At 37.7% G+C, this 57,671-nt stretch carries 49 protein-coding genes and 1 tRNA gene (2 of these 50 cut by a window edge); 32 read left to right on the forward strand and 18 right to left on the reverse strand.

The features are described from left to right. From CMT41_RS16360 to CMT41_RS16445, 18 genes are all read left to right on the forward strand, one after another. Positions 1-496, forward strand: partial view of a TolC family protein gene (locus tag CMT41_RS16360; RefSeq protein ID WP_057182812.1) — the 3' end only. Its footprint begins 899 nt before the window's first position; only the last 496 of its 1,395 coding nucleotides appear in the window; its start codon lies off the left edge, out of view; the stop codon is at positions 494-496. A gap of 2 nt (positions 497-498) precedes the next feature. Beyond that, positions 499-1,908, forward strand: coding sequence for an efflux RND transporter periplasmic adaptor subunit (locus CMT41_RS16365; RefSeq protein WP_057182814.1), 1,410 nt, complete (start codon positions 499-501; stop codon positions 1,906-1,908). After that, complete coding sequence (locus tag CMT41_RS16370; RefSeq protein ID WP_057182816.1) at positions 1,908-5,033, forward strand: efflux RND transporter permease subunit; 3,126 nt, start codon at positions 1,908-1,910, stop codon at positions 5,031-5,033. The genes CMT41_RS16365 and CMT41_RS16370 overlap by 1 nt, the downstream gene beginning before the upstream one ends. 609 nt (positions 5,034-5,642) lie before the next feature. Beyond that, positions 5,643-7,070, forward strand: a complete 1,428-nt coding sequence (locus CMT41_RS16375) for an alanine dehydrogenase (RefSeq protein WP_058027851.1) — start codon at positions 5,643-5,645, stop codon at positions 7,068-7,070. A 251-nt stretch (positions 7,071-7,321) separates the two neighbouring features. Next, positions 7,322-7,397, forward strand: a tRNA-His gene (locus tag CMT41_RS16380). Between the two features lie 495 nt (positions 7,398-7,892). Continuing rightward, complete coding sequence (locus CMT41_RS16385; RefSeq protein ID WP_058027852.1) at positions 7,893-8,744, forward strand: HNH endonuclease; 852 nt, start codon at positions 7,893-7,895, stop codon at positions 8,742-8,744. Between the two features lie 248 nt (positions 8,745-8,992). Continuing rightward, positions 8,993-10,168, forward strand: coding sequence for a site-specific integrase (locus tag CMT41_RS16390; RefSeq protein WP_058027853.1), 1,176 nt, complete (start codon positions 8,993-8,995; stop codon positions 10,166-10,168). Between the two features lie 81 nt (positions 10,169-10,249). Beyond that, the gene (locus tag CMT41_RS16395) at positions 10,250-10,603 is read left to right on the forward strand and encodes a hypothetical protein (RefSeq protein ID WP_058027854.1); all 354 of its coding nucleotides are present in this window, start codon (positions 10,250-10,252) and stop codon (positions 10,601-10,603) included. Between the two features lie 122 nt (positions 10,604-10,725). Then, on the forward strand, positions 10,726-11,274 hold the full coding sequence (locus tag CMT41_RS16400; protein ID WP_058027855.1) for a hypothetical protein: 549 nt from the start codon (positions 10,726-10,728) through the stop codon (positions 11,272-11,274). A 66-nt stretch (positions 11,275-11,340) separates the two neighbouring features. Continuing rightward, a complete protein-coding gene (locus CMT41_RS16405; protein ID WP_058027856.1) occupies positions 11,341-11,760 on the forward strand; it encodes a DUF2787 family protein in 420 nt (139 codons plus the stop codon). Between the two features lie 160 nt (positions 11,761-11,920). Continuing rightward, positions 11,921-12,133: a hypothetical protein gene (locus CMT41_RS16410; RefSeq protein ID WP_058027857.1), complete on the forward strand. Its 213-nt coding sequence runs from the start codon at positions 11,921-11,923 to the stop codon at positions 12,131-12,133. 699 nt (positions 12,134-12,832) lie between these two features. Next, positions 12,833-13,993 carry a tyrosine-type recombinase/integrase gene (locus CMT41_RS16415; RefSeq protein WP_058027858.1) on the forward strand — a complete coding sequence of 387 codons (1,161 nt, stop codon included), beginning with the start codon at positions 12,833-12,835 and terminating at the stop codon, positions 13,991-13,993. Beyond that, entirely contained in the window at positions 13,986-14,168 is a 183-nt protein-coding gene (locus CMT41_RS19945) for a helix-turn-helix domain-containing protein (protein WP_058027859.1), read from the forward strand. Before CMT41_RS16415 ends, CMT41_RS19945 begins: the two co-directional genes overlap by 8 nt. A 97-nt stretch (positions 14,169-14,265) precedes the next feature. After that, entirely contained in the window at positions 14,266-14,700 is a 435-nt protein-coding gene (locus CMT41_RS16425) for a hypothetical protein (protein WP_058027860.1), read from the forward strand. A gap of 87 nt (positions 14,701-14,787) precedes the next feature. Then, complete coding sequence (locus tag CMT41_RS16430) at positions 14,788-17,382, forward strand: DNA polymerase (RefSeq protein WP_058027861.1); 2,595 nt, start codon at positions 14,788-14,790, stop codon at positions 17,380-17,382. A gap of 149 nt (positions 17,383-17,531) precedes the next feature. Next, positions 17,532-17,711, forward strand: coding sequence for an RNase H1/viroplasmin domain-containing protein (locus CMT41_RS16435; RefSeq protein WP_058027862.1), 180 nt, complete (start codon positions 17,532-17,534; stop codon positions 17,709-17,711). A 134-nt stretch (positions 17,712-17,845) separates the two neighbouring features. Continuing rightward, positions 17,846-18,466, forward strand: a complete 621-nt coding sequence (locus CMT41_RS16440) for an RNase H1/viroplasmin domain-containing protein (RefSeq protein ID WP_058027863.1) — start codon at positions 17,846-17,848, stop codon at positions 18,464-18,466. Between the two features lie 827 nt (positions 18,467-19,293). Further along, positions 19,294-20,916, forward strand: a complete 1,623-nt coding sequence (locus CMT41_RS16445) for an Alw26I/Eco31I/Esp3I family type II restriction endonuclease (RefSeq protein ID WP_058027864.1) — start codon at positions 19,294-19,296, stop codon at positions 20,914-20,916. Positions 20,917-20,976: 60 nt separating this feature from the next. Here the strand turns inward: CMT41_RS16445 and dcm are convergent, their stop codons facing one another. Both dcm and CMT41_RS16455 read right to left on the reverse strand, forming a co-directional pair. After that, positions 20,977-22,182 carry a DNA (cytosine-5-)-methyltransferase gene (gene dcm, locus CMT41_RS16450; protein ID WP_083494313.1) on the reverse strand — a complete coding sequence of 402 codons (1,206 nt, stop codon included), beginning with the start codon at positions 22,180-22,182 and terminating at the stop codon, positions 20,977-20,979. A gap of 16 nt (positions 22,183-22,198) precedes the next feature. Then, complete coding sequence (locus CMT41_RS16455) at positions 22,199-23,851, reverse strand: Alw26I/Eco31I/Esp3I family type II restriction adenine-specific DNA-methyltransferase (RefSeq protein ID WP_058027865.1); 1,653 nt, start codon at positions 23,849-23,851, stop codon at positions 22,199-22,201. A 1,121-nt stretch (positions 23,852-24,972) separates the two neighbouring features. On the opposite strand from CMT41_RS16455, the gene CMT41_RS16460 reads away from it, so the two are divergent. The 5 genes from CMT41_RS16460 to CMT41_RS16480 all read left to right on the forward strand — a co-directional run bounded on the left by CMT41_RS16460 (position 24,973) and on the right by CMT41_RS16480 (position 29,598). Continuing rightward, positions 24,973-26,049 carry a hypothetical protein gene (locus CMT41_RS16460; protein ID WP_058027866.1) on the forward strand — a complete coding sequence of 359 codons (1,077 nt, stop codon included), beginning with the start codon at positions 24,973-24,975 and terminating at the stop codon, positions 26,047-26,049. Between the two features lie 115 nt (positions 26,050-26,164). After that, a complete protein-coding gene (locus CMT41_RS16465) occupies positions 26,165-26,560 on the forward strand; it encodes an Arm DNA-binding domain-containing protein (RefSeq protein ID WP_058027867.1) in 396 nt (131 codons plus the stop codon). Positions 26,561-26,611: 51 nt separating this feature from the next. After that, a complete protein-coding gene (locus tag CMT41_RS16470; RefSeq protein ID WP_232299980.1) occupies positions 26,612-26,902 on the forward strand; it encodes a type II toxin-antitoxin system ParD family antitoxin in 291 nt (96 codons plus the stop codon). Continuing rightward, a complete protein-coding gene (locus tag CMT41_RS16475) occupies positions 26,889-27,110 on the forward strand; it encodes a type II toxin-antitoxin system RelE/ParE family toxin (RefSeq protein ID WP_058027868.1) in 222 nt (73 codons plus the stop codon). The genes CMT41_RS16470 and CMT41_RS16475 overlap by 14 nt, the downstream gene beginning before the upstream one ends. 106 nt (positions 27,111-27,216) lie before the next feature. Beyond that, positions 27,217-29,598, forward strand: a complete 2,382-nt coding sequence (locus CMT41_RS16480) for a TOTE conflict system archaeo-eukaryotic primase domain-containing protein (RefSeq protein WP_058027869.1) — start codon at positions 27,217-27,219, stop codon at positions 29,596-29,598. 523 nt (positions 29,599-30,121) lie between these two features. Here CMT41_RS16480 and CMT41_RS16485 read toward each other — a convergent pair. Together CMT41_RS16485 and CMT41_RS19255 are read right to left on the reverse strand one after the other, a co-directional pair. Continuing rightward, the gene (locus CMT41_RS16485) at positions 30,122-31,720 is read right to left on the reverse strand and encodes an alkaline phosphatase family protein (RefSeq protein ID WP_082606600.1); all 1,599 of its coding nucleotides are present in this window, start codon (positions 31,718-31,720) and stop codon (positions 30,122-30,124) included. 127 nt (positions 31,721-31,847) lie between these two features. After that, positions 31,848-31,997, reverse strand: coding sequence for a hypothetical protein (locus CMT41_RS19255; RefSeq protein WP_157466390.1), 150 nt, complete (start codon positions 31,995-31,997; stop codon positions 31,848-31,850). A gap of 752 nt (positions 31,998-32,749) precedes the next feature. Between CMT41_RS19255 and CMT41_RS16490 the strand changes: the two genes are divergently transcribed. The 4 genes from CMT41_RS16490 (at position 32,750) to CMT41_RS16510 (ending at position 38,795) form a co-directional block, all read left to right on the forward strand. Then, the gene (locus CMT41_RS16490; RefSeq protein WP_058027870.1) at positions 32,750-34,786 is read left to right on the forward strand and encodes a sensor histidine kinase; all 2,037 of its coding nucleotides are present in this window, start codon (positions 32,750-32,752) and stop codon (positions 34,784-34,786) included. Positions 34,787-35,288: 502 nt separating this feature from the next. Further along, positions 35,289-37,811, forward strand: coding sequence for a TonB-dependent receptor (locus CMT41_RS16495; RefSeq protein WP_198149759.1), 2,523 nt, complete (start codon positions 35,289-35,291; stop codon positions 37,809-37,811). A 451-nt stretch (positions 37,812-38,262) separates the two neighbouring features. Next, on the forward strand, positions 38,263-38,502 hold the full coding sequence (locus tag CMT41_RS16505) for a type II toxin-antitoxin system ParD family antitoxin (RefSeq protein ID WP_057182824.1): 240 nt from the start codon (positions 38,263-38,265) through the stop codon (positions 38,500-38,502). Beyond that, positions 38,502-38,795: a type II toxin-antitoxin system RelE/ParE family toxin gene (locus tag CMT41_RS16510; protein WP_057182825.1), complete on the forward strand. Its 294-nt coding sequence runs from the start codon at positions 38,502-38,504 to the stop codon at positions 38,793-38,795. The genes CMT41_RS16505 and CMT41_RS16510 overlap by 1 nt, the downstream gene beginning before the upstream one ends. Positions 38,796-38,900: 105 nt before the next feature. Here the strand turns inward: CMT41_RS16510 and CMT41_RS16515 are convergent, their stop codons facing one another. The 6 genes from CMT41_RS16515 to CMT41_RS16540 form a co-directional block, all read right to left on the reverse strand. Further along, the gene (locus CMT41_RS16515) at positions 38,901-39,173 is read right to left on the reverse strand and encodes a hypothetical protein (protein WP_058027873.1); all 273 of its coding nucleotides are present in this window, start codon (positions 39,171-39,173) and stop codon (positions 38,901-38,903) included. Positions 39,174-39,285: 112 nt separating this feature from the next. Then, on the reverse strand, positions 39,286-39,588 hold the full coding sequence (locus CMT41_RS16520) for a hypothetical protein (protein WP_143760114.1): 303 nt from the start codon (positions 39,586-39,588) through the stop codon (positions 39,286-39,288). A 129-nt stretch (positions 39,589-39,717) separates the two neighbouring features. After that, positions 39,718-40,251 (reverse strand): hypothetical protein, encoded by a 534-nt coding sequence (locus CMT41_RS16525; protein ID WP_058027874.1) that lies wholly within the window; start codon positions 40,249-40,251, stop codon positions 39,718-39,720. 378 nt (positions 40,252-40,629) lie between these two features. Then, complete coding sequence (locus tag CMT41_RS16530) at positions 40,630-41,604, reverse strand: transposase (protein ID WP_058027875.1); 975 nt, start codon at positions 41,602-41,604, stop codon at positions 40,630-40,632. 21 nt (positions 41,605-41,625) lie between these two features. Then, the gene (locus CMT41_RS16535; RefSeq protein ID WP_232299981.1) at positions 41,626-42,021 is read right to left on the reverse strand and encodes a toll/interleukin-1 receptor domain-containing protein; all 396 of its coding nucleotides are present in this window, start codon (positions 42,019-42,021) and stop codon (positions 41,626-41,628) included. Positions 42,022-42,418: 397 nt separating this feature from the next. Then, complete coding sequence (locus tag CMT41_RS16540) at positions 42,419-43,912, reverse strand: coniferyl aldehyde dehydrogenase (protein WP_442855049.1); 1,494 nt, start codon at positions 43,910-43,912, stop codon at positions 42,419-42,421. 230 nt (positions 43,913-44,142) lie between these two features. Between CMT41_RS16540 and CMT41_RS16545 the strand changes: the two genes are divergently transcribed. Further along, positions 44,143-45,753 (forward strand): GMC family oxidoreductase, encoded by a 1,611-nt coding sequence (locus CMT41_RS16545; RefSeq protein WP_058027876.1) that lies wholly within the window; start codon positions 44,143-44,145, stop codon positions 45,751-45,753. A 73-nt stretch (positions 45,754-45,826) separates the two neighbouring features. Here the strand turns inward: CMT41_RS16545 and CMT41_RS16550 are convergent, their stop codons facing one another. Then, positions 45,827-46,768 carry a LysR family transcriptional regulator gene (locus CMT41_RS16550; RefSeq protein WP_058027877.1) on the reverse strand — a complete coding sequence of 314 codons (942 nt, stop codon included), beginning with the start codon at positions 46,766-46,768 and terminating at the stop codon, positions 45,827-45,829. Between the two features lie 175 nt (positions 46,769-46,943). Here CMT41_RS16550 and CMT41_RS16555 point away from each other — a divergent pair, with 175 nt between their 5' ends. From CMT41_RS16555 to CMT41_RS16565, 3 genes are all read left to right on the forward strand, one after another. After that, the gene (locus CMT41_RS16555; protein WP_058027878.1) at positions 46,944-47,354 is read left to right on the forward strand and encodes a DoxX family protein; all 411 of its coding nucleotides are present in this window, start codon (positions 46,944-46,946) and stop codon (positions 47,352-47,354) included. Between the two features lie 57 nt (positions 47,355-47,411). Further along, positions 47,412-48,284: a pirin family protein gene (locus CMT41_RS16560; protein ID WP_232299982.1), complete on the forward strand. Its 873-nt coding sequence runs from the start codon at positions 47,412-47,414 to the stop codon at positions 48,282-48,284. 85 nt (positions 48,285-48,369) lie between these two features. Beyond that, the gene (locus tag CMT41_RS16565; protein ID WP_058027880.1) at positions 48,370-49,377 is read left to right on the forward strand and encodes a glutathione S-transferase family protein; all 1,008 of its coding nucleotides are present in this window, start codon (positions 48,370-48,372) and stop codon (positions 49,375-49,377) included. 182 nt (positions 49,378-49,559) lie between these two features. Here the strand turns inward: CMT41_RS16565 and CMT41_RS16570 are convergent, their stop codons facing one another. From CMT41_RS16570 to CMT41_RS16580, 3 genes are read right to left on the reverse strand one after another with little or no spacing between them, the layout of a single operon-like run. Next, positions 49,560-51,227: a putative bifunctional diguanylate cyclase/phosphodiesterase gene (locus CMT41_RS16570; RefSeq protein WP_057182841.1), complete on the reverse strand. Its 1,668-nt coding sequence runs from the start codon at positions 51,225-51,227 to the stop codon at positions 49,560-49,562. A 21-nt stretch (positions 51,228-51,248) separates the two neighbouring features. Continuing rightward, positions 51,249-51,698, reverse strand: a complete 450-nt coding sequence (locus tag CMT41_RS16575; RefSeq protein ID WP_057182844.1) for a response regulator — start codon at positions 51,696-51,698, stop codon at positions 51,249-51,251. Positions 51,699-51,725: 27 nt separating this feature from the next. Continuing rightward, positions 51,726-53,390, reverse strand: coding sequence for an ATP-binding protein (locus CMT41_RS16580; RefSeq protein WP_058027881.1), 1,665 nt, complete (start codon positions 53,388-53,390; stop codon positions 51,726-51,728). A gap of 500 nt (positions 53,391-53,890) precedes the next feature. On the opposite strand from CMT41_RS16580, the gene CMT41_RS19630 reads away from it, so the two are divergent. Beyond that, the gene (locus tag CMT41_RS19630; protein ID WP_058027882.1) at positions 53,891-54,100 is read left to right on the forward strand and encodes a hypothetical protein; all 210 of its coding nucleotides are present in this window, start codon (positions 53,891-53,893) and stop codon (positions 54,098-54,100) included. A 262-nt stretch (positions 54,101-54,362) separates the two neighbouring features. Here the strand turns inward: CMT41_RS19630 and CMT41_RS16590 are convergent, their stop codons facing one another. The 4 genes from CMT41_RS16590 to CMT41_RS16605 form a co-directional block, all read right to left on the reverse strand. Continuing rightward, entirely contained in the window at positions 54,363-54,755 is a 393-nt protein-coding gene (locus CMT41_RS16590) for a response regulator (protein WP_058027883.1), read from the reverse strand. Positions 54,756-54,836: 81 nt separating this feature from the next. Next, the gene (locus tag CMT41_RS16595; protein WP_058027884.1) at positions 54,837-56,066 is read right to left on the reverse strand and encodes an EAL and HDOD domain-containing protein; all 1,230 of its coding nucleotides are present in this window, start codon (positions 56,064-56,066) and stop codon (positions 54,837-54,839) included. Positions 56,067-56,292: 226 nt separating this feature from the next. Further along, positions 56,293-56,673 (reverse strand): hypothetical protein, encoded by a 381-nt coding sequence (locus tag CMT41_RS16600; RefSeq protein WP_058027885.1) that lies wholly within the window; start codon positions 56,671-56,673, stop codon positions 56,293-56,295. A 236-nt stretch (positions 56,674-56,909) separates the two neighbouring features. After that, positions 56,910-57,671: the 3' portion of a DUF4097 family beta strand repeat-containing protein gene (locus CMT41_RS16605; RefSeq protein ID WP_232299983.1), read on the reverse strand. The gene runs 66 nt beyond the window's last position; only the last 762 of its 828 coding nucleotides appear in the window; its start codon lies off the right edge, out of view — the gene reads right to left on this strand; the stop codon is at positions 56,910-56,912.

Below are 57,671 nucleotides of genomic sequence, written 5' to 3' on the forward strand. Positions count from 1 at the left end.
CTTCCCTAGCATAGTTTTATCTGGCTCTGTTGGTGATGCTACTACTGACATTGGCGATTTACTGTCTGGCTCTTCGTTAGCCTGGTCACTGCTGGGCAGTGTCACCGCACCCATTTTTAATGCCGGACGACTACAAGCCAAGGAAGAACAAGCCCGTATCGAACTAAGACAAGGTGAACAACTATACCTAGATACCTTATATGATGCTTTTAGCGAGGTAGAAAATGCCATTACCACAGAAAAGAGTTTAAAGCTAAGTTATTACACCATGTTGGCGGCGCAAGAAAACGCAAAAATAGCAGCAACATTATCTTTTGAGCAATATCAAAGTGGCTTGGTCAGCTATACCACAGTACTTGATGCGCAAAAACGCTCGTTCGAAGCACAAACCACCTTAATAAAAATTAAATACCGACTTATAGCGAATAGAATCAATTTACATCTTTCCTTGGGTGGCGACTTCACCACACAGTCACTTGAAAATAAGGCCGAATAAGCATGTTTACCCCCCTTAAAATAAAAAACACACGCTATAAAAAGATACTAGTGCCGGTTATTATCATCATCGCCACCATAACCTTAATGATTGTTATTTTAACAAACCCACCGACAAACCAGCGTACTAAACCATCAAAAGCAGCACAAATGACGGTAGCTACCACCATACTTGCCCCACAAACCTATCAAGTAATAGTGCACAGTTTTGGTACGGTAAAACCCAGAACACAAAGTGTGCTTTTTGCGCAAGTTTCTGGGCAAATTAATCACGTTAGTAAACAATTTAGAGCGGGTGGTTTTTTTGAGCAAGGCGATATATTACTGCAACTCGATGACCGAGATCACCGCGCCGAAGTTAAAATAGCCCAAGCAAGCTTAATGACAGCTAAACAAAATTTGCTCGAAGAAGGTGCACGGGTAAAACAAGCACAAGCTGACTGGCAGAGATTGGGCCAGGGTAAAGCACCTAACGCGCTAGTATTACGTCAGCCACAATTTGAAGCGGCTACAGCACAAGTTCTTTCCGCAGAAGCTTTGCTTGATAAGGTAAAACTGTCATTAGAACGCACCAAGATTGTCGCGCCTTATGCCGGGCGTATATTAAAGAAAAATGTGGATATTGGTCAGGTGATTTCAAGCAACAGCCAATTAGCCGATATCTTTGCCGTTGATTATGTCGAAATTCGTCTACCGATCAAAAATAAAGATTTACCACTAATGAAATTACCCGAAGAATATCGCCATGTTCATCAGTCGTCAGCTGCGATAACAAATACCGATGCCAATATTGACGATAACAACACTAGCTCAATGATAAGTAATGTAATTATTTCATCAGATCTGATGGGTAAACAAGTATGGCAAGGCCACATTGTTCGCACCGAAAGCGCTATCGATGAAATGACACAACAACTTTATGTGGTTGCGCAAATTATTCGCCCTTACGATAGTGACTATAACCAAGGTGCACAAATCAAAATAGGTCAATATGTCACCGCAAAAATTACCGGTCGTAAAGTTAAAAACGCCTTAGTGATTCCCAGCAGTGCTATTTATCAAGGTAGCTATGTTTATATCGTTAAAGACGGTCTATTAATGCGTAAAGAAATTCAATTAGGCTGGCAAAATGGTACTGAAGCCATTGTTAGCCAAGGCTTAAGTGCGGGTGACGAATTAGTACTGACGCCCTTAGGGCAAGTGAGCTCTGGCACACCAGTAGCGATTGCCGGACAAGCGCCCAGTCAAAACAACAAAAAATTTCCTCAGCGAAAGATGTCAAAAGAGCATTTTAAAAAATTACAAAAAATTGCCGATGAAAAAGGCATCACTGTTGCAGTATTAATGGCTGAGCGAAAAGAAAACCGAGCAGATACAGCTCAATCAAGACCTTCAGCTAAGGTGAACAACTAATGATTGCTTGGTTTACACGAAATCATGTCGCGGCGAACTTACTATTAATTACCATTTTAATAGCCGGTCTATTTAGTCTAACTAATCGTATTCCACTGGAAGTATTTCCGTCTTTTGCCACCGAGCGAATTAACGTTAAGGTGTCATTGCGCGGCGCCACACCAGAAGATGTAGAAAAAAGTATTTCTATTCGCATTGAAGAGGCCATACAAGATTTAGAAGGCGTCAAACAAATTTCCAGCCGTTCATCGGAAGGCACCTCTTCGGTTAATATTGAAGTTGAGTCAGGCTATGATCCACGCGAGATGCTCGCCGATATAAAAAGCCGGATTGATGAAATAAATACCTTTCCTGCCGATGCAGAAAAACCAGTGGTCTCATTAGCGGCACGTAAGCGTGAAGTGATTACCGTAACTATTGCCAGTATTTATAGTGAAAAAGAGACCCGTGAATTCGCGGAAAAAGTCAGAGATGATTTATTAAAAATACCCGCCATTACCCAAGTCGAGCTCAGCGGCGTCCGTGACTATGAAATATCCATTGAAGTACCACAAAACAAGTTACGACAATATAATTTGACCATAGCGCAAATATCTTCGGCAATAGCAGACTCAAGCACAGACATTTCTGCTGGTAATTTAAAAACCCAAGGTGGCGATATCTTACTGCGCTCAAAAGGCCAAGCCTATCGCAAAGACGACTTTGAAAAAATCGCAATAAAAACCAATATTGATGGTGCTATCCTTCGCCTAAGTGACATCGCCATCATTAAAGATCACTTTGAAGAAACCCCTGTACGTACACGTTTTAACGGTAAACAAGCCGCCTTTATCGATGTTTATCGTATTGGGCAACAAAGCGCCATTGACGTTGCCGATGCGGTAAAAACTTATATTAACGACCAGCAAAGTTCATTACCTGTCGGCGTAGAATTAAGTTTTTGGGATGACGATTCACAAATTATTAAAAACCGTATTGCCACCCTTACCACCAGTGCCTTGCAAGGTGGTATATTAGTCCTCGCCTTATTAACTTTATTCCTCAGACCTACCATTGCCTTTTGGGTGTTTATTGGCATTCCTATCTCTTTTATGGGCGCCTTTATCATGATGCCTTTTTTTGGTGTGACCTTAAATATCATGAGCTTATTTGCCTTTATCTTGGTGCTAGGTATTGTTGTTGATGATGCCATCGTCACGGGAGAAAACATTTACACTCACCTAAAAACCTCCGAGTCCGGTGAGATGGCAGCAATTCGCGGCACCCAAGAAGTCGCCCTACCCGTCACTTTTGGCATTTTAACCACCATAGCCGCCTTTTTGCCGCTGGCTTTTATTGAAGGGAATCGTGGCGCCTTATTTGCGCAAATTCCAGTCATTGTTATTCCCGTGCTCATTTTCTCCTTAATTGAATCGAAATTTATTTTACCTTCCCACCTAAAAAACTTAAAATTGCGCTCAGAAAAGTCGAAACAATCAAAATTAAGTCAACTACAACAAGGCTTTGCTGACGGTTTTGAACGCGCGATAATCCGTTTTTATCAACCCTTACTAAAACGAGCTATCAATAACAAAACCACCACTTTAGTCGGTTTTACTGCGGTATTTTTACTTATTCTTGCTCTTATTTTCAGTGGCTGGAGCAAGTTTATTTTCTTCCCAAGAATCCCCAGTGAAACGGTTCGAGCTACCTTGACCTTACCGGCAGGCACACCTTTTGAAGTGACTAATAAATATATTATGAAGATGGCGGAAAAAGCCGAAGAATTAAAACAGAAATACATTGAGCCAGCGACTAACGAAAGTGTCATTATTAATATATTAGCCACCACTGGTGGCCGTGGCGGTGTATCCAATCAGGGCAGTGTTCGTTTTGAAATGACCCCGCCTGAATCGCGTGAACTGTCGATTACTTCACGAGAGCTGGTACGTGAATGGCGTAATCTAATTGGCCCTATTCCGGGCGCTGAAAGTATTACCTTTAGAGCCGAAATAGGTCGTTCATCAGACCCTATTCATGTGCAATTTAAAGCCAGCTCATTAGAGATTTTAAAAGAAGTTACCGATAAAGTGAAAGTGCACTTAGCCACCTACCCGACGGTATTCGACATTGCCGATAGCTTATCAAACGGCAAAGAAGAATTACAAATTGAATTAACCGCACAAGGCAGAGCCTTAGGCTTAACCCGTGTCAGTATTTCCAATCAAGTACGTCGGGCATTTTTTGGTTCACAAGTGCAACGTATTCAACGCGGCAGAGACGATGTCCGCGTTATGGTACGACTACCACTGAATGAGCGCCGTACTATCGCTGATTTAGAAGACCTGCTAATAACAACACCTGCGGGTGGCTCTGTACCACTATCTCATGTTGCCAAGCTGATTCCAGGAAAAAGCCCCTCAACTATTTCGAGAATCGATCGTTACCGCACCGCCAATGTAAGTGCTGATGTGGAAAAATCAAATACCAATATGACGGTGTTACAAGCCGATTTAAAAGACTATTTAGATGAATTGATGCTGCAATACCCTGGGGTTAGTCACTCACTAGAGGGTGAAGCAAAAGAGCAAAGAGAATCTTTTGGCTCACTCGGCTGGTCACTATTATTTGTCTTTTTTATAATCTACGCACTGTTAGCCATACCGTTTAAGTCTTATATACAACCCATCATTGTTATGAGCATTATTCCTTTTGGCATGATAGGTGCTGTTATCGGTCACTGGATCATGGGCATGGAGTTAACCATCATGAGCTTACTTGGCATGTTGGCGTTAGTCGGTGTGGTGGTCAATGACTCACTGGTACTGGTCGATTTTATCAATAAAAAATGCAGTGAAGGCGGTGACGTCATGGAGGCAGTATTAACCGCAGGTGCCGCCCGTTTTCGACCGGTAATGTTAACCAGTTTAACCACTTTCATTGGTTTAATGCCGTTATTGTTTGAACAATCTACCCAAGCACAGTTTCTCATTCCTATGGCAGTATCACTAGGTTTTGGTATTTTATTCGCCACCTTTATTACCTTGCTATTGGTGCCGGTAAATTACCTTATTGTTGAGCAGATTAAAAACGTTTTTTCCGCTAAGGGAGCCAGAAAAAATAGCAGTGATAGACAAGTTGCCTAACCCAATAGAGTATGATGGACTAACATGACTAGACTTGATTGACTTAATTTTACAAAAAAGGTTATTATCTAATTCAGTGCCGTAAATTGCCATCTGACTTTATATAAACAAAGTAATACTGATAACTATTCGCTAGTTGAACCACCAGGCTAAGTACTTTATTATTTAAAGCGTTTGCAGATGCCTTTAGTCAATGCTGTTGATTAAAGGCTAATTTGACAGCATATTTAACTGATAGACACGATATTTAATAGGTTAGTAAATGAGATTAAGAAAAAAGAAAATTATGTTACGAAGAAACAAAAATCACTTAAAAATAAGGGTGTTACGCTCGATGAAACGGCGAAGCATTGCTCATTTTTATAGATTAGATGATAAACCCATTAATTAGCCCGCAGAGCCATCCCAAGTATACATAAGCACATGTTCCAACTCTGCGCTCAATTACCTTATCAAAAACGGGTTATCATAACGGCACTTTACCCTTCAACCACGCCAAAGACGAATGTTTTATTGATAACCCTATTGAGCTAAATCCGCATAATAACGACAGTAATTATTCGTGTTATGCTGCAACCATATTCTCCACATTTTCTAAAGAGTACCGCTATGCCACAGACATTTTCTCGTTATTCCTCCATAGCCCTTGTTAAAGAAATAGAATCACCTGAAAACCCTGGCGGTCTAGAAAAACGTGTGGCCTTAGTACCTAGTGATGTCGGTCAACTGGTATCAGCGGGCATTAAAGTCTATGTAGAAATGGGCGCAGGAGAAGGGGTTGGTTTTAGTGATGAAGAATACATTAAACATAACGCCATTATGCAAACAGCTGAACGGATATATAAAGATAAAGCGCTGATTATTAAGTTTAAAGGGCCTGCTCTTAGTTCCATCGAGCAGATGAGTGCAGCTTGTACACTATTCTGTATGGCGCATTTCAACTCCTATCCAGACAGAGCAAAACTTCTCCAAGACAGTCGTATTAATGTTATTGCCATGGAAGATATTTGTGAGTCCCCAAAACAAGACTCGGATGAGCGAATTCTTGGCCGTGTCGCCATGAATGCTGCCTTAACCCCCTTCTTTAACGACAATACTATTGGCGGATTACGAGTAAGAATTATTGGCTGGAGTGAGCGTTTACGCGGTGCTATAAATCGTTGTGGTAATCGTAGCCCTCGATCTTTACAAGTTATCCAGCCATCACTTGCCTTTGAAGAGCTAGAGGCCACTGGCACTAATGCGTTATATTTTTACGACAGTAAAAGCTTTAAAGATCCCCAAGGCATACTACAAAAACTACGTGCCTTAAAAACCCATACTTTTGATATTAATGACTTTGAAATAAAACAAGGTCAGCAAGCCATCACTGATTATCAAGCAAGCCATCCACCGGCACAATTTGGCCTACGCCGTATTCAATGCCTACATGAAACCGGACAAGCAGGGGCTAGGTATGGCATGGGCTTATTAGCTGACCATAAACCCTCGATAAAAAAAGCCAATATCAAGGCGGTTATTCTTGGTTATGGTAATGTCGCCCAAGGCGCTTTGGATGAATTACATCAGCAAGGCATTAGACACATCCATGTTTTAGGCCGAGCTCAAACGGCTAAAAGCCGTATTGATTATTGGCTCAAAGATGCTGATATTATCATCAATGGCGCTGAACAATCCGTTGAATTAAGAGGCAAAAACTTCCTGATCAGTAATAAGCACCTCAAAGAGTTAATCCCTGAAAATTCGGTGGTTATTGATTTAGTCGGTGGCAGCCCAACCAATAGAAGCCCAGTTGAAGCCGTGTTGAGCTGTAGCTTTTTAACGGCACCTTATTTTGTTCAAGATGGTGTACTAGTCTCCTCTTTATGGGGTTGGCCGATGATGGGCATGATGCGTGAAACCGCTATTCGTTATTCAGGACAAATTGTTGAGGTATTAATTGGCAAGGAAAAACTTATTGAAGGCCTAGGCAAACTCAGCCCTGGTGTTAAAGCAGCCTTAGTTTGTGGACCTTTTTCAGACACCCCTAAGGATTAGTCATCTTATGTTTAGCCATTGTCCTCGTGATGAGAGCAATGGTGATAACTAGCAAAACAAATACTCGCTGACTTAGCTGTAGATTAATTAGACAAAGACGCTAAAACAAAAGCAATTATGTATAAATCCCCTTAAAAGCAAAGATTTTCCTTGTCATGCTAGGCATAAATGCACTACAATCGCCGCGCTGTTAAGTAGCAGCACAATATTTATTGCTCCTAGCATAAAGTATGTCTCAGTACACCTCAGTGGTGGCTATAGCTCAGTTGGTAGAGCCCCGGATTGTGATTCCGGTTGTCGAGGGTTCAAGTCCCTTTAGCCACCCCATTTTTATTCCCTAGTTATAAATCCATCAGCTCCAGTGTTATTAAGGCTTACAGCCAATTTATTTCTGTTCAAAAAACATAATAAACGTTAAGTAAAAATCAAACCATAAACTGCTCCTGTGCATATCCTGTACGCTTGTAAATCTATAACGATCCTATTACTGTCAACTCCTGCAAAGAAGCTGTGTATTCCATTAGCATTGGCTTAGGGTGATTAAATTCTGTTGATTTGAATTGCTACGGTCTGACTACGGTACTTCTTGCGGGTTTTTGAGTGTTATAGGGGGGGATTCACTCAAACGACTTTTTTGTTCGCAAAAAGGTCTAAATACCAAGAAGTTTAATCATACATCTTATTATTTTTAGTACTGTTTTTTTTGTCGGATGAATCCCACACATTCATTAAAAGTGATATTCTATCCATTGTGTGTGTTTTTTTGAGGATTTATTAGTCTAGTGACTTATCCCTCTTATTTTCTTTATTTTAGGAGATTGTATGAACGATAATAATCGACCAATTCGTATTTTGCCCATGAGTATGAGTGCTGACATATTCAAGGATAAAACGCATAATGAAGTTCAGTCTGAATTTTTTTTATCGAGATTGCCATTCAACCAAAACGGTCAGTATCATTTTCACCTAAACTCAATTCAAGCTGGAAGTGGCACTACTGTACTGTTTCAATATAGAGCGAAAATCATCGCCAGCGCTGTATTTGAGAAACGTGTAGATTTTGACAAACCTAATCGAGAATATAATGGCGCTTTATACTTCGACATAAATACGATTAAGGTCTTTGACCCTGTCGGAAGCGAACTAATCAGATCAATTTGGCCGGAAGAATTTAACGGGTTCTCGCAAGCAACGACGAAACTAAATGAAGATTTTTTATCTGTCTTCGAGGAAAAACTGACAGGATTAAAGACTCCTTTGGTTAGTACGCCAAAAGCGGTAGATGTTAGTACACCGGAAGCTGTAGACATAAATTCTGGAAACGAAACTCCTCAAGCTTCCAAGCAGCACATTTATCGGATACTGAGAGACTCTAAATTAGCTAGGTATATTAAACTTGTGCACTCTAATAGTTGTCAGCTTTGCTCGAAAACTATAACATTACCAAATAAGAAATTGTATTCCGAAGCTCATCATATTATTCCTTTAGGAAAGCCACACAATGGACCTGATAAAGCTGAAAATATTATAGTTTTATGTCCTAACTGCCATGTTCTTTGTGATTATGGCGCTATTTCATTAGACTTATCAAAAATCAAACACGTTGCTGATCACAAAATATCTAAAGAAAGCATTGAGTATCATAATAAAAAAATAGCAGGACACTACTTATAAAAAGTGGTTATTGGTTTACAATAAAAAAATGCCATGTAAACAAGTATCACTATATTGAAGCTAAGATATTTAAAGTAGCATAAGCGTAATAAATTATGCTTTGTGCTTGGCTTAAATAGTGACATTCCGCTGTCTTTTATGGTCGAAGCATTAAACAGTCATGATACACGCTACATACCCCCCTCCCCGAAACTAAACCCCTTTCACACATATATTAAATTCTTAGATTAACCTCTAAGGAATTAATTATGCTCAAACGATTCAAATTCACTGACAAGGTCATCAAGGCCTTACCTAGCAACCCATCTAGTTCAGCTTCCACCGATGTAGAATACAGCGATACCCAAGTTATTGGTCTTAAATGTTTAGTAGGCAAAACAGGTAATAAGCGTTTCTTATTTCGCTATACCTTTAATGGCCGTAAACAGAGTATTGGCCTAGGTAGCATCACCGATATTAATGTTTCTACTGCCCGTAAAATAGCTCAAAAGTATCGTGTTAGCCTGAGCGAAGGTATTAACCCTAAAGTTGAACGAGATAGCCAGCAGCGATTAACGCTCAATGAATTCTTCAATCAGCATTACTTACCATCAATACGAAAGCGTAAGAAAAGCTGGGAGGATGATAAGTACCGTTTTGATGTGATGGTTGCACCTAAGCTAGGTCACTATTTATATAGTGATTTACGCACCATTGATGTTCAAAAATTACATCTAAGCCTCACTGAAACCGTCAATAAGTATGGGAGTCTCTATGCTCCGGCAACCTGTAATCAGGCGTTGATGCTTTTAAAGTCGATGACTAAGAGTGCATTGCACTTAGGTGTTGTTGAAGAAGATGTTTGCCTGCCAGTTAAACTGTTCAAACTTGATAACGCTAGAACTCGATTCTTGAATGTTTATGAAGTTAAACGACTCATAGAAGCTTGTCGTGACTATTCAAATAAAACCATTGCAGGTTATATTGCTCTACTTGCCTTGACGGGTTTGAGGTGTTCAGAAGTTGCCAATATAAAGGTTAAAGATGTTGATGTTAAAAAACGAGTTATTCACATCGCCACAACTAAAAATGGTCGAGCACGAACAGTCTATGTGACTGACTTAATGTTAGCGTTTATCGCAAGAGTCCCTATCAAAGTTGATAACCCTTATCTGTTTGCAGGTCGTGCTACAGGTAAACCGCTTGGCTCAGTCAGAAAAACATTTATTAAATTGCTCAAACAGGCACAGATTGATACTGAGGAAGTTTGTCTTCATACATTGAGGCATTCTGTTGCCAGTAATTTAGTAAGTGCTGGTGTGTCACTTAGATTAGTGCAAGAGCAGTTACAGCATAAGTCGATTATCTCAACTCAACGCTATGCCAAGCTAACCACTGAGTCTATGAGAAAAACCAGTGAAACGTTATCTGAGATGTTTGGATAACCCATCAACTTTAAAAGCTATTAAATCAAAAGGCCTATTCCATAACCGGAATAGGCCTTTTTTCGTTCTAAGGAGAATTATATGCAAGTGATTGATTACCTACCTGAGGCAACCCAACTAGCTCTACCAAATGATGTAGCTAATAACCTCATAGCATTGCTCATTGAACCGTTTGGTGATGTGGAAACAGCACATGATTTCTGGTCAGAGTACCCAAGTAGAATTATCTGTTTGGAAGCACATGAAGATATGGCGTTCATTACTAATACGTTAACTGATGTACTTTGCCACCTCATTGAAGACCGTATTTCAACGCCTGAATTTACAGAAGACTTACCTAGTAATTATCAATGCCAACTATTTATCACCAGTGATGAAGGTACTGGTATCTATTTGATAAAGCCTGCGGCACTCAATCTACATAAGGACACTTAATCATGACCCATGAACAGTTAATTCAAATCATCTGTAATGCTGATTTACCGTTACAAGCTCGGTTTGAAGCTCAACATAAACTTAATCCCTCAACTAAAACCATGAACGTATAAGGAAAGACCATGACGACTAAAAATGTAAAAGCTACCACGAAGAACGCAGAAAAAAGCAAAGCAGTGAAGGAAGAAGTATCTCAATCAATAGCAGATGAAGTTATTGATGTAGATTTAACTAACTCCCCTCTTGTAGATGTTGATTTAGCCTACCAAACAGTACTGGTGGGTCATGCGCCTAAGTTATCAACTAAGGCTATAGGCACTGTTGGTTATGAGCTAGCAATAAATACTGATGATAAACGTCAATATCTGAGATTAACGAGTAACAATAGTGGCGGTTTATTTTCAAAAGAATGGGTTGGCTTAGATACAATCTACGCCCTGCTAGACAGTCTTGATGTTGATAAGCCTTTTAAATCATCAACATTCAAAGCTGTCATTAAAGGGGGTAGTTCAAATAATGTTTCTTTCTTATCAGCAGTACTTCGCTGTGAAGAAATTGCATTAATTCTGTCATCCGATAAAAGTCAGTACTTACATGCTCACAATCCTTTGCTGATTAATCGCAAAGAGCATTTATCAAAACTTAAACCTTTACCTACCCCAACAGATTAAAACTTGCCTTTCATACTGTGTGAGCTCACGCAGTCCTCTAAACAATTAGCACAAAGGAAACACATAATGAAACTGACTTTTGACAGAAGCCAGTGCTTTGTTGTGCCTGATGCATTACTTAGCATACTCAACTCGACACTCGCTGAATTAACGCCACCAGACACAAACTCAGACACCATTATTTTGAATTTTCGAGATCCAGATTATTCAGCTGATGACGGTGGATTTCACCCTGTAGAAATACGCTTAGTAAAACCCCATGAGTTTTGGCAATTTGCTTACATCACAGACTTTAGCTTTCAAGGATTACCCTACCCTGAGTTAGTTGTTGATATAGATGTTTGCTTTATTGGTGAGCAGGTTTACAGCATCTATGGAGGTTGGCTAGATAAAACAAGTGGTGAAGAATTGAAGGAGTTGTTTTTAACCAACTTCATTTCTTATGTCGAGATGGAGGTCTTTAAAGTGGAAGTTACTTTCCACTAACCCTTTTATGGACAGGAGCCACTTTATTTAACTTCCACACTAACTAGTAACGTACACCAACCGAGAGGTACGAACGGCTGATGTATGTTACTCAAACATTACTATTCTCTGTCAGCCGGATTAATCATTCGGTTGTCGGTATGAATAAGGAGCTATGAAAATGAAACATCTACTCACCACCTCAAAACGAAGCTTAATCGAAATTGAAGGCAAAGGTGGCAAGACTACGATAACGGTAAAATCGAGTACTTCAGGCGCGATAGCTGGAGCCAAAGTGGGCGGTCTAATTGGCATTCGATTTGGCCCACAAGGTATTATTGCAGGAACAATCATCGGTGGTATTACCGGATTTATTTTTGGTGAAGAAGACTAACAACTTGGTAATTTAAAGAGAGATGGGCTGGTAACAGACAATGTCTCTTTTTTTTCGTATATCTTAATTATAATAACCCCTTTGATAGCATTGGCTGTGGCGAATGTGAATCTTTGTCGTTGGGGTAATAGATATTAACATTCACACATTTCATCTCGACTCGTTTTCATTACCAGTATTTTATAACTATAGATTTTAACTTACTGTCCTCTCTATCATTTCACACACCATGAAATTTTCAGCCTCACTGTGCTGAAATCAAAAGCTAATAGTTAAAAACAACGTAACCAGCTGCATTTATTGATAAATAAGTTGTTTTTACTTATTGCCTATTTATTCATATTCAATTTAGCTCTATATATGTTCCATTTTATTCTAAGCCTGAATCTCGTATCTAAACCCTCACTCAATCGCCTGAATCCTCCCCTTAAAAAACTTTTTCATTAGGTTCAAATGGGCATAAAACCTCTAAAACATAGCTTTCACAGTTTTGCCCCTATTTGAACTAGTCATCACGTTGCCATCGCCGGAACGCTCCTAAAGAAAGCCTGTACGCCGTCGTCACACAAAAACAATAAGACAACCAAATACAAGTAAAAACAAGTACTTACAAGCAAATACAGTCATTGCCATTACTTTGAAAACGTATATTATCTTGCTCCAACTCAACGGATACACAAAACAAAAGCGAGGTTAATAATGCTGAAAACTATCCATCTAACAAAAGCGAATGTCGATGCACTCCCATTTGCTACAGGTAACTCATACGACGAGTATGTTTCTGCCGAAGACAAACGGCACAGAGTTTTAGTTGGCAAAAAAACGAAAAAATTTGCTGTACGAATAAATGTTAATAACAAACGTTATTGCAAAACTATTGATCATTTCCCCGATATGTCTATCACTGCTGTTAAACAGAAGGCGGCACAATATATCGCTGAAGTCTCAAGTGACAGTTACATAAAGAAAAGAAAAATCACGGTGAATACTTATTTTCACCAAGAGTTTTCACCAATGAGTAAGTTAACAAATAAAGACCATTACAACGTACGTAGTCGTTATAAACGAGTAGATGAATCTTTCGGTTCGATGGAGCTTTCAAAGGTTACTAAACCTCTTGTTGAAGACTTTTTACATCAGCTTACTGTTGATGGTTTAAAGCCAGCAACAGTAAATAGATATAGAGCTTTAATAAGTCGTATGTTTAGTTATGCCATAGAGCTTGGTTACGTTGAACATCACCCATGCCGTAACATCAAGAAGTTACTTGAAAATAATATTCTCACACGCATCTTATCGTTGCTTGAGATTCAAGCATTATTAACTGCTCTTGAGAATGAACCTAATCAGGTTCTTGCTGAATCCATCGGGTTGACGTTATTCACTGGCATGCGTATAGGTGAAGTTATTTCATTGCATACTGGTATGTTATCTGGTGATTTCTCAACAATAGTATTGCCTGATACGAAGTCTGGTCGTCCTCATACGGTTTATCTGAATGAGCGTGCTAAAAGTATCATTAAACGCCGTGTTGCTGTTGTTGGCTCAGGTTACTTATTCCCATCAACATCTAAAGGTGTTGCCCATATATCTCGACCAAAGAGTGCTTTTAATCGTCTCAAGCAGTCTATGGCTGATCAAGGTGCTTTAGAGGGTCACTTTACACTGCATGACTTGCGCAGAACTTACTGTTCTTACCTATTAACCGCTAGTAACGATATCCGACTGGTTCAGCAATGTATGGGACATTCATCTGTTTCGGTTACTGAGCGCTACAGTCATCACCAAACCCCTCGTATTGCCAAAGCTTCAATCATGGCCGAGCAAGCTCTGCTGGGTATGGAGTTAACTAATGACTAGCTCTGTCCTTACAATCGACGAATTTGCCAAGCTATATAGCCTGAACGTAGCAACTGTACGCAGCAATATCACCCGAAACCCTGATGCACTGCCGCGCTTCATGCGCATAGGCAGAGCTATTCGCTTCCGGAAATCTGACATTCAACAATGGGAGGAGCATCAAATGGCTAAATAAATCATCACTAAACGTTCGATACATATCGCAGGCTTGAGCTGTTTTCAGTCTATACCTTTAATTATATTTTTTAACTTAACAAAAACAGGACATTATTATGTTTTTATCTTCTGGAAGTAGCATTATTAATGCTTCGTCAATCACCACTATTATCAAGTCTTTATCTGCTGCTGATAACTCACCAGTCATCGTTGGCTTAACCCGTGAAGGCAAGATGTTAGCCATGTCTAATAGTGATAATTTTAAAGTGCTTGACGAAGCTTTTAGCAAAAAGGTTATTCCTAAACTGAGTAAAGCGAGTACTTTATCTGTCGGTGATGCTTACATCGATACTCATCTTATTAAGGAAATTTTTATTAGTCCTAAGACTGGTGACTTACTCATTATCAGCTCTACTGAAAACCTTCTATATCGCATATGGTCTGAGGACTACTCAAAGTTGGATGCCTTGAAAGATCGTCTTTGTGAGGTATTGGTGGCATACGATGGCAAGAAGCCTCTCCCTAAAATTAACATCGATGATTATAAGTAGCATCATTCCACGCATTACTTATGCTTTTCCCACAAATAAATATATTAAAGCAGTCTTCATGGCTGCTTTTTTTATAGAGGTATTATTATGTTTAATGAAGACGAAGGTTACCCGTCTATAACAAGTGAAACTCAACTTAGTTATGAAGAACCCAGTAGCGTAGCTGTTCCTATCCCTTTTGATGAAAACAAGTTGAATACTTATGGTTCATCAGCTCAAAATAAAAGCCAGCGAGAAAAGAAAGTCCCAATTCAAATGCGACCTGTCTTAGGTTTTGATACTGAATACCATAGATCGTCCGACAATACTTATAACGTGATACTGAGTTATCAATCATACTTGTTCAACCCAGTAAATGGTCGTTCATGTAAGGCTGTCTTCTATCCTAGTAAACGAAGTAAGGATGGTCGTATTGGTATAAAAAAGTTTATTACTCTTGTTATAGAGGATGCGCTTAAACAAGGTGTATTGACTGATATCCCTCGTGATATCTTCGGTTGTGCTCATTTTTTGCGTGCTGACTTTTCTTCCTTTAAGAATGCATTTTCAGATATGAAAGATTCCATTAAAGGTTTAAGAAATTCAGTAGCAAGTCTTGGTGAAACTTATGGTGTTGATATTGATGCTATAGATGCTAAGAAGGTGTCTAACTTATCGACGACATACTGGGACAAAAATCGTAATTCACACCCTATCCAGTTAGCTTTTTATGACACTATGTTTTTTGCTCCCGCTGGTAAGACGTTGAAAGATGTAGGTGAGTTCGTCGGTCGCGAAAAACTTGAAATTCCTGAGCCATATAGTATTGATAAGATGGACGTATTTCTAAAGGAGGAAAAGGTTTTATTTGAAGAGTATGGTATTCGAGATGCTGAAATTTCAGCACTGCATTTATTAAGAACTTTACAACTTTGTGCTTCTCTTGGTTTGAAAGGTCTTCCTTATACTATCGGTGGTATTGCCGTTAAAGTTTTCATGGCTAAGTTAGGAACTAAGGCTCGATATTTGGAATTATTTGCTCTTGAAGAGTATAAGGTTGAACGTTGGTCTAAAACTAAGAATACGCCTGTTACCTCAACTAAAAACTTGTTAAAGGCATCAGCTTCCTTTGATGAGCATCTTGCAAGCAAGTGTTATCACGGTGGTCGTAACGAGGCTTTTTTTACTGGCCCTACACCTGTGCTTCCTTGGTTCGATGTTGACTTAAAAAGTTGTTATTCTATTGCTGTTTCAAACCTTCGGCCTCTCGATCACGAAAATCGATTCCACACAAAAGATATTAATGACTTTAGCGGTGATGTATTTGGTTTAGCATGGGTTGAATTTGAGTTTCCAACAAGCGTTCAATATCCCACCCTTCCAGTACGTACTGACAGTGACATGCTTGTCTTTACGCAAAAAGGTTTTTCATACTGTACCGCTCAGGAGATTGATGTATCACGTCGTTTAGGCGTCAAGATTGTCATCAAAGAGGGTTTAATCATCCCTTGGTTAAATGATGACTATTTCTGTGTACCGTTCATGCATTCAATGCGTGCTGAGCGAAATAAAGCCGAAAAGGGTAGCTTTGAAGATCGTATGTTTAAGGAGTTGTCTAACACTTTATACGGTAAAATTGCACAGGGCGTAAAGTCAAAAACCAGCTTTGAAATTTCTTCTGGTTTAAGTAAGCCTGTTTCCCCCTCAGTCGTTACCAATCCTTACTTTGCTGCATATATTACTGGACTTGCTAGAGCCGTGATAGGCGACATGATAAATGCTATTCCCACTCCCTACTCAGTTTTATCTGTTACTACTGATGGTTTTATTACTGATGCCCCCCTAACAGAGATACCGATTGACTCACCTGTCTGTAATTTATTTCGAGAGTCATATCACCGCATGGATGATACAGGTGGTGATATATTAGAAGAAAAACATCGTGTTAATCAGCTTTTAGTACTTAAAACACGTGGCCAACTCACATTAAAACCTTGTGATGGTCACCCTTCAATTATTGCTAAAGCAGGCGTTAAAACACCAAATAATTGTAAAGATCAAAATGCTTATATGGTGGACCTATATTTAAACCGAACCCCTCAAACAAAGACAGATGCTAGTCATTTAACTGCTACCCGACCTCAGTTTATAGGTCAACAAGATTTGATGATGGTACCTAAGATGTGTCGCTTAAATCTTGAGCCTGATTTAAAGCGTAAGCTTTTACCTCCAATCGAAGTCGAGGTTAACGGTGTGAAGCACGTTGCCATGGGTAGTGTGCCTTATGAGGATCTTCAAACTTTAGAGCAAGACCGTCTTTTTTTCACTAGATGGCGTGCCAACAATAATATGAAAACACTGGCTGATTATGCTTCTTGGGATGAATTTGTGAAGCTTCGACGAACCAAGAATCTTAAAGGGGTGAATCTTAAAGTTGATGAAACTGCTGATGCGTTCCTAGTACGCCTCTTTCTACGGGTTATTGCGCAGGAACAGTTTGGTGTCACGCTTGGTTATGGTGTTAAGCCTAACGCGATCAGTTCAGCTAAAAAGGCCAAGGTAATAACGGGTGCTGTTCCGCTTACCGCTAACGTTATCAAGGTATTAAAACTCATATTAATTATATTTCCTGACTTTGACTATCAGGCAATGATTGCCCCCGAGTATCACTTGGAGCTCAAACAATTAATGTCGTCAATATAACTTCGTTTACCACAAAAACTACAGTCCCTGTTTTATATGGGCTGTAGTTAATGTGTAACTTGGTCGTTGGGGTATAAGTATTAACAATTACCACATCGTCAATATACCTCTAATCACTTAATTTTCAGATTCATTATCAAGGAGTCATTATGACTTATAAATACAAAAAATTTAAAAAGAAAGCCTACGTAGTTTTCATTGGTCATCAAACTGGCATATTCAAAACGTATGCAGAAGTCCAACCGTTAGTAGATGGTTTTCCTGATGCTAAACATCAAGGCTTTAGAACTATGGAGGAGGCAGTACAAGCCTTCGCAGATTACCGTTAAGACCACTTAATATAACGATGGGCTTGATATGGTTCATTCCTATTAGCTCATCGTCATACATTCATTTTTCCTAAGCATTAGCTTAACTGTGGTTGTTTTTATACAGTCATTAAGAATCATAAAGGTATTAAATTATGCTAATAACACCTATTTACCATGTCGTTGTAAACGGTCATATTCCCGGTATATACACCTCATATCAAGAAGCCCTAGAACAAGTTAAAGATTATGATGATGGTAAACTTCGTAATTACCCTACAATGAAACAGGCTCGTGTTGCTTGGAGTGATTATAAGTCTATTGCTAGAGAAAAGAGCATAGCCTTTCCAGTTCCCAAAAAGCTCCTTTTGAGTCACTCTATTAATATGGGGTTAAAGGCTACAGTGGTGCTTACAAGTGTTTCAAATCCTGATAGTAACTCGTTTACTATTCACCGAAAAGAGCGTCGTCTATATAAAAACTTAGACTATCCGTTTACCCGAACCGAAGTAGAAGGATCCATTAATTTAAGATCTTTTTACCAAATGTTATTGATAGCCAAGGAAACTATTCATTTTGATGAAAGTAAAAAAGTAACTATATTTTGTAGCGGGAGTTTTATAACATTATTCTCTAAATTTGCACCTAGCTGGAAGCTTAATAATTGGTTAACCTACTTAGGTGATGTGCCCGAAAATATTGAGCAGGTTAAACTTATCCATCCTTTATATAAGCAGTTAGCATCTCAAGTCTCTTTCCGTAGTGTTAAAACTTAAGCTTCTAATCATTACCTTTTAAATGTGTTTTATATAATAGTAAAAACGCAATAAACCCATTAATCAAACAATGATTAATGGGTTTAGTCTATCGGTATTACACCGAACAAATCATGTCGACAAGCTTATCGTCATAAATTGTATTCGTTTCGAGCAGGGTGTTATTTTTGCTGAGACTGCAGCGTAAACCATCTGAAAGCGGCGGAAAGCAGTCTTGCGACTTATCCAAAAATTTGCCTTAATGATTACAAAAAATAAAAATAATTTCTCCCATATATGGTTGTTATGAGAGAACTCAACTAATCGTGTCTTTTCTAATATTATTGATTGCTCAAGCATTTAATAGCGTCAATTTTTTTATCAACTTGAACTGGACCTTTCAAATTATCATGCTTGGAAAAATATGGTGTCACCCAGATAATAAAACTGTAGTTGAAAGTTGATGCCGGAGGGGGGAATATTTTTAGGTCTGGTTATCTGGCCGATTAATGTTTGTTGATGCTGAGTTTTTATTGGATGATTAACCAATTGCTCGTTTGCTTAAACTGATGCTTTAATTAAGAGATATTTGTTTAAGGCTGGGCACTGTAGTTTGCCCCCTTGATTGGTTCCGTGTTGAGCCATAGTAGTAGAAATGAGGGTTATAATGGTTAAGCTGTTAGCTGAGCCTGCGAAGGTGGCAACTTAACCATTATCACTTTTATATCTAGTAGTGAGTTATAGAGTTCTAGCCAACTCAATGTCTATCTACAAACATAAACTTGCAATTGATTAAAATAGTTATGATATATTTGTATTTTTCTAGTTAATATGGATAGTTAATAACTATGAGTGAGCAAGTAGACATAATCACAGATCCTTTATTGTACGGTAGTAAAGGTCAGGGATGGCATCCAAAATTTGTTGAATACATGGTTTTTATGGCAACAAATGAAATATACGCAAATATGCCGGATGCTATAAAAAGTGATGGGAAAATTCAATGGGAAGCACCTTCGAATAGGTCTGGTGGCTTGTATCAGTATACCCATCAGCATAGGTTAGAATGGTGGCAAGAAAAAGCAAAATCTGAGGGTATTGATGTGAATCAGAACCAATGGATAAGTAAAACCGCAAAACTCATTCATCCCACTTCAGAAAAACCATGTAAACGTTGTGGAAAGTTTATGTTTATAAAATATATGTACCCATCTCATATACTTTTAAAACGAATAAATAAGCTATTTCCAGATGAAATAAAGGTTAAAATTTTTGACACTATTTTAAATGTAGTTAGTGATCTATATGAAACCAACGGAGATACAGTATTAAGAAACTTGCCTTCTTTATTAAAGGCAAAAAACATCTCGATACCAGAACTCGGTGATAATTTGGATGATTGGTTAGCTTGGATTGAGGAGTCGTATATTCCTGCAGAGCCATCAACTTTAAGTCCTGGAGCGATGTCAAATGCGCCAGACAGGTTCGAAGGTTTTCATTCTTTCAATAAATGCTGTAGAGGACAGGCAGATAAAGGAAGAAGTGATAAGAATTTGAGAAGTTACACGACAGATCGCCGTGTTTTTGAATACTGGGCTGATGGTGATTGGATAGCTGCAGATCGTTTAATGGGGCAAGTTTCCTCTAATATGAGAGACGAACCATGCGCTGATGGAGGCGAAGGTCCTCCATCTCCAGATCATATAGGCCCTATATCTCTCGGATTCTGTCATCGTCCTGAATTCCATTTATTAAGTAAAGCGGCAAATTCAGCTAAAAATAATAGAATGAGTAAATGGGATATATTACATTTAAAAGAAGCTGAAAAGAAAGGTATTACAATTTGCTCTTGGTATGCGGAGCCTATATGGAATATTTTAAAAGATAAAGTTAAAAATGATGAACATGCTCGTAGATTATCTAAAATAATGAGGGATAATCAGCGAAATGCAATGTACCTTTTAAGTCAAATGAAGACCAGAGGTGAATATGCATTTCTTTCTTATCTATTAGAATTAGAGCGTGCAAATTTTAATGTCGAATTTAACAGTCTTAAAGCTGTTAATTACCTCACCGTATATAATGAGTTACAGCATTCAGAACGGGTGGTTAAATATTCGGAAGAACAAAAATCTCGTAGATTAAGGATTGGATTTGAAGCACTAGATTCATACTCATCGAAAGAAAATAGGCATACTTTCCTTGTCGCGTCTGAACAAATCGAATTTAAATTAGTCGAATGTATTGATTACCTTAATGCATTAGGCAAAGAGCATGTGCTATTGAATGAGTCGGTTAAAACAGCGATAGATACAGGTTTTGATATACAGCTAAGGGAAGTTGTAAATAAAGTGCCCAATTTACCTTTCAAACCATATGAACATGTCAAAGCTCTATTAGTCGAAGGGATGAATGCTGTAGCAACTGATTTAGCTAATATGTGGGATGATGATCGATACGTAAGAGGGTAATGAATAGATTCCGAATATAGCAAATAGCCTATGTTTCTATTATTTATATTCGGAATATTATCATAAAAAGTTAGTTACATATGCAGAGGGGGTAATTTCACCTCTCATTAGCTTTTGATAAAGTGTAACTGCGCTCGTTTTGTACTCCAATGAAGAGCCATCTTGATTATGAGATATTGCCGGTAAATCTGATAATGCTTCTTCTACTGATATTGCAGGCAGGACATTAGGATTATTTAATTTTCCATTTTTTAATTGTGTCAAATGGGGAGGAGCATCGAGAGACTCACCATGTTTAGAAAAACCTATTAAGAAAACTCTTTTTCTACGCTGTGGAATAGCATAGTTTTCACTGTTTAAGACCCACCCTTGCAGAGAAGGAACAACAGAATTAAAGGCTGATTTAACTTCCTCAAATACGGCTCCCTTTTGCATACTTAAAAGACCAGCAACATTTTCAAATAGAAAACCATCCGGTTGTACTTTTTCAATGAATTTTTTGTAATCTTGAAATAAATGATTTCTATCATCTTCCATTGAACGTGCATTTCCAGCGGTTGAAAAACCTTGGCATGGAGGTCCACCTAAAATCCAGAAAGGCTTGTCTGAGTTTTCTTTCTTTATTTTTATTGCTTCATTTACTAGTAAGTCAAATATTTTAGGATCGCTTAAACTGCCAGATATTGTATTGGGGTGTATATGCCTAGCAAACGTCTCTAGGTATTTAGGTTCAATATCACTGGCTAGTTTAGACTCCCATCCTGCCCACTTAAACCCTAGACCAAGACCACCTGCCCCAGAAAACAGATCAATGTAACAGCCCTTTGAACCCAACTTCTTAGTGAGGGTTTCAGCTATTTGAAATGACAACAAAGGGGGGACTGCATTACCTATTTGAGTGTTGATCGCTCCCATAGAGCCAGAAAAATCGAAAGAATCAGGGAAAGACTGTAAACGAGCGGCTTCTCGTTGTGAAAGCACACGGTTTTGTTCATAGTGAATATGACAACCATTCCCAGGACGATTGAAATATGTATTCATTGTATAGGAAGGCATGTTCTTTAAAAGTCGTCCATAATATGTTGAACGACTTCCTTTTCCTTGAGCATAGCTCTCCCTTATTTGTTCAATACGTTTAGAAGGTATACTTAAAGGGATGTTTTTCCAATTTCCGCCCGGAGGTACTGAATGAACAATAGCCATATCAATATCGCTTAACTTTGAACACTTATGATTTGGTATAATTATTTCGTCTATATTCTTCATAATATCTAAAGGATCCTCATACACTAAGTGAAAGTTGAGTTGTATTTATTTCATCGAAAGCTCTTATGTAAGCTACTTTTTCTTCTGCTGTAACTTTGCTAAAACTTTCTATTATTAGCAAGTATTCAGCTCTCGACAAGTTATATAGTTTGCAAGCAACATATGATTCAATCACAGGTACTTGTGTATCGTCGTTTTGAATAACTTGGTCTACTAACTCAGAAAGAAAAGAATATGCTAATAACTTATCTATTGGAGGTAAACCGATTTTTCTTATAGCTGATAGCGAAACATGCCCAGTAGACAAAAAATTTCTCAGTTGAAATTCAAAACAAAACGAATTAAATATTGCTAATAGAACTTTAAGTAACTTTTCATCCCCATTTTTAAAATAAGCGACTCCTAATGAATTACCTGAAATACTATTTGCTGGAATTAATGTGGCCATAACCCTTCGTTTTTGGCTTGGTCTTGATATATCTCTCCATGCAATTCGTAAAAACTTTGATGAGGAAGGTGGTACCCATCCAACTTTAGAATAATTTAAGTTAGGCTCCTCCTTTAAAGCATACCTATCAATCATTCGCCCTTTATAGAATGGTAAACTCATATTAGCGCTATCTTCAGAAAGGAAGTTACCAATACGGGTTTCGTCTACTTCTCGACCTGCCCATAATTGATTATCAATTGATGCTTCATAATCTCCCCAAGCCATAGAATTACTAATGAGCTTATAAAAAATTTCAATAGTTTTAATTCCATGGGATATAGGGATAATATAACTATTTTCTTTTAAGAATTTTCTATCTATTTCTACAGTTTGTTTTTCTATTACTTTAAGATTTTTATCATATCTTGTTATTGATGGGTTAATTTTTTGACTAGCTATATTTCTATAAACAATAGTGACTGAAGTTACGTCAGCTTTACCAAATAATTTTGCTTCTGCAGGGTAATAATTTATATTTAGGATATTAAAATCTAGAAGTATTTTTTTTCTTAATGTAACAGATTGTGAGTCCGCAATAATAGATGAAGGCATAACAATACCAATTAAACCCTTCAATTTGACTAAACCATTACATACATCCATGCCCACTCTAGATAAATTTGTCCCCCAACCTGCAAACTTTTTTAATGGCTGGGAAGACGGAAAATGTAACTCCATGAATCCATCTAATTTTTTTAGTTCTAATTTATAAGATTCTTTCGCATGTTCAGGTAAATTCTTAATTTCACGTATATCGGGCTTAATGTTTTCCCATGGAGGATTAGTGATGACAACATCGAATTTACAATCATGAGTTATAGATTTTTTGAAAGAATCACCATGAAATACTGTGTAGTCAATACTATAACCATTCGATTTCAACCGTTCCATTTCCCTAGAAGCAAACTCAAGTCCGCTTAAGTTTACGTCCCATAGCTCTACTTTCCACTTTTGAGTTATCTGAAATAACTGAATAAACTTAATAAGTAGCCTTCCATCTCCACAAAATGGATCAATAATAGATAATGTTTCATTACTCAAAACATCAATACTGGCTTTTAATTGTAGGCATAAGTTTTGACACACATTTTCATGGGTGTAATAGCAACCACTAGCCTTTGTAAAAAAGTCATCTGATAACAGCTTACTGTATTTTTCAATATCTTTTAGGTGATTCATATTTGCTCAACAGACAAAATAACTGCAACAAGGTTACTGTGATTATATACAGTAATTTGTATGTATGATAATAATTTTTTATTTTTGTCATTATTACAAATAATGGATTATATATTAACTAATGTTTGAAGTGTTAATGTAGTTTTAGGGGGGGGGTAAAATATCCTTATGCGGATCCTGTGCGTACTGAAGACTAACAGGATCCAACTCAATCTAAATACCTCAGCAGCACGTTGCAACTAGATCCAACTCAATGCATTTACAGTATGCCCTACCAACTTCAGGTCACAGGATTGTGATTCCGGTTGTCGAGGGTTCAAGTCCCTTTAGCCACCCCATTCTTTCTTCCTTGTTAAAAATTTATACTCTAAAGAATCACCAGTGATGCCATTATTCATTTACCGTGGATTCAACTCCTTTTAGCCACCCTATTCTTTTTATTCAGTAAAAATCTAAAGCTAGAAACAATCACCAGTGATGCCATTATTCATTTACCGTGGATTCAACTCCTTTTAGCCACCCTATTCTTTCTTCCTTGTAAAAAATTTATACTCTAAAGAATCACCAGTGATACCATTATTCATTTACCGTGGATTCAACTCCCTTTAGCCACCCTATTCTTTCTTCCCTAGTAAATATCCATAAACCCAGTAACAGCCCTGCTTACAATCAATTTAGCTTTTATTTTCTTGAATTTTATAATCAATAAATCCGTGCTGCATAAACTGCCCCTGTGCATATCCTGTACCCAGGTAAATCTATAACGATCCTATTACTGTCAATTACTACAAAGAAGCTGTGTATTCCATTAGCATTGGCTTAGGCTGATTAAATTCTGCTGATTTGAATTGTTATTGTCTGACTACGGTACTTTTTTCTGGATTTTAGGACTATAAATTTTATTCACAAAAGTGAAGATAGCGCTTTTTCTCTTACTAATGACAATTATCCTGACTAAGAATTCAATATAGCACCTGAAAATATGACATTAAGGCTTCAGAAGCTCAAACCAACCTAAAACTGTAAATATCCAACTAAAATTACAGGTTAATTACAGTTAACCTGTAATGACATGGTTATTTTCCTGCGTATACTAACTCTCAATCTATTTAGGAGTTTTTATGAAAGAGTATACAAAAGAAGATAGTGTTAAAATCATCAACCATATAATTTCAGCTTACAAAGCAAAGGGATGGAATCAAAGCAAAATATCTCAATATTACGATCTAGAACCATCAAGAGTATCTGAAGCCAAAAATGGAAATTATAAAATTGATAATGAGATACTTGCAAAGATGGAAGCAGACTTCGGTTTCCCTAGTAGAAGTTCTGGCTGGTACACATCAGCTTCATACTATTCAACAACAGAGGATTTTATTAAGTCATACTCAGATATCGTAATTAAACAATATGGAATTAAATTATATAAAGCACTTAAGCATAAAAGCACTCAAGAGAGCTTCTCTTCAAAATTCGAAATCATATGTGATAATTTGAAGTTACAACGTAATAAAAAACAAACCTTTATTTTGGAAGTATTAACTAAATTTATTAACTCTAAAGAGGGGGCTGAGTTACACACTCAATCAATAAATTCAAATGTTATGCAATTAAAACAGTTGTGTGATGCACTGACAGAGTTCGGTATAACGCCTAACTCAAAAGGAATAGCAAATAAGTCTGAACATATTGTTTATAGATTATTATCTTTACGTTACGACTTATTGCCAGAAGTGGAGTTTGGTTTCTTAAATGAGACAGAACTATTGAGTGTTAGTAAATCACTTACTAGCGAGTTTGTAATAAGTGGCACTGAAATATTCAGTGAGATATTTCAGCCAAATAGCAGAAGTACATTTGAACAAGTGGATAGATTAATAAAATATTATCATAGAAATCCGTTAACTTTATCTCAGTCTGATTTCACTGCTTCAAGTTGCATTGAATTTAAAGTGTTTTTATCTAAAACTCTAAAATATACTTTAGTAATTTCATTTTGCAATAGCAATAACATTGCAAACTTTGATGTGGAGAATGATCATCGTGTACTTATTGAAAATATTGACATGACAAGCTTAGTCTCAGAGTTTCAACTCATTCAAGAACACCTTAATTTACCAACAGTTTCAGATGTAAGCTTGAAGCAGAAAATAGCCCTATCGGGGGGGTATATACCTGGAGCGCGTGTAATTGACTAGTTAGATCAATACACCTAATAATTAGCCACTTTTGTGATATTACAGGCCCTTAACCGAAACTAAATCGCTCATAAGCATATATTAAATTCTTAGATTAACCTCTAAGGAATTAATTATGCTCAAACGATTTAAATTCACTGACAAGGTCATCAAGGCCTTACCTAACAACCCATCAAACTCAGCTTCAACCGATGTAGAATACTGCGATACCCAAGTTATTGGTCTTAAATGTTTAGTAGGCAAGACAGGTAATAAGCGTTTCTTATTTCGCTATACCTTTAATGGTCGTAAACAGAGTATTGGCCTAGGTAGCATCACCGATATTAATGTTTCTACAGCCCGTAAAATTTCTCAAAAATATCGTGTTAGCTTGAGCGAAGGTATTAACCCTAAAGCTGAACGAGATAGCCAACAGCGATTAACTCTCAATGAATTCTTCAATCAGCATTACTTACCATCAATACGAAAGCGTAAGAAAAGCTGGGAAGATGATAAACAAAGTTTAATTTGAGTAATGCACGTATCATGCGCATAATATAAACATACAATGATTGGAGTGTTAATGATGAATATTACTTTAGGTAAAGAATTCGAGCGAAGAATTACTGAGAAGGTATCTGATGGCTTATATACTTCAGCAAGTGAAGTAATCCGCGATGGATTAAGAATGTTATTTGAGAAAGACGTTGCTAAAAACAAGCAACTTGAAATATTGCGTGAAGAAGTAGCGAAAGGTTTTAAACAGCTAGCGGCTGGTGAATCATCAAAGCACAGCGTAATGGATATATTCGAACAAGCCTCCCTCTCTGTAGATGGAAAGTCTACCAGCAAGACCACCAATGTCGAACTATAGGTTATCTCCTTTAGCTGAAGAAGATTTATTCAAAATAATTTCAACAACAATTGAATCTTGGGGAAGCACCCAGGCAAAGGTCTATGCTCAAACCATAGATGCAGCATTATTGAAACTTGCTCAATATCCTGATTTCGGTAGAGAAAGAAATGATATTTATAATGGTGCTAGAAGCTTTCCTGTAGAAAAACATATTGCCTACTATTAAGTAAAGAGATCAAGTCAGTGATAACGGTATTGATGTTGCTCGTATTCTTCATCAACGCATGGATCTCTCAAAACATTTCTAATCGTATTTTGGTAAAATTATAATCATGCCTGAAAGTCATATTAATAAACTTGCCAAAATAGATGCCCGTCTTCAATTATTAAATGAAGAGCGGCTTGCTTTGCTTAATGATCGCCAAGCGTTAATAACGCAACATGAAGCTGAATTAGCCCAAAACTTCAATCTACACGCCTCTCCTGAAGCTAAAATTGACCTTTTTCTTTCATATTTTAAAGGCCGTAACGATGTTTACCCATTTAGATGGGAATCGAAAAATGGTAGAAGTGGTTATTCACCTGCTTGCTGGAATGAATGGAAGCCAAAAATTTGCAACAAACCTAAAATCAGTTGTACTCAATGTAAAAACCAGAACTTTAAAATACCTGACCATCAAGCTGTCTACGAACATTTAAAAGGGTTAAAAACCATGGGTATCTACCCTCTCTTAAGTGATAATTCAACGTATTTACTTGCAGCAGATTTTGATAAAGAGGACTGGTTTGAGGCTACATCTGCATTTGCAACGACTTGCGAATCATTAAATATTCCCTATCTATTAGAACGTTCAAGAAGTGGGAATGGTGGTCATATATGGATCTTCTTCTCGGAAGCGGTAGCTGCTAGTGATGCTCGGCGATTAGGCAATGGTTTACTTCGTAAAACAATGGAACTCTATCCATTACTATCATTTGATTGCTTCGATAGGCTATTTCCCAATCAAGATATTATGCCAGAGGGTGGTTTTGGTAATCTCATTGCATTACCACTACAGTTAGAGCCAAGAAAAAATAACAATAGTGTTTTCATTAACAATGAAGGCATTCCTTATAATGATCAGTGGTCAATATTGGCAGCTACTCGAAAGGTAACTAAATCTCAACTTCAATCAACTCTGAAACAGTTAAACACTTATATTGAAAGAGCACCAGATGACATTGAAAAGAATGAGCCATGGAAGAAATTTAACGATGATAACAGCATTAAGATCAATGATTGTCCTTCGATGATCACATTAACGCTAGCTAATCAGTTATATGTTCCAATCGCTAATTTACCAGGAAAACTGACTTCTAAGTTAAAGCATTGTGCAGTGTTTTCTAATCCTGAGTTTTACAAACGTCAAGCCTTACGTTTATCAACGATTGGTACAAGTCGATATATTTGTTCCGCACATATAGAAAATGGTTATTTAATCTTACCTAGAGGTTGCTTAGCCGAAGTTACTCGTATCATCTCAGACCAAGCAATAGAGATTGAATACAGCGACAAACGATTTTCTGGTATAAAATTAGAAAAAATAAAGTTCACGGGTAAACTTAAAAGCCAACAGAAAAAAGCTGTTGATGCTTTATTTGCACAATCAATTGGGGTTTTTGTTGCATCGACAGGCTTTGGTAAAACGGTTACAGGATTAGCTCTTATCGCAAAAAGGAAAGTGAATACATTAATATTGGTTCATAACCGCCAATTAGCTGAGCAATGGCTTGAACGGATAAAAGTATTCTTAACTAATGTGGAAGTTGGCTCATTATTAGGTGGCAAAGATAATCTAACCTATGAAGTTGATGTCGCTACTTATCAGAGTTTAGTTAGCCGCAATGGAATTGACATTAAACCTGCCATTGAAAAATATGGTCAGATATTAATAGATGAATGTCACCATTTGCCAGCATCAAACTACGAGTGTTTGATAAAGTCAGTGCATGCTAAATATATTCACGGATTTACGGCAACACCTAAACGCCAAGATGGTTTAGAAAAATTAATGCACTTCCAAATAGGCTCTGTTGTTTATAAAGCAGCAACTACTACCAGTAATTTTGAACAACATGTGAAGGTAGTTAAGACTAATACTAGTTTTCCTCCAGAATGGTTAATTCCAGAAACTAAACCACACATATCCCAAGTTTATAAACACTTAGTTTGTGATCAAGCAAGAAATGAACTGATCGTTAACAGCATTAAGCAGTCCGTAAACAATGACAGATCAGTGATGGTGCTTACTGAAAGAAAAGAGCATATTGAATTACTTGCTAAATTGATGGCTGATAAAGGGATAAAGGTTGTTGAACTACATGGTGGTATTTCAACAAAGCAAAGGCAAGAGCGAATAGCTTTATTATCTAACAAGCCAGAAGGAGATGATGCTGTGGTTATTTTGGCTACAGGAAAATACGTTGGTGAAGGTTTTGATTTACCTCATTTAGATACTCTATTTATAACGCTACCGATAGCTTGGAAGGGGATTTTAGCGCAATATGTTGGACGAATTCAACGTGAATGGAGTACCAAAACTGTTATTCAAGTTTACGATTTCATTGATGATTTTCCGACATTAAAACGTATGTGGAAGAAACGAGAAAAAGGTTATAAAGCGCTAGGGTATAAATTAAATGAACAGAAAAGTTTAAATTTTGATAATAAATAAACAAAATTTATCTCTGGTACTATTCTGTGAGTTTGCAAAACTAATAAACTACACCTAAATACAAAGTAAGACATGAGCAACACACGTAATATCTAGCTTGATACAGGTCAAACTAAGTAAATCTTATACCGACAACTGGATTGTGATTCCGGTTGTCGTGGATTGAAGTCCCTTTAGCCACCCCATTCTTTCTTCCTTGTTAAAAATTTATACTCTAAAGAATCACCAGTGATGCCATTATTCATTTACCGTGGATTCAACTCCCTTTAACCACCCCATTCTTTTTATTCAGTAAAAATTTATACTCTAAAGAATCACCAGTGATGCCATTATTCATTTACCGTGGATTCAACTCCTTTTAGCCACCCTATTCTTTCTAATATAAGTCCGTTGAAATCAAAATATCTGGGTAATTACCCACTATAATTAGCACTTGCTGATAATCAGATTTAAGGGCTGTTATTACCACAATATAGTCTTTTACTCCTGATTCAGAGCACGTTACCAACGTTCTACTGGCCTGCTAATACTCTTCTACAATGTTTTTTTTCAGCATAGAATTATTCTTATTCTCTGTGTGTGAGGGTTTAGGGTCTTTCTTTTCTAATGGTCCTTTTGGGCCTATCCAGGTATTCGATAGTATTCTATCGTCGTGCTGCATTCGCCAAGACAGTAACATTTGAGCATATTTTGTCACCACGGTAATATAAGCAGGATCATCGGCACAATTAACCAATTCATCCGGATCTTTCTCAAGGTCAAATAACAGCGGCGGTAACGCCGTAAAGTGAACATATTTAAACTTCTTATCGCGTATCACATTTAACGTACATTGATCTATTCTCAGACCCAAGTTTTTTTGCACATTTCGACCTTCCGTGTCACGAAAATCATATCCCCAATGGACTTCTTTTTTGATGACATTGGGTTTCTGCCCCTTGCAAAAAGAAAGTAGCGACCAGCCGTCACATTGCGAAGGCGTCTCCAGCCCTATCCAATCTAAAATAGTTGGGAACACATCTATCGATTCGGTAAAATCCTCAATCTTCTGTCCTGCTTTAGCATCACTGTCGGGATCACGAATAATCAGCGGGATGTGAAAGGACTGATCAAAATAACCAGACTTACCAAACAACCAATGATCGCCTAACTGCTCCCCATGGTCAGTGGTAAAAACAATCAGAGTATTGTCATACTGATTATTTTCCTTGAGAAAATGGATTAGACGGCCTATCTGGTGATCGACTTCAGACACTAAGCCATAGTAGGTAGCGCGGATTTGATCCACCTCGGCACCATCCAGGGTGACATTGGTTGTGGCATCGTGGCCATACCAGAGCTGCTGTGTCTGATTATTAATATAATGCGATAGCCAGGGATGTTGTTGGCCTTCGATCTCAGCCGTTTGGGCTTTTACCGTCGGAGGAATATCCTGAAGATTATACATATCGTGATAAGGTTCGGGGGCGACGAACGGAGGATGTGGGCGTAGATAGGACAAATGAATAAACCAGGACTTATCCTGTTTGATGGACAGATATTTGAGCACTTCATCGGTCAGAAATGCGGTGATACTGTCCTCGGCCTTATAGCGGGACGGAGCGAAAGATGGCCCCCGATTTTTGGCATCGGCAAAGTTTTTAACCGGTTGATGGACTTCCCAGGGGCCCAGCGGGGTTTCATAGCCTTTTCCCTTAAGATAGATAAGCCAGGGGATCGCCTCGCTATTGAGTAACACCGCTGGCGTCATCCCCGGTAAAACGCCCTCATAGCGCCTTAAATCAGGATCCCCAGGCGCACGGGTTCGAGGGTCAGGACTCATGTCGGTATAACCAAACAGCAGTGGATCGTAGCCAGCTTTTCGGGCTTCTAAAGCGATATTGGTATGCCTGGCATCTAAGGGGGTTCCGTTTTGAACAATCCGGTGATTCTGTAAATACATACCAGTATAAAGACTGGCTCTTGCGGGGCCACACGGTGCCGCTTGAGCGTAGTGATTCTTAAAGAGCACACCATCTTCTGCAAGCTTGTCTAAATTTGGTGTTTTGATGCAGGGATGATCCATCGAGGACAAACAATCGGCTCGCCATTGATCTGCGGTGATAAACAGTATATTTTTCATATTTTTCCCCACGCTGTCATTTATACTCATATTAGCTGATAAGACAAATAGTTTGTACTTATAAATTAAGGGGTCAGAGCGTTTGAAATAGACGTTTTGGCATTAGTTTCGTAGCTAGAAAATAATTTCAGGTTAGAATTCCAATGGCAGAAATGAGCTTGAAGCGGACGTTAGAAATAACGGTGGTGTAACTTCCGCTTTGCGCACCAAATCGTGCGCCTATCAATGCGCCAGTCGTTGCCCCTTTCAAAGCGCTATCTGAAATATTGTTACTCATTTAATTATTTTCCTTAGGTTTTTGTAGTTCATACTGACAGCCGAATATTTAATTCGACTGTCAGTAACGGGTAAGTTTAGTTAGCCGCAATGGCATAGACATTAAAGCGTATGTGGAAGAAACGAGAAAAAGCTTATCAAGCGCTAGGATATAAATTTAATGAACATAAAAGTTTAAATATTGATAATAAATAAACAAAATTTATCTCTGGTACTATTCTGTGAGTTTGCAAAGCTAATAACTTCTGCTTAAATCCAAGATATGACAGGAACAATACAAATAATATCTAGCTTGAAACACGTTAATCCAAGTAAATCCTATACCGACAACCTGATTGTCATTCCGGTTGTCGTGGATTCAGCGCCCTTTAGCCAACCATCTTATTCCCTCGAAAAACCTACTCTATAACCTGTTCCTGTATGCAAGAAAAGTAAATAAAAACCATTAAAAACTGGCAATGATTTAGTGCTCCTTCTAGCAATAATCTGAGTATGTACTTGAGCATTATGGCCCCGATAAGATAAGCATAAGCATAAGCATAAGTTATATTTTTCAACGAATACATTTAATCTCAACATTTATGATTAGGTATATACTATGAAGAAACCTAGATAATGATGATAAATTAGCAACTTCTATCATATCAATATAGGCGATAGCAGGTTGTTTATACTACTAAAGGGGGTGCAATATTTCCCTAGGCTATTGATTAATATTTATGTTGTTTTTTATAATCAAAGGTGAGTTGATTCGTGAAAGTAATCCATGATAAAAAGCTACTACGGCTAATAAAAATAATCCCTCCCCTGATAGTTACTGCATTCGCCTGCTTAACAATTTTTATCGTCCTCAATCATAACAAAGTGCAACTTAGTGCTGATATTCAAAGTCTTAAGCAAGATTTTATCGCATCCGAAAAAGAATTGATTAAGGCACAAGTTGAACAGTTAATACAACAGATAACTTACGAAAGAGACAGTACAGAAAAAACATTAAAAGATAATATTAAAGAACATATTTATCAAGCTCATAGCATTGCAACCAATATCTTTGATAACAATAAAAACAAATCCGAAAAAGAAGTGACCAAATTAATTTCCGATGCCTTAAGAAATGTTCGTTTTAATGATGGACGTGGTTATTTTTTTATTTATAAAACTAACGGTCTCAGTATTATGCACCCTATTATCCCAGAAATAGAAGGGACTTCAATGGCAAATTTTCAAGACATAAGGGGAAAGTATATTGTTCGTGATTTAGGTCAATTAGCCAAAGAACATGGCGAATATTTCTATCACTGGTGGTTTGTTAAACCAGACAATAAAGAACAAGAGTTTGAGAAAATTGGTTTTGGTAAGCATTTCGCCCCGTACGACTGGTTTATAGGTACCGGTGAATACCTAATTGATGTTGAAAATGATATTAAACAACGCATGGTAGGGCGAATTTCAAATATTAGATTTGGCCTAAATGGCTATATTTTTATATTGGATTATCAAGGTAATGTAATTTCTCATTATCGAAAAAGTTATCAGGGAACTAACTTATATGACAATGCAGATGAGAATGTGGTCACGGCAGGCAAGAAAATTATTGAAATAGGCAAGCAAGGGGGAGGGTATTTAAATTATCTTAGTCCGATAATGCCAAGCACGGGTAACTCAGCTCAAAAAATTAGCTTTATTAGTAATTTTTTACAATGGAATTGGATCATCGGTACCGGTTTTTATAAAAGTGAAACAGATAGTTACCTTGCAAAACGTGAAAAAAATATCGCTCAACAAAATAGAAGCCAATTATTCCGCCTTTTGGGATTAAGTTTTTTTGTGACACTCTCTTTTATTAGCTTATCACTATTGCTAACTAAATATTTGGCCCGACGTTTTACCGTTTATGAAAACAAAATAAACGCGAACCAGCAGCAATTAGAACTCAGAGTAAAACAACGTACCAATGAATTGTCTAGTACACTTGAGGCACTGAAAAGTACCCAATCACAATTAATAGAAGCTGAGAAAATGGCCTCGCTTGTCGGCTTAGTTTCAGGTGTTGCTCATGAACTTAATACACCACTAGGCATAATTAACACCTCAATTAGCCATATAGAACATAAAATTGAACAACTATTCATGCAAATAAAACAACAAAAACTCACCAGAAAAGATCTTGTTAGACTAGAGAATAGCTATCAGGAAGGCTTGAGGTTACTCAAACTCAACTTAAATAAATCAATTAAGCTCATCCATAATTTTAAAGCACTTTCTTTACATGAAAAATCAGATGATGTGCAACAATTCTCTGTTAACCAGTTAATTGATCTAATTGTTAAGTCCCACCAAGCCATTTTATCAGAGCATTCAATCAAAATAATCACAGAAATAAACAGCGATATTAAAGCTTTTAGTTATCAACATTCTCTCTCTGAAGTATTAATACAGTTAATTAAGAACTCCTACATTCACGGCTTTGAATCAACAAAAGAACCTGTCATTAACATTGCAGTAAGTGAAAATCAGGGAAATATATGCCTGATTTATCGTGACAATGGTTGTGGTATTCCAAGGGGAGATTATGAAAAAATATTTGAACCATTTTATACTACTAAAAGAACCGCAGACTGTACCGGTCTTGGTCTAACAATTATTTACAATCACATTACCCAAAGATTAAATGGCACCATTTTTTGGGATAAATTAACCTCACAAGGTATAAAAATTGTGATTAACTTCCCAAAGAATGTAGAGAAAGTAGAGAAAGTAGAGAAAGTAGTTATTTCAACCGATCATTAATATAATACAGATTAGCATAAGCCGCATGTAGCCAATTCACTGGGATATATACGTCATTTTGATATGTTTTCTTCTATACCTGTTATTCAAATAATTAAAAGCCAGACGCAGTTACCTATTCGGTAATTAAAAAACTCACTTACCTGATTTTCGCAATAACTCTATTATACTCATTGCCGATGAAACTTTATTAAGAAAACAAATGTTGTTCGAACAATATGTTCGCTTAGTACTCTTTCCTTGTGATGTGATACGGGGCTATTATTTTGATAGCCCTCTGCCATAACTTAAAAATTTTCAAAGTTATTATCTCAATGGCTTTACATCTAATTAAGGTCTATTGTTTGATCTACCAACCCTAACTATTTTGAAATAGTACTCTCTTAATTAAAGGTAAATATGCTGGTTATATTTGTCATAAATTACACTGAGAGAAAATATGATGAGTAATTTTTTACCCACAAATAAATTAATAATACTATTAATAATTAGCTTTATTTCTATGTCTTTTAATGTAAACGCTCAGCAAGTTCAAAGTAAAAAAACAGCAGCTGATAAGAGTAAGATTGAAATAATCGAAGTGACCGCGCAAAAACGCACCCAATCCATTAATGAAATACCCATGGCCATTACAGCATTTAATGCCGATCAGTTAAGTGAAATGGGTATCGAAGACACGGCTGATCTGGCTGCAATTGTACCTGGATTTAACTATAGCAATACCGCTTTTGGCCCCCCGGTCTATACCTTGCGCGGCGTTGGCTTTAACGAATCCAGCGCTCAAGCCACGGCAACAGTAGGTGTTTATATAGATGAAATTTCGATTCCTTTTCCAATTATGACTAAAGGCATAATTATAGACATTGAACGAGTCGAAATATTAAAAGGACCACAAGGAACCTTATATGGCAGTAACGCTACCGCAGGGGCAATAAACTATATCGCCGCAAAACCCAGTGATTATTTTGATGCTGGCATTAAAGCAACACTTGCCAGTTTTCAAACCTATAGCGGTGAAGGGTTTCTCAATGGATCGTTAACTGAAGATCTCAATGCTCGATTTGCACTCAAGATCATCCATTCAGGTGAAGGTTGGCAGCAAAGTGTGTCACGTGACGACACCTTAGGGAAACAAGATAAAATCGCCGCCAGATTAAGTTTTGATATTAACATTGGCGCTGTTACCAATGCCTTAATTCGTTTTGGTTATTCAAAAGACCGGTCGGATAGCCTAGCCCCTCAAGCCATAGAATATTTACCTGCCAAAGCCGGTGGCCCAGTCAATGCCTCATACCCTATTTTTGAGCCTATTCTTGATGTTAATGCTAACCCACATTTATTCCCAGGTAATGGTGATGATATTAGTGCCGCCGATTGGACTGCGGACAGAAATCCTGCCCTTGCTCACCAAACGACATCAATATCCTTAAGCCTTACTCATGAACTATCGAGCAATATGACGCTGACCGCCTTAACTGGATACACTAAGTTTAAAGATAATGGCTCTGAATATGAACGAGGTGGCACCGCAGGCGTAACCGCCGGATTTATAAGAAAGCTAACCGGTGGTCCTTTAGATACATTACTTGGCGGGTCTCTGGCTAATTTTTATGAGGGGCATTTACATGGGGATTATTTCACCATACCTGATAGTGAATATGTCCCTTCTGACTATGTCTTTCAGCATGGGAAGATCGATTCATTTTCACAAGAGCTTAGAATTACCCAAGCCCTAAATGACGTTGTGTGGATAGCGGGCCTCTATTACAGTAAAAGTAATGTTGATTATAAAACGACACAAGATTGGGGACTGGCGACAAATGTTAATATTTTGCCCATGTCAGGGTTTGGCTTTAATAAGCTCCGTAATGTTATCGTTCAAGCAACCACCACTTATGGGATATTTGCTAATGCTGATTGGAATATCAATGATGAATTAACGATAACCACCGGACTCAGATACACGGAAGACACAGCTGATTATACTGGCTGTACTGAAGATATTGGCGGCCCTGGCGTAGCTTTATTCAATCAATTTTTCTTTGCTGGCGAAGACTCTGGCACACCGGTAAATGGTTGTGTCACAGTGATTGATTTTGGCATGGACAGTCAAAGAACTGGCCAGATCATTGACACCTTAGCTGAAAACTCCTTATCTTGGCGACTCGCTGCCAATTACAAACTCACCCAGGACAGTTCAGTCTACGCCTCATATAGCCGAGGATTTAAAGCGGGAAGTTATCCTTCACTTGCTGCAATTGTCAGTAGTCAGTTAGACCCTGTTGTACAGGAACAATTAGATGCCTATGAAATAGGAATGAAATCATTATTAGCCGAAGGTACAGCGCAGCTAAACATGAGTATTTTCTATTATGATTATCAGGACAAGCAATTATTAACTAAAAAAACCATTCCTGTGTTTAGAACGGCATTTACTCTGGGAAATATGGACGACTCTTTTGTTCAAGGAATTGAGTTAGATCTAAAATGGTTACCTTTAGCAGGCTTAACAGTTATGGCTGCGATAGGAGTCTTAGACACAGAAATAACCAAAGGTGATGGCTTTAATCAACTAGGCCAATCGGTCGTCTTTGCTGGCTCGCCTTTACCATTTACCTCTAAATTCCAAGCCAATATTTTAACGAAATATGAATGGAACATCAGTGATTCATTGTTTGCTTTTGTTGCTATAGATGGCGCTTATACCAGTGCCTACAATACCGATTTTAAAGCCGAGGTAACAATGACAACACAGGTGTCCGATTTTACTGGTAGCCCAGTTGAAGTGAATATTCCGCCGCAATCCTACGCATATGATAATCGCTTTACCCAAGACGACTATATTATTGTTAACGTCAGGATCGGCATTGGGAATATTAATCAGCAGTGGAAAGCTTTTCTCTGGGCTAGAAACCTAACTGACGAATATTTTGTCTCTAGTGTCGTCAAAAATAATGAGATGATTGCTGCCTATAGTGGCATGACCAGAACATTTGGACTCACATTTGAATATAATGCGTTTTAAGTGACCTTTACTTGGTAGCTGATGGCTTATATACCTCAGCAAGTGAAGTGATGGAATGAAAAAGAATGTTCCTGACTCGAATTTTTTTAATTTAGTGAGCACGTCAGAGAAAAATAACTTAAAACCTGAAATATACATTAAGACGAATGTTGAAGCTCCAAGAAACTCTACCAATACCATGAGTTCCATACTTATTATTATTTCTGGTCCGGCAACAAGGGCAGCAATGGTAGCTGCTAATATATACCAAATGCCTTTCGACATTATTTTTTTTATCCAATAAAACACCAAACTTTCCTTGTACAAAATAACGCCACAATAAGCGGCTAAGTAACAGTTGACTAAAATGTTAAGGAACGAAAACAGCCAAGTGTTTTTTGTCCTTTTAGTGACTTGTTATATTTTTTGTACCATAATCTAATATATATTGGTACTTACGAGCTTTTACATTATGGCTAAAAACACAAGCGTAACATTGGGCGATCATTTTGATCAATTTATAAAGCAACAACTTAACACTGGTCGTTATGGCTCAGCAAGTGAAATTGTTAGAGCTGGATTAAGAGCTTTAGAAGATCAAGAAGCCAAGCTATTAAATTTACGCAATATGCTAATCCAAGGTGAACAAAGCGGCATTGCAGATTACAGTTATGAAAGTTTATTAACCGAGCTAGATAAAGATAACCATTAATGAGTAAGTTTTTATTATCTTCGAAAGCAAAGTCAGATTTAATTAAAATAGCTAAATATACCCAATTAACTTGGGGGAAATCACAGAGAAATGATTATTTAAAAATACTGGATAATACCTTTCGATTTTTAGCCGATGAACCAGAGTTAGGTATTAATTGCGATTATATTAGAGAATGCTACAACAAGTACCCTCAAGCCAGCCATGTAATTTATTACAAAGAGCATAAAGTTAATCAAATTTTAATCGTGCGTATATTGCATAAAAGTATGGATGTAAACTCCGCACTCTAGAAAAATATAACGCCATTTTAAGCGGCTAAGTAATAGTTGGCTAAAATGTGTAGCGAAGCGAAACGTAGCCAACTATTACTTAGCCTTGTTTAATTTCTTATATGTTTACTTAGCATCCATACCGCAAGCTAAGCCAATGATTACACCGATCGCACCTTCTCTACCAATTTCATCTCTTAATTGTTGTGCATTAGTTGTAGTTGTACCTAAAGCTTTCGCAATACCTAGAGAGGCCTTACCGTTTATAAATGCCGTGATATTGGTTGAAGTAGTACCAATTCGTTTACTTAAACCTTGAGAGCCTTCACCACTACGGATTAGTTTTTCAATATTTGTTGATATCGTACCTGCATTTCTTGCGATTCCTACGTAACTCATGAATTATCCTTGTAAACATAACGCCCAATTAACAGGCAAAAAATAGTTGGTTAAAATAGCGACGAAGGAGCAAAAACCAACTGTTTTTTGTCCTTGTTGAATTACTTATATACTATTGCCTAGCATGCTCTTGTAGGCTTTTATTCAGTTGACTTGACACTTCATAGCACTCAACTTGTTTTTTACCTTTTAACGATTTACAACCAGTTAATATCTTAGGTTCATTTCCCGGTAGAGGTTGATCATATATAACTGACTTTGCTAGCTCAATATCAGCTTTAAAACCCATTTCAGAGAAGCTTTCACTTTTATCATTATTATCTTTAGACGGAAATTGACTATCTATAACCATTCCAAGAACTGTACAGCCTTGGATCAAGCAAAGTAATGTTAGTAATAATATTTTATTTCTCATAGGTAGAATCCATAACCATGTATATAAAACGCCCGCATAAGCGGCTAAGTAATAGCTTGCTAAAATAGTTGAGCGAAGCGAAACACAGCAAGCTGTTATGTGTCCGTTCTTAATGCGCTTTTAGGTGATTTACCCACAGAAATGCTCTATATACCAACCTTCCTCAAGAGGCGTGATTTCAGTAGAAAAACGAGGGGTAATATCAGTTACAGGCATTGAACCGTCCCCATAAATATTAACAGTAGTCATACAACCAGAAATAGAAAATCCACTTCGATAAACCATGATACTAGTCAAGCTTGGTATATTAGAACAATACGATACACGTTCAGAGCCAACTATCTTCAGCTGTGCTATGTACTCGCCGTATCTATCACTTGAAATACCAACCTCGTTTAAAACGACTTCAAATGCCACCTTTCTCCTGGGATTTTGAAGAGTATTCCATTTATTACCATATTCCCAAAAATCACCTATATGATCGGTTCCAACAGTAAAACACGCTTCAAATTGTGTATCTTTTTTAATCATTAAGGATAGTTGTTCAAAAGTGTCTTTATTTTGAAGGAACCCTTCCTTAATTTCATCAATATTGACTGGTCTGCCGCAACCTTGCAAAAGCAAAAGTAAAATCGACAATAGAAAACTGCTCCAAACTTTCATAATCACCTAACAACTTATTATGGAAACTTCTCAGTAATGTCTGTCCCATAACTTTAATTTAATTTGCATTAATATCCCATATTTTCAGTACCTGAATTAACTAGGATGAATTAACTAGGATGAATTAACTAGGACACTCGCTTGAATTAACTAGGAGAATTAACTAGGACACTCGCTTATAAAACATCATAAAACGAAACGATAATACAAGCTACATAACCACTCAAAATAGGCTCAATGATTACTTATAAATCCTAAAGTCGAATAATATTTACTAAAACTTCAAATAAAAAGGATAAATGCTGTCTTTTAGACATGACAAACACATCGGGTTTGATGTGTAGTTAGAAAATATGATGAATAATGGGTACTGAATTGTTACGCCAAAAGTTTATCACAACAACTGACATTCGTTCGCCGCTTTAAACCTTTATGCGCACAGTAATCAGACAATACATCGCTGTGCCCCACAGCACCATGAAAAAGCTTGCTGAAATCTTTTGCCAGGGTTAGCCAATTTTCAGCTTTGATATTTAAACGGCTAAGCAGTGCGGGTTGGTTTTCCTCAATATGTCCCACTTTATCTTCACGAAGGCAGCGCCCTGTCATTTCAATTAATTCAAGGTAATCTTTAAGCTCAAACGGTAAACCTTTTGGCATTGCTTGTCGTGGGTTGCCCACAAAAGGCAGTAACCTTTGGGGTTGTTTACCTTTTTTAGCTTTTTCTACTCGCGTTTTTACACTGGTGTATGTTGATGTTTCGGGTGTTTTAGCAATCTTTGCTCGAACAGGGTTTAAATCAACATACGCCATACAAGCTGCAAGAGCGGCTTCATCTAATAAGGCTTGAGATTTAAAACGCCCTTCCCAGAAATGACCTGTACAGTGGTCTTCTTGGTTTGCTTTGATAGCAATACCTTGGTTGAGTAAGCGCATAAACCAACTGATATCCATTAAGCGCTTCCGATATACGTCAACCGTTTCAAGTAAAGAAGTCATTAGGTGCTCTGGAATGTCTTCACCACGACAATATTGCTGCGTGAGTAAGGTTCCTTTGAATAATTGATGCCACCGCTCAATCACTTCGATGGATGACCATGATTTCGCGGTAATTTCATCAATAAACAGCACCAGATGCGTGTGATTACTCATGATAGCGTAGGCGCATACATCAATAGCAAAAATTTGACTTAAGTCCAGGAGTTTATCTTCAACCCACCCTCGCCTATGGTCAAAATTACGTCCGGTATTTTTATCTTCGCCACATAAAAAGGCACGACGAACACACCGAGAAATACAATGGTAATAAGGTGTGTCAACTAAACTAATGAGTTGTCTTCTGGCGGTTGTCATGACAAGCCCTTTCAATAACGGTCATTGATTAACCGTAGTTGAGAAGTTTCTATTATTCAACTTTGAGCGACTGTCCTCGTTAATTTTCCCGTATACTTTACCCACTAAGAAACCTGGTAATTCACAATCAGCTAATAAAATGGGTAACACTTTAATTTTTTTACCGTTGATTTGATGATTCATTGCAACGTCTAACTCATTTACCACCCAAGGAGCATCTACTGAGTTAGGTGACAAAATAACAGCAAAATAATCAACACTATCAATTCCCTCTCTAATCTTTTGAATTAGAGAATCACCTATTGTCATTTCAGCTTCATCTAACCAATACCGAATTCCATGCCCTTCCAAATCTCTAGCTAATTTCCTAACAAATTCTTTATCTTTATGGTTATGGCTTAAAAACACACTCGTCATTATTGTGAACCTCCCTGAGTTGCATAACAGCTTATTATGGAAACTTCTCAGTAATGTCTGTCCCATAACTTTAATTTAATTTGTATTAATATCCCATATTTTCAGTACCTTAGAAACTAAATACATTATATTTTTGTTAAGACTTGGATATTACTGAGACTTTTCAATAATATCCAACAAAGAACTAGATACTATTTAACATAATATCAACGAGTTAGTGTTTATACAGATTATTGGTGACTTATTACTGAGAAGTCTCAGTAATAAGCCCGCAATAATTAATTAGAAAATATATTGCAAATATTTTAAGGCAAACGTCGGCAATGCGCACTTTCCTCGTAAAAAAGTCACCGAAGCCGCAACAGCAAGATTACCCTGCGCCTAAACAGCTCAATATTTATCGAATAAATAGCTTATAAACCAGCTGATGAATCTTAGTGCCAAAGGGTGGAAATAATAAAGTGGTAAAGTTTATCCGACCACGTGACAGCACTGATTTTGCATGTGAAAAAGTTTTAAAGCCTTCAATGCCATGATATTGCCCCATACCTGAAGCGCCAATGCCACCAAAGGGCAGATCATCATTAGCGACATGAAAAGCGGCATCATTAATACACACACCGCCAGCATGGGTTTTTAGTAGTATCTGTTGTTGAAAGGCTTTGTTAAAACTACAAATATAAAGTGCTAGTGGTCTAGGTTTGTTGTTGACGTAATCAATGGCGTCATTGATGTCATCATAAGCAACAATAGGGAGTATCGGCCCAAAAATTTCTTCTTGCATCACTAACATCTCAGCCTTGATATTAGTCACCAGCGTTAGTGGCATTTTACGCAGTTCGTTATGCTCACCAAGCTCAACCTTAGCAAGAAGCGGAATGATATTGGCGCCCTTATCTCTGGCATCCTGCAGTAAATTATCTAAGCGTAACTTTTGCCCATCATTGATAATACTGGTGCAGTCTTGATTGTTATTAATACTGGGATACATAGCTTGATAGCGTGTTTTAAATGCCTGAATAAGTGCCTCAACCTTTGCTTTCGGGCATAAAATATAATCAGGAGCAACACAAGTTTGTCCTGAGTTAAGTGTTTTCCCCAAAATAAGACGACTGACCGCAGTATTAATATCCATATTTTTATCAATGATTACTGGTGATTTTCCGCCTAATTCTAACGTCACCGGCACTAAGTTTTCTGCCGCCGCTTTCATCACCAACTTGCCAACAGCAGTGGAGCCGGTGAAAAATAAATGATCAAACGCTAACTTAGAAAAAGTAGCGGCCATTTTTGCATCACCACTAACAATCGCCACTTGCTCTTTGGCAAAGCTATTGCTTATTAACTCGGCCAATAAAGCTGTGGTATTAGGGGTAAATTCAGACATTTTGATCATGGCAGTATTACCCGCTGCTAGTGCTGCCGTTAAGGGTCCAAATGATAAAAATACCGGGTAATTCCACGGCGCGATAATACCAATGACGCCTTTAGGCTGATAAATAACGAAGGCTTTGGCAGGCTGAAACAAGAGTCCCACATGTTTCTTTTCTTTTTTCATCCAGCGCTTGAGGCGCTTAATAGTATAATTAATGCCCATGACCGTACTGAGGATATCGCCAAGTTTAGAATCATCAGCGCTGCGATGGCCAAAATCCTTCGATATAGCCTCAATAAAAGCTTGCTGATTATCGATAAGCAAACATTTCAACTTATGCAAATCAGCAATTCGTTGCTGGTAACTGGGATAAGTGTTTTGCAAAAAGTAACTTTTTTGGCCACTAAAACATTGCGCTAAGGCGGCACTGCTCGAAATATCATTACTGGACGAATGTGGCAGTTGCGTTGAAAAATCTTCTGTTACTTCGAGTGCTGTAGCGACACCATTCATCATCTTTTACCCTTTAGTAAATATATAGCTGGAGCAATATTAAGCGCACATCAGCCTTAGTTCACTTAGCATATGGAAAATGCGCCTAAAAGTCAGCATTTAGACGAAATTAGCATAGCAAGCCCTCTTTTATGAGAGCAAATAAAACAGTACCTTTCCTATAGCTATCTCACTGATAAAGCGTTAATTTAGTTATCTGGTACGATCAGTAAGCTTGTCTAAAGGATTAAATGATGAACAGCACACCGACTAAATTTGATTATATTATTGTTGGCGCCGGCTCTGCGGGTTGTGTGCTGGCTGCACGCTTGTCTGAGGATCCCAATAACTCGGTCTGTCTTTTAGAAGCGGGTGGCCCTGATAAAAGTATTTTTATTAAAGCACCTATCGGCTTGGCGGCCATGTTACCCACTAAGCTTTATAACTGGGCCTTTGAAACCATCCCACAAGCGGGTTTGAATGGCCGAAAAGGTTATCAGCCAAGAGGCAAAACCTTAGGTGGCAGCTCATCCACTAACGCCATGTTATATGTGCGTGGCAATAAATGGGATTACGATAATTGGGCTGCGCTTGGCAATGAAGGTTGGAGTTATAAAGACATACTGCCTTATTTTAAAAAGTCTGAAGGTAATGAAGCCTTTAAAGATGAATATCATAACCAAAATGGTCCATTAAGCGTTTCCAATGCAACGGATGCCAGTGACCTCAATCAAATGTTTATTGATGCATGTAAACAACAAGGTATCAAACATATTGATGATTGTAATGGCGCAGAGCAAGCAGGTGCTTTTTACTATCAACGTACCATAAAAAACGGTGAGCGCTGTAGTGCCGCCAAGGCTTACTTAACCCCAAATACTGCCCGAACAAACTTAACCATTATTACCCACGCGTTAACTGAAAAAGTACTATTTTCAGGTAAAACTGCCATTGGTGTACGTTACAAAAAGAATAAAAAGTCCATTGAAATTACCTGTAACAAGGAAGTGATCCTTAGTAGTGGCGCCTTTGGCTCACCGCAAATTTTAATGTTATCAGGTGTTGGCGCCAGTGCACACTTAGCAGATAAAGGTATTGCCAGTGTCCATGATTTACCTGGTGTTGGCCAAAACTTACAAGACCATATTGATTATGTGCAAACATTTAAAGTAGCGAGTAAACACGATACTTTTGGCTTCTCAGTTAGAGGGTGCTTAAGAATACTTAAAGCAATGTTTGCATGGCAGAAGTATCGAAGCGGAAAAGTTACCAGTACGTTCGCTGAATCTGGCGCTTTTTTTAGTACCGAAGAAAATTTAGTAGCACCTGATGCCCAGTTGATATTTGTACCTGCTATTGCCGATAATCACGCCAGAACGATAAATTTCGGCCATGGCTACAGTTGCCATATAACCTTGTTACGCCCTGAGAGTATTGGTGAAGTAAAACTTAACAGTAATAACCCTGAAGATTCACTGGCGATTGATCCTAATTTTTTTAACCATAAAAACGACATGGTAATCATTAAACGGGCCGCTAAAAAAATGCAAAATATTCTTCTGGGCAAAGCCTTTGCAGCCATTCGCAAAGATATGCTTTATTTTGTTGAAAACGGTAACGATGAGCAGCTTGAGCACGATATCCGCAATAGAGCTGATACCCAGTATCACCCCTGTGGTACTTGTAAAATGGGGCCAGTAAACGATGCTATGGCTGTGGTCGACTCACAATTAAAAGTACACGGTATGGAAAATTTAAGAGTGGTTGATGCCTCAATAATGCCGAAAATTATTAGCGGTAATACCAATGCACCCACCATAATGATTGGCGAAAAAGCAGCGGATATGATTTTAGCAAGCTCATAACATAGCTAGGCAATGTAGAAATATGTCTCTTTAAGGCCCACTGATAGCTAACTAAACCGACCACTGCCACGAGTTAATATTCATCCCAATATGGCTTATCACCAAAGCGCTGAGCAATAAAATCTATCAGTAAGCGACAACGTTCGGATAAAAACCGAGTTTGCGGGTAAACCGCGTAGGCATGTATTATTGGCAATTGATACTTGCTCATCAGCGGCACTAACTGCCCTGCTTGTATTGCTTGATAACTAATAAAACTGGGTAGATAACACACGCCTTTACCCTTAATAGCCATGGCTTTTAAAAAATCGCCATTGTTCGCTGTCATTATGGTATTAAGTGGCACCGTATGTGCTTTACCTTGAGCATCGGTAAGGCTTACTTTCCCTTGCGCATTTTGACTTTGTGCCAGGTGACTGTGGCTTTGACCAATATTACCGTACTGTAAATAATCCAAATTATTAAGCTGTGCCAAAGTTTCAATAGAGCCATGCTTTTTAATAAAATCAGGGCTAGCACATAATACATGGCGAATGGGGGTTAAGCGCCTGGCTTGTAAACTGGAGTCTTTTAACTCCGCGATACGTATGGCTAATTCATAGCCTTCTGCTAATAAATCGATATGACGGTCAACAAAATCAATGTGTAACTTTAACTTAGGGTGCAATTGAGAAAACTCATCAATCACTGGTGTTAAATGTAATAAGCCAAATGATAACGGCATAGTGATCTTTAATGTGCCTGACAAGGATTTTTTCACCCCGTGGGTTAGCGCATTTAGCTCAGCGACTTCATCAATAATGGTTATCGCCCGCTGATAATATAGCGAGCCGGCTTCGGTCAGCGCGGATTTACGTGTCGTTCTCGACAGCAATTGTGTACCTAGTCTATTTTCTAATTCTTTTAAGCGTTTACTCACCGCTGATTTAGCCATATTGAGCTGCTCAGCCGCCTTGCCTATACCGCCCGCATCCACAATACGCACCAGTAACGCCATATCTTCTAACTGTCCCATATTATACTCATGTTAGCTATTGTTCTCTTTTAGAGAACTATCTTTTATAAATACTACTGTTTATTGAAATTAGTTCAACAACTAAACTGTAATTACCACTGGAGAAGAATGAAACGAAGCAGACTAATAAAGAGTAAATTCATTACTTTGATCACAACTAAATTTGGAGCACACCATGAACAGCAGCATAAAAAACATCACCACACTACAACAAATCAGCGCCCCAGTAGGTCGCGTACTATTAGCCACTATCTTCTTTATGTCGGGCTTAACTAAAATAACCGCCTATGCCGGCACGCAAGGCTATATGGAAGCCATGGGTGTACCTGGCATGTTACTACCGCTCGTAATAGCCTTAGAAGTACTTGGTGGTCTTGCCATTATGCTTGGCTGGCAAACCAGACTGGTTGCCTTTGCTTTAGCTGGCTTTAGTATCCTCTCCGCCATGTTATTTCACGCCGACTTTAGCGATCAAATGCAAATGGCTATGTTTATGAAAAATGTTGCCATTGCCGGTGGCTTTTTAATGTTAGTAGCACAAGGTCCTGGCGCTTATGCTCTCGATAACCGCGCTAGCAGTAAATAGACTCGCCCTCTGCCCTGGTAAACCACTAAAAAACAACTTGATAAAATGGAGTTACAGATGAAAGCCAGAACACTAATTAAAACTTTTTCCGGCATTGATACCGCTGACGGTGATGGCGTTAAGCTTACCCGCATAATTGGTTCTCCCCAATTGAACATGCTTGATCCGTTTTTATTGCTCGATTGCTTTGAAAGCGACCAAGCAGAAGACTACATCGGTGGTTTTCCTGAACATCCACATCGAGGTTTTGAAACGGTAACCTATTTACTCGATGGTAAAATGCGTCATAAAGACAATGCGGGCCATGAAGGTGTAATTGAACCCGGCGGTGTGCAATGGATGACAGCAGGGCGCGGCATATTGCATTCTGAAATGCCTGAGCAAAAAGATGGCTTACTGCGCGGCTTTCAATTGTGGGTCAACCTGCCAAGATCTGCAAAAATGACGGCACCGCGTTATCAAGAATTTGCCCCCGAAACCATAGCGGTTGAACAGTTAAAAAATGGTGGCAGAGTTAAAGTGATTGCGGGTAAAACCGACCAAGGCACTATCGGGCCAGTAAAAAATGACTACGTTTTCCCCACCTATATGGATATTATTTTGCCCCCAGGCAGCAGCTTTAACCAAGGCATAACTAAAGGCCATAACGCTTTTATTTACCTGCTTGAGGGCGAGGTCCTTATTAAAGGTGAAAGCAACAGTAACAGCGTTCTTACTAGTAACGGAGCACAAACATTGACGGCTAAAAAGTTAGGCATTCTCAGTGATGGCGAGCAAGTTAACATAACAGCCACTAAACAAGGCAGTCGATTTTTATTAATCGCTGGCAAACCATTGAACGAGCCTGTCGCCCGTGGCGGGCCTTTTGTTATGAATAGCCAAGCGGAAATACAACAAGCATTTATTGATTACCAAGGTGGACTTTTTTAATAATAGCAATCCGTATAAAGTCATTTCAAACTAAACAAGCAGTACATTTTATATACAGTATTTTTAAAATTTTTGGAGCAAAAATATGGGATTATTAGTAGACGGTAAATGGCAAAACCAATGGTACGACACTAAATCATCGGGCGGTCGTTTCGAGCGTAAAGCCCCCAGTTTTCGTAATTGGATAACCCGCGACGGCAGTGCTGGCCCGTCTGGCATTGGCGGCTTCAAAGCCGAGGCCAATCGCTATCACCTGTATGTGTCACTGGCATGCCCTTGGGCACATCGCACCATCATTTATCGTAAGCTAAAAGGCTTAGAAAAAATGATTTCAATGTCAGTGGTCAATGCTTTTATGGGCGATGAAGGCTGGACTTTTGCACCAGGTGAAGGCGTTATTGCCGACCCTATCTTTAATGCCACTAATGTTCATGAAATTTATACGGCGGCACAAGCAGATTATACTGGTCGAGTGACTGTACCTATTTTATGGGATAAAAAAACTAATACCATAGTGAGTAACGAGTCACCAGAAATTATTCGTATGTTTAACTCCGCCTTTGATCAAGTCGGCGCGCTGCCAGGTGATTTTTCTCCACCAGAATTATTGGCTGAAATTGATGAGCTTAATGACTTTATTTACCCCACCATTAATAACGGTGTTTATCGTGCCGGTTTTGCCACTACGCAAGAAGCTTATGACGAAGCAGTGATCGAAGTATTTGCTGCCCTAGATAACATAGAAACGCGCTTAACTAAGCGTCGTTACCTAACCGGTAACACCATAACCGAAGCAGATTGGCGCTTATTTACTACCTTAGTACGTTTTGATGCCGTCTATGTTGGTCACTTTAAATGTAACTTACGCCGCATTGTTGATTACCCCAATATTTGGGCTTATTTGCGCGATTTATATCAAGTGCCCGGTATTGCTGACACAGTTGCTATGGACTACATCAAAGCGCATTACTATGGCAGTCACGAAACCATTAACCCAACACGGGTAATTCCTGCTGGACCCATGCTAGATTTTACCAGTAAACATCATAGGGCAGAGCTTGAAAATGTTACGGTGGCATGTTCCGCGCTATAAAACCTTTAAGCCGGCAAAGTGTCCGCCTTTAGTTTTATATCATTAAAGGCGGCTTTAGCTGTTCTGCACAATGTTCACTAATACCACATTACAAACATTTTCAGCGACTAAAAAGCCGAGCTGAAAGGACAGTTTTAGGCCTTGAAGCAAACAATCGAAGTTTAATCAAGATAGTAGCAATATTATAAAGGCATTGGTTTAGCATATAGATAACCTTGAGCGTATGGACAAGCTAAGGAATTAAGTAAATTGGCTATTTCTTCTGTCTCTACCCCCTCAGCAATGACGTCTAAACTTAACGCCTTACCCAAGGCAATAATAGCGGTACAAAGAGCCAAATCTTCATTGGATGTTAAGATGTTCTGTATAATAGACTTATCTATTTTTATTGAATCCATCGGGAATGCCCGTAGATAAGAAATAGAAGAATGACCAATACCAAAATCATCTACTGAAAATTTAAATCCTAACTCTGATAATACTAACAACCTTTTTACTGTTTTAGATGAAATAGCTAAGGGTTTACGTTCGGTTAATTCAAAGGTTAATTTCTGCGCTAAAAAAGGTGACTTTCTCACGTATTTCAGAATTAGTTCGGTAAAGTCATCGGAATTAAATTGATTTGCAGAGGTATTGATAGCAATATGTCGATCATTTATCCCCTGTTCAGACCAAATTTCTAACTGCAAGCAAGCTTGTTTAAAAACCCAATCACCTATCTTTAATATCAAACTGCTCTCTTCAGCAACTTCAATAAACTCTTCAGTATTGCGGAAGCCATTGTCGCTATCAGGCCACCTCAGCAAAGCCTCGTAGGACTTGATTTTTCCAGAGTCTAGAGCAACTATCGGTTGATAATGCAAGCATAATAGATTGTTATCGATGGCACAATTTAGCTCTAATTCCAATTTATGTTTAACGATAGCTTCTTGATGTAGCTTTTGATTATAAAAACTATAATTATTGCGACCGAGGGCTTTAGCTTGATACATAGCTCTATCACTATGATCGATTAACTCATTCGCTATTTGTGCATCTGTAGGAAAAATGGCGATTCCAGCACTGGTGGTTACAGAAACTGACTTACTATTTATTTGAATCGGCTCTTGAAAAATTGCCATAATGTTTTCCACTAACTTAACAAAGTCAGAGTCATTTTTGACATCCTTTAACAACAATGAAAACTCATCGCCGCCTAGTCTTGCCACAATATCTGAACTTCGAGTGGAGTGTTTTAATCGCCGGGCAATTTTGGTCAACAACTGATCGCCAGCAGGGTGTCCATAATTATCATTAATAAATTTAAAATTGTCTAAATCTAATGTCACTAAAGCAAACTTTTGTCCCGAACGTTCACTCTGTTGAATAGTTTTAATGAGTAATTCATTAAAGAGACTTCTATTATACAAACCAGTCAAACTATCATAATGAGCCAACTTTGCCAGTTTTGCTTCAAGATCTTTACTCTTTAATGAATAGCGAAACGTCCTTTCAAGTAGATAAGAGGTTAATTCACTTTTTATCAGGTAATCATCAGCCCCCCTCTCCATGGCATCGAGGTCGGTTCGATAATCATCGACTCCTGATAACATAATAATGGGCGGAGCGGTTTCATATTGTTGCTTTATCTCAAGGATTAACTCTACCCCCAATTCAGCCCCTAAGCGATTGTCCAAGAAATAAAAATCAAAATGTTCATTCGCTATTTTAGTTTGAGCAGACTTAAAATCCTCTGCCCAAACAATCGAGCCAATATCACCAACGGCCTCTATTAACAATGCCTCTAATAAGATGTAATCATCTTCATCATCTTCAACAATAAGCACTTTAAATTTAGAATATTTCCCCATTTCAATCTCTAATTATTTCAGTTATTTTTTTGGTAAAGATACTAAATGAAACCAATAATCAGTAACAGATTTGATCATTTCTACTAAACTATCAAATGATACTGGTTTTATAATAAAGGAATTAACCCCCATATCATAAGTTCGGGCAATATCTGCTTCCGCTTTTGACGTGGTCAAAACAATGATAGGAATAGAACGAAATTTATCGTGTTGTTTGATCTTGCTTAATACTTCCCTGCCGTCCATCACCGGCATATTTAAATCCAGTAAAATCAACCCTGGTAGCGGTTGGTCAATCAGGTGGCTATATTTTCCTTCGCGGTTTAAATACTGCAATAATTCTTTGCCATTATTAGTGAAATCTATCGGGTTGCCCAATCGTGCTTCTTCTAAAGCATCAGTCACCAATAATTGATCATCGGGATCATCATCACACATATGTATTCTAATCGGGGTCATACTTTGGTTCATAAATTTTCCTCAACTATATGCAAGAGTTTATAATTCGAATAATAAAATAAAGCATGCTCCTTTATCTAATTCTGCTTCAACGTATATCATGCCATTGTGCATTTCCATTATTTTTTTACATATCGCTAGACCTATGCCTGTGCCTTGATACTGACTACGACCATGTAAACGTTGGAATATTTCAAATATTTTTATCGCGTATTCTTGTTCAAAACCAATGCCATTGTCTGTAATTTTAATTTGCCAATAGTCTTTATTTTCAACGATAACTTGTTGACTGGTTATTTTTATTATAGGTTGTTCACCTTCCTTAGCGAACTTTAATGAATTGGATAGTATATTTAAAAACACCTGATAAAGTTTATTACTTTCCCCCAAAATGATAGGTAATTGTTCAATATTTATCTGAGCGGATTTTTCATCAATACTGATATGTAAATCGTCAATTACACTCTTTAATACTTCATTAAGATCCGTCTCTTTGAGAGTATAATCATCACTACCAACCTGAGAAAACTTTAATAAATCATCAATTAAACTGCGCATCCGTGTTGAAGCTTTTTGCATTCTATCAATATAATCAATGGCTTTTACATCATCAACAATGGCAATTCGTTTATGCAGACGGTCACCGAAGGCTTGAATTTTCCGTAACGGTTCCTGTAAATCATGTGAGGCAATATAAGCAAATTTTTCTAACTCAGCATTAGATTGTATCAGTCGGTTATTGGTACGATCTAATTCACATGCTTTTGTGTTTAATTTTTCATGAGCCGCTTTTAATTGTTCATGATGGGCTATTTGAATTTTATAGGTTTGCACATAGTCTAATACCAGGCCAACCAAAGGTATTACATAAGCAATGATTTTTAAAAAATGAGCAATATTAAAGTCACTATCAAACAATCGTTGTGAGCCAAAGGCCATATGTAACTCCACCGCAACCTCGGGTAAGGCACTTAATAATAAAGCGGTGGCAAAAATGCTAGGGTAGCGTTTGGCAAACATTGGATAAACAACTAAACCAGCAAAAAGAAACAGTAACAATGGCACTATGTCATACGGACGACGAATAATTGCATGCGGAAACTGAGTTTGTGGCAGGTCATGACTTGTTGCGGCAAAATAGATCAGTAGATAACCAATAAATGCAAAGACCAAGCTGGTGATAATAATAAATTTAAAACCATTCTTCGGGTGTATTTTTCTCCCCGATAAAAACATGCCCACGCCAGCAATCATAATGACAGCATTAAAAACCCGTGATAACGCCCAAGTAAAAGGAATTAAATCATTATTTTCGGCAACGGCACTAATTAACCTAGTCGCAGCTAAGGTATGAAAGGCATCCATAACGCCGGCACAAAACAAGGCGACACCAATAACAGGCGTAGTAATATCATTGGTTATAGAATAATGACAGAAAGCCAATAATACCACGAAGATAGCGGCACTAAACGCCGTCCACTCAAGTAATGCATGGGTAAAACCACCCGATAATTGATAAAACATATCATCGGTTGTGACTTGAGCAACACTCGATGCCTGACCTGTTGCCGGTACGTGAATGGCATTACCAAAATCAGCGCCCATCAATTGCAAAAGAAAAGGTAATATACAAATGACAACTACAGCGAGAACAATAGCGCGGGGCAGTCTATATTCGTCTTCAATGTAAAAGAAATTAATCATATTAAAGTTGTTTTTTTTAAGATTAATTTGTTGAGTATAATACAGCTTATTGATTTTTGGTTGTTTATTTATTCAAATTAGAGATTGAAATATGAATAAGTTTAACTGTTAAACCCTAGTTTAAATAATCATCTAAAATCATATGAAGGATATGGTAATCCGAGTGATCTCAATTCGTTAATGCTTTATCCCTGTGTCAAGATTGTGGTGCCTTTTTTACCTCTCCTATCACAAATAAATCTCATTGTTTGTGAGCTGATTTCAATAATTATGATGATACTTGTCGCCAATCCCCATAGCCAATGGTGCTCTTTTCTTATAGGGTCTGTTAAAATGGCTAAATAAAAACCTCGTTATTTATACCGTTATAAACAGTGCAACTAGCTAGTTTTCTAGCTCAATATTAGCCATTGAGCAGGCAATTTTTCACTACTATTTAACCCTCCAACCTAAAAACCAACCCAACTCACTGATAGTGAACAAAGCATCATGGCAATTCTTTGGAAAAAGCAGCAGACCTCAGTGCAGAAATGCGTAGCTGGGTGTTAATGACTGCCTTTATCACCTCAACGTTAGTGCCGTTACAGGAACAAGCCTTATGGCACATGCCCAGTGAAATTATTTTTCAGTTTAGTGAAGTTTTAACAGCACTGACCATTAAAGTCTCACCGGCATTTTTGCCAAAAATAAGCATCAGCGATACTCAATAAGATGCTAAACATTGCTCATTACTCCCCTCATCAGAGGGCGAGCAATTAATTGCGGCAGTAATGCAAAATGATATTGCCACCATTGACGGACTGCAAAACCAAGGTATAGATATTAATACCCAGCGATTGGTGATGGCACAGCGTTGATTATTGCCGTTGCAGTTTTCCATGGTTTAGCTAAAAAAGATGGTGTTTTTTCTTGATACTTGCGATGAGAGCATACCTTATTTAAAAAATTAGAATAGTTTGACAAATAATTATATTACCTGTCTTTCTCTTTACAAAAAATGGACATCACCAGATCGGACAGTTTACTGCGGATATCGTTTTTTGTTAAAGTGAAATCTGCACCGATTAAATTTGCAACATGTAAAATAGTAGCGGTATCATTTTTTTTTAAAGTACTCCCTGATACCGCGATTATAGGTACATCACTTATTTCTTTAATAAACTCGATAACTTCATAACCGTTGGTATTAGGCATTTCAATATCGGTAATAACTAAATCGGGTTGAAATAAAAGTAATTTATTTTTGGCCTCGACAGCACAAGAAAATTTTCTAATATTTAGCTGAGCATTGACTTCTTTTGATAATATTTCCTCGGTAATTTTGAGCGCTACTTTAGAGTCATCTATGATCATAATGTTAAACATTTGTTATGTCCTTATCTTTACCATGACTTAAAAAACAACTTAAGTGCTTCATTTTAAATCTGATAAACAATGTTTTAATACCTATGGGCAAGTTGCACAACACCACTTTAATGCATCATGATAGTTCATGAGTAACATCTCTTCTGATATATCGTGCTTAGCCATGATGGTACAGGGTTCGTATTGATTGTCTGAGAATTCATAATGTTTTGCTATTTCGAGTGCATCATGTAATAGCCCTTTTTTGTTTACTAAGGCCGTTTTTATTTCCTCTGCTAAGGGTAAATCCATAATTATTTTTTCAAGGGAGCAATTGAGAATAGCACCTATGTGACTCATGACACCGGTAATAAAGGCTAAGCCTCTTATTTTTAAAAATGCTGGAGAAAAAGATATATATTCCATCATTTTACCGCGCACTAATGACTCTCTTAAAAGCTCATTATTACAATCAGATGATAGCTTTGACATAGCGATAATAGCGATAAATTGTTTTATTTTATCGGTTCCCAAAAAAGTAACCGCTTGCTTTATAGAGCTGATTTCTACTCGATTTTTTTCTATTTCCAAATTGACTAATTTTAGCACTCCATTCACTAAACTTACATCCTGAGAAATTATTTCAGCTAAAGTATCAAAGTTCATCTCTAGCTGACACACTTCGGCAAATAGCAGCAGCAAATTTAACTTAACAGGCTTAATAAAATGGCCAACGCTTATTTCTGGTTTGTGAAAAAAATAACCTTGAAAATAGTCAATACCTATTTGGATTAGCATATTAAACTGTTGATGAGTTTCAATTCTTTCGACAACAATCTTTATCTTTTTATCTTCGACGAACTTGCTATTTTTTAAGGCTGCTATTTTCTCAAATGGAATGTCTTCTCTATCAACCTTAATAATAGATATATAGGGAAACAACTGTTCCCACTTAGGTGTAAAATCATAATCATCTAATGCTAAGATATAGCCTTTTTTATATAAATCTGAGACTACTTTAATAACATCAGGCGTAACATTAATAGTTTTTAACAGCTCCAAAACTACAGCGTTTCTATCTAACACTAAGGGTACATTGGCTAATAAAGTTTTTTCATCAAAATTGATAAAAGCTTTTTTTTGCGAGCAAAGATTGCTTAAGTCACCATAAAGTTGGTTTTGTAAAATAATTTTCGTGCTGGCTTTTTCTGGCTCTGAACAATTATAAAAATCATCTAAACTATTACGATATAAAAGTTCATACGCATAGGTATTCTGGTTATGATCAAAAATAGCTTGGCGAGCAACAAATTTATTTTTAATCTCTTCCATTACACCTTTCCCAGTTTTTATTTTTTATTTTTTTACTATGAATTTAGTCTAGTCACTATTTAGGTAATAACAAAAAACGTAGCTAAATAAAACAAATTGAAAGGCGACCACAACCTCTGATCAGGCATAGTGGCAGGGGCATAGGCTATGCTCACGTATATTGATATAGATAAAAACAAGTATAGCTAGTGTGGTTAAGCTTAGGCCAATATTGAAAGAGGAGTTTTTAACTTATGGTTTGCAGCCAATTCATGGCATCTTTTTCATTATCAAAACTTCGTGTTTGTTGCGATGCTCTTGAGGGAGACAACTTATTAATAACATCTAAGGTGGTATTTGAGGTGATAACCATGGCTTTGGCGATGAGCTTTTGTTGATTCAACCAAACATTATAGTTTTCCAATTCTTGATAAGCTTCAGGGGTACCACCCAAAAATTCAAGGTTATTAATCAATATAGAAAAGCTGGTATCTTGTAAGTCATTAACAATAGCCTCTATACCACTAGTATACTGCTGTGCGCCGTATTCATTAAAAGCACCGACATTGCGGACAACGATAATATTTCCCTTTAGGCTAATAGAGACTTCACCATGTTCAATACCCATACATTACCTCTAGCCCAAGAATTGCATATAATTTATAGCACAATTACGTCAAAACTGTATAAGAGAGTAATCACTTAGTTCGAGTCTTAAGGCAGATAAGGACACCAAAAAAAGCGTAATAATCAACCTTTTACGCTTTGTTATTGTCACTAAAATTCTTGCTAAAAAGTTTTACTAACAAGCTTTATTAAAGAATTTTTAAGACTCGTGCAGCTGGTTAGTAGCATACTTTGCTCTTATATTTTTTTAATACGGACACTGCCACCACTGGTTTTTAATACCAATTCAGGGCCACCGCCATTGATAGTGCCTTCAATTGAACGTTTAGTGGTTTTGCCATTGACAACAAACTCACTTGAGACACGGCCACCGCTGGTTTTAGCGGTAAGATTTACTGCTACGTCTTTAGCTAAATAAGCGGTAATAGAGCCACCAGAAGTTTTTAAGTTACTATCTTTGCTTGGATTGGTCGGTAGTTTCAGTTTAATGCTGCCACCTGAGGTTTTGGCATTAATTTTTCCAATGATATTATCCAGGTCTAAACTGCCACCCGAGGTTTTAATATCAACATCACCTTGTAGATCTTCTAAAGAAATTGAGCCGCCAGAAGTGTAGGCATCAACTTTACCGGTGAGGTTTTCAATTTCAATAGAGCCACCACTGGTATTAATATCGACATTATAGTTTTGTGGCAAAGTTACTTTATAAGTAACTTTTATAGGGTTACTACCGAAGCCAAAGCTGAAGCCGCTACGCTCAAAATCCCCTTTAATGCTGACATTATCACCACTTTTTATGAAACTAACCTCCATATCATCTTCATTTTTTCCGTTAATTTCTACTGTAATCAATACAGTTTCTTTCGCATGAGTGTCAATATCAATGGCACCAACATCAGTTTCAATTTTTAATAAGCCGCCACTGGCAACAGTAAACTCTTTATTAATGGTTTTAGCTTGTATACCAGCCGCCACTAACAGCAGAGCAATTGGTGCGTA

This window comes from Colwellia sp. MT41, from assembly GCF_001444365.1.
Lineage (GTDB): Bacteria > Pseudomonadota > Gammaproteobacteria > Enterobacterales > Alteromonadaceae > Colwellia > Colwellia marinimaniae.

Bases quoted from the DNA above. Each gene is read 5' to 3' on its own strand.
- CMT41_RS16365 (WP_057182814.1), top strand. From the start codon at position 499: ATGTTTACCCCCCTTAAAATAAAAAACACACGCTATAAAAAGATACTA.
- CMT41_RS16600 (WP_058027885.1), bottom strand. From the start codon at position 56,673: ATGGGTATTGAACATGGTGAAGTCTCTATTAGCCTAAAGGGAAATATT.
- CMT41_RS16390 (WP_058027853.1), top strand. From the start codon at position 8,993: ATGCTCAAACGATTCAAATTCACTGACAAGGTCATCAAGGCCTTACCT.
- CMT41_RS16540 (WP_442855049.1), bottom strand. From the start codon at position 43,912: ATGATGAATGGTGTCGCTACAGCACTCGAAGTAACAGAAGATTTTTCA.
- CMT41_RS16560 (WP_232299982.1), top strand. From the start codon at position 47,412: ATGAAAGCCAGAACACTAATTAAAACTTTTTCCGGCATTGATACCGCT.
- CMT41_RS16470 (WP_232299980.1), top strand. From the start codon at position 26,612: ATGATGAATATTACTTTAGGTAAAGAATTCGAGCGAAGAATTACTGAG.
- CMT41_RS16555 (WP_058027878.1), top strand. From the start codon at position 46,944: ATGAACAGCAGCATAAAAAACATCACCACACTACAACAAATCAGCGCC.
- CMT41_RS16465 (WP_058027867.1), top strand. From the start codon at position 26,165: ATGCTCAAACGATTTAAATTCACTGACAAGGTCATCAAGGCCTTACCT.
- CMT41_RS16510 (WP_057182825.1), top strand. From the start codon at position 38,502: ATGAGTAAGTTTTTATTATCTTCGAAAGCAAAGTCAGATTTAATTAAA.
- CMT41_RS16520 (WP_143760114.1), bottom strand. From the start codon at position 39,588: ATGAGAAATAAAATATTATTACTAACATTACTTTGCTTGATCCAAGGC.
- CMT41_RS16525 (WP_058027874.1), bottom strand. From the start codon at position 40,251: ATGAAAGTTTGGAGCAGTTTTCTATTGTCGATTTTACTTTTGCTTTTG.
- CMT41_RS19255 (WP_157466390.1), bottom strand. From the start codon at position 31,997: ATGAGTAACAATATTTCAGATAGCGCTTTGAAAGGGGCAACGACTGGC.
- CMT41_RS16575 (WP_057182844.1), bottom strand. From the start codon at position 51,698: ATGAACCAAAGTATGACCCCGATTAGAATACATATGTGTGATGATGAT.
- CMT41_RS16410 (WP_058027857.1), top strand. From the start codon at position 11,921: ATGAAACATCTACTCACCACCTCAAAACGAAGCTTAATCGAAATTGAA.
- CMT41_RS16395 (WP_058027854.1), top strand. From the start codon at position 10,250: ATGCAAGTGATTGATTACCTACCTGAGGCAACCCAACTAGCTCTACCA.
- CMT41_RS16505 (WP_057182824.1), top strand. From the start codon at position 38,263: ATGGCTAAAAACACAAGCGTAACATTGGGCGATCATTTTGATCAATTT.
- CMT41_RS19945 (WP_058027859.1), top strand. From the start codon at position 13,986: ATGACTAGCTCTGTCCTTACAATCGACGAATTTGCCAAGCTATATAGC.
- CMT41_RS16435 (WP_058027862.1), top strand. From the start codon at position 17,532: ATGACTTATAAATACAAAAAATTTAAAAAGAAAGCCTACGTAGTTTTC.
- CMT41_RS16455 (WP_058027865.1), bottom strand. From the start codon at position 23,851: ATGAATCACCTAAAAGATATTGAAAAATACAGTAAGCTGTTATCAGAT.
- CMT41_RS16545 (WP_058027876.1), top strand. From the start codon at position 44,143: ATGAACAGCACACCGACTAAATTTGATTATATTATTGTTGGCGCCGGC.
- CMT41_RS16480 (WP_058027869.1), top strand. From the start codon at position 27,217: ATGCCTGAAAGTCATATTAATAAACTTGCCAAAATAGATGCCCGTCTT.
- CMT41_RS16590 (WP_058027883.1), bottom strand. From the start codon at position 54,755: ATGTTTAACATTATGATCATAGATGACTCTAAAGTAGCGCTCAAAATT.
- CMT41_RS16415 (WP_058027858.1), top strand. From the start codon at position 12,833: ATGCTGAAAACTATCCATCTAACAAAAGCGAATGTCGATGCACTCCCA.
- CMT41_RS16535 (WP_232299981.1), bottom strand. From the start codon at position 42,021: ATGACGAGTGTGTTTTTAAGCCATAACCATAAAGATAAAGAATTTGTT.
- CMT41_RS16580 (WP_058027881.1), bottom strand. From the start codon at position 53,390: ATGATTAATTTCTTTTACATTGAAGACGAATATAGACTGCCCCGCGCT.
- CMT41_RS16445 (WP_058027864.1), top strand. From the start codon at position 19,294: ATGAGTGAGCAAGTAGACATAATCACAGATCCTTTATTGTACGGTAGT.
- CMT41_RS16515 (WP_058027873.1), bottom strand. From the start codon at position 39,173: ATGAGTTACGTAGGAATCGCAAGAAATGCAGGTACGATATCAACAAAT.
- CMT41_RS16565 (WP_058027880.1), top strand. From the start codon at position 48,370: ATGGGATTATTAGTAGACGGTAAATGGCAAAACCAATGGTACGACACT.
- CMT41_RS16495 (WP_198149759.1), top strand. From the start codon at position 35,289: ATGTCTTTTAATGTAAACGCTCAGCAAGTTCAAAGTAAAAAAACAGCA.
- CMT41_RS16530 (WP_058027875.1), bottom strand. From the start codon at position 41,604: ATGACAACCGCCAGAAGACAACTCATTAGTTTAGTTGACACACCTTAT.
- CMT41_RS16430 (WP_058027861.1), top strand. From the start codon at position 14,788: ATGTTTAATGAAGACGAAGGTTACCCGTCTATAACAAGTGAAACTCAA.
- CMT41_RS16400 (WP_058027855.1), top strand. From the start codon at position 10,726: ATGACGACTAAAAATGTAAAAGCTACCACGAAGAACGCAGAAAAAAGC.
- CMT41_RS16570 (WP_057182841.1), bottom strand. From the start codon at position 51,227: ATGGGGAAATATTCTAAATTTAAAGTGCTTATTGTTGAAGATGATGAA.
- CMT41_RS16595 (WP_058027884.1), bottom strand. From the start codon at position 56,066: ATGGAAGAGATTAAAAATAAATTTGTTGCTCGCCAAGCTATTTTTGAT.
- CMT41_RS16475 (WP_058027868.1), top strand. From the start codon at position 26,889: ATGTCGAACTATAGGTTATCTCCTTTAGCTGAAGAAGATTTATTCAAA.
- CMT41_RS16460 (WP_058027866.1), top strand. From the start codon at position 24,973: ATGAAAGAGTATACAAAAGAAGATAGTGTTAAAATCATCAACCATATA.
- CMT41_RS16485 (WP_082606600.1), bottom strand. From the start codon at position 31,720: ATGAAAAATATACTGTTTATCACCGCAGATCAATGGCGAGCCGATTGT.
- CMT41_RS16370 (WP_057182816.1), top strand. From the start codon at position 1,908: ATGATTGCTTGGTTTACACGAAATCATGTCGCGGCGAACTTACTATTA.
- CMT41_RS16405 (WP_058027856.1), top strand. From the start codon at position 11,341: ATGAAACTGACTTTTGACAGAAGCCAGTGCTTTGTTGTGCCTGATGCA.
- CMT41_RS16385 (WP_058027852.1), top strand. From the start codon at position 7,893: ATGAACGATAATAATCGACCAATTCGTATTTTGCCCATGAGTATGAGT.
- CMT41_RS16550 (WP_058027877.1), bottom strand. From the start codon at position 46,768: ATGGGACAGTTAGAAGATATGGCGTTACTGGTGCGTATTGTGGATGCG.
- CMT41_RS16425 (WP_058027860.1), top strand. From the start codon at position 14,266: ATGTTTTTATCTTCTGGAAGTAGCATTATTAATGCTTCGTCAATCACC.
- CMT41_RS16375 (WP_058027851.1), top strand. From the start codon at position 5,643: ATGCCACAGACATTTTCTCGTTATTCCTCCATAGCCCTTGTTAAAGAA.
- CMT41_RS16440 (WP_058027863.1), top strand. From the start codon at position 17,846: ATGCTAATAACACCTATTTACCATGTCGTTGTAAACGGTCATATTCCC.
- dcm (WP_083494313.1), bottom strand. From the start codon at position 22,182: ATGAAGAATATAGACGAAATAATTATACCAAATCATAAGTGTTCAAAG.